General features: G+C 72.9%; 44 protein-coding genes (1 of these 44 running past the window's edge). 22 read left to right on the top strand and 22 right to left on the bottom strand.

Annotated elements, in window-relative coordinates; all coding sequences use genetic code 11:
* Positions 1–147: 147 nt before the first annotated feature.
* The 3 genes from ACFY3U_RS14715 to ACFY3U_RS14705 all read right to left on the bottom strand — a co-directional run bounded on the left by ACFY3U_RS14715 (position 148) and on the right by ACFY3U_RS14705 (position 2,547).
* A complete protein-coding gene (locus ACFY3U_RS14715) occupies positions 148–795 on the bottom strand; it encodes a C39 family peptidase (protein ID WP_387200617.1) in 648 nt (215 codons plus the stop codon).
* 773 nt (positions 796–1,568) lie between these two features.
* Positions 1,569–2,291 (bottom strand): alpha/beta hydrolase, encoded by a 723-nt coding sequence (locus tag ACFY3U_RS14710; protein ID WP_387200614.1) that lies wholly within the window; start codon positions 2,289–2,291, stop codon positions 1,569–1,571.
* 61 nt (positions 2,292–2,352) lie between these two features.
* On the bottom strand, positions 2,353–2,547 hold the full coding sequence (locus ACFY3U_RS14705) for a hypothetical protein (RefSeq protein WP_387200611.1): 195 nt from the start codon (positions 2,545–2,547) through the stop codon (positions 2,353–2,355).
* Between the two features lie 19 nt (positions 2,548–2,566).
* On the opposite strand from ACFY3U_RS14705, the gene ACFY3U_RS14700 reads away from it, so the two are divergent.
* The 3 genes from ACFY3U_RS14700 to pulA all read left to right on the top strand — a co-directional run bounded on the left by ACFY3U_RS14700 (position 2,567) and on the right by pulA (position 9,385).
* Positions 2,567–3,229 (top strand): hypothetical protein, encoded by a 663-nt coding sequence (locus ACFY3U_RS14700; RefSeq protein ID WP_387200609.1) that lies wholly within the window; start codon positions 2,567–2,569, stop codon positions 3,227–3,229.
* Positions 3,230–3,266: 37 nt separating this feature from the next.
* Entirely contained in the window at positions 3,267–3,656 is a 390-nt protein-coding gene (locus tag ACFY3U_RS14695) for a hypothetical protein (RefSeq protein WP_387200606.1), read from the top strand.
* A gap of 230 nt (positions 3,657–3,886) precedes the next feature.
* Complete coding sequence (gene pulA, locus ACFY3U_RS14690) at positions 3,887–9,385, top strand: pullulanase-type alpha-1,6-glucosidase (RefSeq protein WP_387200603.1); 5,499 nt, start codon at positions 3,887–3,889, stop codon at positions 9,383–9,385.
* Between the two features lie 99 nt (positions 9,386–9,484).
* On the opposite strand, the gene ACFY3U_RS14685 is transcribed toward pulA, so the two are convergent.
* From ACFY3U_RS14685 to ACFY3U_RS14675, 3 genes are all read right to left on the bottom strand, one after another.
* The gene (locus ACFY3U_RS14685) at positions 9,485–11,110 is read right to left on the bottom strand and encodes a hypothetical protein (protein ID WP_387200600.1); all 1,626 of its coding nucleotides are present in this window, start codon (positions 11,108–11,110) and stop codon (positions 9,485–9,487) included.
* Positions 11,111–11,479: 369 nt separating this feature from the next.
* Positions 11,480–13,021: a right-handed parallel beta-helix repeat-containing protein gene (locus tag ACFY3U_RS14680; protein ID WP_387200597.1), complete on the bottom strand. Its 1,542-nt coding sequence runs from the start codon at positions 13,019–13,021 to the stop codon at positions 11,480–11,482.
* Positions 13,022–13,308: 287 nt separating this feature from the next.
* Positions 13,309–14,790, bottom strand: coding sequence for an aminopeptidase P family protein (locus ACFY3U_RS14675; protein WP_387200594.1), 1,482 nt, complete (start codon positions 14,788–14,790; stop codon positions 13,309–13,311).
* A gap of 110 nt (positions 14,791–14,900) precedes the next feature.
* Between ACFY3U_RS14675 and asnB the strand changes: the two genes are divergently transcribed.
* Positions 14,901–16,862: an asparagine synthase (glutamine-hydrolyzing) gene (gene asnB / locus ACFY3U_RS14670; protein ID WP_387200591.1), complete on the top strand. Its 1,962-nt coding sequence runs from the start codon at positions 14,901–14,903 to the stop codon at positions 16,860–16,862.
* A 92-nt stretch (positions 16,863–16,954) separates the two neighbouring features.
* On the opposite strand, the gene ACFY3U_RS14665 is transcribed toward asnB, so the two are convergent.
* Complete coding sequence (locus ACFY3U_RS14665; protein ID WP_387200588.1) at positions 16,955–18,088, bottom strand: lytic polysaccharide monooxygenase; 1,134 nt, start codon at positions 18,086–18,088, stop codon at positions 16,955–16,957.
* Positions 18,089–18,440: 352 nt separating this feature from the next.
* Here ACFY3U_RS14665 and ACFY3U_RS14660 point away from each other — a divergent pair, with 352 nt between their 5' ends.
* Positions 18,441–19,373 carry a carbohydrate kinase gene (locus ACFY3U_RS14660; protein WP_387200584.1) on the top strand — a complete coding sequence of 311 codons (933 nt, stop codon included), beginning with the start codon at positions 18,441–18,443 and terminating at the stop codon, positions 19,371–19,373.
* 78 nt (positions 19,374–19,451) lie between these two features.
* On the opposite strand, the gene ACFY3U_RS14655 is transcribed toward ACFY3U_RS14660, so the two are convergent.
* The 5 genes from ACFY3U_RS14655 to ACFY3U_RS14635 all read right to left on the bottom strand — a co-directional run bounded on the left by ACFY3U_RS14655 (position 19,452) and on the right by ACFY3U_RS14635 (position 23,127).
* On the bottom strand, positions 19,452–20,279 hold the full coding sequence (locus tag ACFY3U_RS14655; protein ID WP_387200581.1) for an MBL fold metallo-hydrolase: 828 nt from the start codon (positions 20,277–20,279) through the stop codon (positions 19,452–19,454).
* Positions 20,276–20,680, bottom strand: coding sequence for a thioesterase family protein (locus ACFY3U_RS14650; RefSeq protein WP_387200579.1), 405 nt, complete (start codon positions 20,678–20,680; stop codon positions 20,276–20,278). Before ACFY3U_RS14650 ends, ACFY3U_RS14655 begins: the two co-directional genes overlap by 4 nt.
* 59 nt (positions 20,681–20,739) lie before the next feature.
* On the bottom strand, positions 20,740–22,191 hold the full coding sequence (locus tag ACFY3U_RS14645) for a PH domain-containing protein (protein WP_387200659.1): 1,452 nt from the start codon (positions 22,189–22,191) through the stop codon (positions 20,740–20,742).
* Between the two features lie 155 nt (positions 22,192–22,346).
* On the bottom strand, positions 22,347–22,874 hold the full coding sequence (locus ACFY3U_RS14640) for a PH domain-containing protein (RefSeq protein WP_387200577.1): 528 nt from the start codon (positions 22,872–22,874) through the stop codon (positions 22,347–22,349).
* 22 nt (positions 22,875–22,896) lie between these two features.
* Positions 22,897–23,127 carry a hypothetical protein gene (locus tag ACFY3U_RS14635; RefSeq protein WP_387200575.1) on the bottom strand — a complete coding sequence of 77 codons (231 nt, stop codon included), beginning with the start codon at positions 23,125–23,127 and terminating at the stop codon, positions 22,897–22,899.
* A gap of 239 nt (positions 23,128–23,366) precedes the next feature.
* Here ACFY3U_RS14635 and ACFY3U_RS14630 point away from each other — a divergent pair, with 239 nt between their 5' ends.
* From ACFY3U_RS14630 to ACFY3U_RS14595, 8 genes are all read left to right on the top strand, one after another.
* Positions 23,367–24,473: an AAA family ATPase gene (locus ACFY3U_RS14630; RefSeq protein WP_387200573.1), complete on the top strand. Its 1,107-nt coding sequence runs from the start codon at positions 23,367–23,369 to the stop codon at positions 24,471–24,473.
* The gene (locus tag ACFY3U_RS14625; RefSeq protein ID WP_387200656.1) at positions 24,452–25,453 is read left to right on the top strand and encodes a DUF58 domain-containing protein; all 1,002 of its coding nucleotides are present in this window, start codon (positions 24,452–24,454) and stop codon (positions 25,451–25,453) included. Before ACFY3U_RS14630 ends, ACFY3U_RS14625 begins: the two co-directional genes overlap by 22 nt.
* Positions 25,450–26,400, top strand: a complete 951-nt coding sequence (locus ACFY3U_RS14620) for a VWA domain-containing protein (RefSeq protein ID WP_387200571.1) — start codon at positions 25,450–25,452, stop codon at positions 26,398–26,400. Before ACFY3U_RS14625 ends, ACFY3U_RS14620 begins: the two co-directional genes overlap by 4 nt.
* Positions 26,401–27,045: 645 nt before the next feature.
* Positions 27,046–27,801, top strand: a complete 756-nt coding sequence (fabG, locus tag ACFY3U_RS14615) for a 3-oxoacyl-ACP reductase FabG (protein WP_387200568.1) — start codon at positions 27,046–27,048, stop codon at positions 27,799–27,801.
* Between the two features lie 24 nt (positions 27,802–27,825).
* Positions 27,826–28,593: an enoyl-ACP reductase FabI gene (gene fabI, locus ACFY3U_RS14610; RefSeq protein WP_387200564.1), complete on the top strand. Its 768-nt coding sequence runs from the start codon at positions 27,826–27,828 to the stop codon at positions 28,591–28,593.
* A 70-nt stretch (positions 28,594–28,663) separates the two neighbouring features.
* The gene (locus tag ACFY3U_RS14605) at positions 28,664–29,695 is read left to right on the top strand and encodes a ferrochelatase (RefSeq protein WP_387200561.1); all 1,032 of its coding nucleotides are present in this window, start codon (positions 28,664–28,666) and stop codon (positions 29,693–29,695) included.
* Positions 29,644–30,501: an HAD-IIA family hydrolase gene (locus ACFY3U_RS14600; RefSeq protein WP_387200559.1), complete on the top strand. Its 858-nt coding sequence runs from the start codon at positions 29,644–29,646 to the stop codon at positions 30,499–30,501. The genes ACFY3U_RS14605 and ACFY3U_RS14600 overlap by 52 nt, the downstream gene beginning before the upstream one ends.
* 82 nt (positions 30,502–30,583) lie before the next feature.
* Positions 30,584–31,165, top strand: a complete 582-nt coding sequence (locus ACFY3U_RS14595) for a Uma2 family endonuclease (protein ID WP_387200556.1) — start codon at positions 30,584–30,586, stop codon at positions 31,163–31,165.
* Positions 31,166–31,176: 11 nt separating this feature from the next.
* Here ACFY3U_RS14595 and ACFY3U_RS14590 read toward each other — a convergent pair whose 3' ends face one another.
* Complete coding sequence (locus ACFY3U_RS14590; protein ID WP_387200552.1) at positions 31,177–31,971, bottom strand: hypothetical protein; 795 nt, start codon at positions 31,969–31,971, stop codon at positions 31,177–31,179.
* Positions 31,972–32,188: 217 nt separating this feature from the next.
* Here ACFY3U_RS14590 and ACFY3U_RS14585 point away from each other — a divergent pair, with 217 nt between their 5' ends.
* Positions 32,189–33,001 (top strand): DUF3097 domain-containing protein, encoded by an 813-nt coding sequence (locus ACFY3U_RS14585; protein ID WP_387200549.1) that lies wholly within the window; start codon positions 32,189–32,191, stop codon positions 32,999–33,001.
* An 18-nt stretch (positions 33,002–33,019) separates the two neighbouring features.
* Here the strand turns inward: ACFY3U_RS14585 and ACFY3U_RS14580 are convergent, their stop codons facing one another.
* Entirely contained in the window at positions 33,020–34,333 is a 1,314-nt protein-coding gene (locus ACFY3U_RS14580; RefSeq protein ID WP_387200547.1) for a serine hydrolase domain-containing protein, read from the bottom strand.
* A gap of 89 nt (positions 34,334–34,422) precedes the next feature.
* On the opposite strand from ACFY3U_RS14580, the gene ACFY3U_RS14575 reads away from it, so the two are divergent.
* The 4 genes from ACFY3U_RS14575 (at position 34,423) to ACFY3U_RS14560 (ending at position 39,412) form a co-directional block, all read left to right on the top strand.
* On the top strand, positions 34,423–34,896 hold the full coding sequence (locus ACFY3U_RS14575; RefSeq protein ID WP_387200544.1) for an NfeD family protein: 474 nt from the start codon (positions 34,423–34,425) through the stop codon (positions 34,894–34,896).
* A 4-nt stretch (positions 34,897–34,900) separates the two neighbouring features.
* Positions 34,901–36,007 carry an SPFH domain-containing protein gene (locus ACFY3U_RS14570; protein WP_387200541.1) on the top strand — a complete coding sequence of 369 codons (1,107 nt, stop codon included), beginning with the start codon at positions 34,901–34,903 and terminating at the stop codon, positions 36,005–36,007.
* Between the two features lie 154 nt (positions 36,008–36,161).
* Complete coding sequence (locus tag ACFY3U_RS14565; RefSeq protein ID WP_387200538.1) at positions 36,162–36,971, top strand: hypothetical protein; 810 nt, start codon at positions 36,162–36,164, stop codon at positions 36,969–36,971.
* Positions 36,972–37,225: 254 nt separating this feature from the next.
* Positions 37,226–39,412 (top strand): transglycosylase domain-containing protein, encoded by a 2,187-nt coding sequence (locus ACFY3U_RS14560; protein ID WP_387200536.1) that lies wholly within the window; start codon positions 37,226–37,228, stop codon positions 39,410–39,412.
* 80 nt (positions 39,413–39,492) lie between these two features.
* Here the strand turns inward: ACFY3U_RS14560 and ACFY3U_RS14555 are convergent, their stop codons facing one another.
* From ACFY3U_RS14555 to ACFY3U_RS14545, 3 genes are all read right to left on the bottom strand, one after another.
* Positions 39,493–40,029 carry a dihydrofolate reductase family protein gene (locus ACFY3U_RS14555; RefSeq protein WP_387200532.1) on the bottom strand — a complete coding sequence of 179 codons (537 nt, stop codon included), beginning with the start codon at positions 40,027–40,029 and terminating at the stop codon, positions 39,493–39,495.
* A gap of 75 nt (positions 40,030–40,104) precedes the next feature.
* Positions 40,105–40,707: a dTMP kinase gene (locus ACFY3U_RS14550; protein ID WP_387200529.1), complete on the bottom strand. Its 603-nt coding sequence runs from the start codon at positions 40,705–40,707 to the stop codon at positions 40,105–40,107.
* A 56-nt stretch (positions 40,708–40,763) separates the two neighbouring features.
* Positions 40,764–42,599, bottom strand: a complete 1,836-nt coding sequence (locus ACFY3U_RS14545; protein ID WP_387200526.1) for a thiamine pyrophosphate-requiring protein — start codon at positions 42,597–42,599, stop codon at positions 40,764–40,766.
* Between the two features lie 169 nt (positions 42,600–42,768).
* On the opposite strand from ACFY3U_RS14545, the gene ACFY3U_RS14540 reads away from it, so the two are divergent.
* Complete coding sequence (locus tag ACFY3U_RS14540; protein ID WP_387200523.1) at positions 42,769–43,539, top strand: alpha/beta fold hydrolase; 771 nt, start codon at positions 42,769–42,771, stop codon at positions 43,537–43,539.
* Positions 43,540–43,549: 10 nt separating this feature from the next.
* On the opposite strand, the gene ACFY3U_RS14535 is transcribed toward ACFY3U_RS14540, so the two are convergent.
* Positions 43,550–44,350, bottom strand: a complete 801-nt coding sequence (locus ACFY3U_RS14535; protein ID WP_387200520.1) for a TrmH family RNA methyltransferase — start codon at positions 44,348–44,350, stop codon at positions 43,550–43,552.
* A 125-nt stretch (positions 44,351–44,475) separates the two neighbouring features.
* On the opposite strand from ACFY3U_RS14535, the gene ACFY3U_RS14530 reads away from it, so the two are divergent.
* Complete coding sequence (locus ACFY3U_RS14530) at positions 44,476–46,296, top strand: PucR family transcriptional regulator (protein ID WP_387200517.1); 1,821 nt, start codon at positions 44,476–44,478, stop codon at positions 46,294–46,296.
* Between the two features lie 116 nt (positions 46,297–46,412).
* On the opposite strand, the gene ACFY3U_RS14525 is transcribed toward ACFY3U_RS14530, so the two are convergent.
* Positions 46,413–47,762 (bottom strand): hypothetical protein, encoded by a 1,350-nt coding sequence (locus ACFY3U_RS14525; RefSeq protein WP_387200514.1) that lies wholly within the window; start codon positions 47,760–47,762, stop codon positions 46,413–46,415.
* A 48-nt stretch (positions 47,763–47,810) separates the two neighbouring features.
* On the opposite strand from ACFY3U_RS14525, the gene murD reads away from it, so the two are divergent.
* Positions 47,811–49,160 (top strand): UDP-N-acetylmuramoyl-L-alanine--D-glutamate ligase, encoded by a 1,350-nt coding sequence (gene murD / locus ACFY3U_RS14520; RefSeq protein WP_387200511.1) that lies wholly within the window; start codon positions 47,811–47,813, stop codon positions 49,158–49,160.
* Here murD and ACFY3U_RS14515 read toward each other — a convergent pair.
* Positions 49,138–50,121: a hypothetical protein gene (locus ACFY3U_RS14515; RefSeq protein WP_387200507.1), complete on the bottom strand. Its 984-nt coding sequence runs from the start codon at positions 50,119–50,121 to the stop codon at positions 49,138–49,140. The two genes, murD and ACFY3U_RS14515, sit on opposite strands and share 23 nt — an antisense overlap.
* Before the next feature lie 14 nt (positions 50,122–50,135).
* Positions 50,136–50,975 (bottom strand): hypothetical protein, encoded by an 840-nt coding sequence (locus tag ACFY3U_RS14510; protein WP_387200504.1) that lies wholly within the window; start codon positions 50,973–50,975, stop codon positions 50,136–50,138.
* 1,076 nt (positions 50,976–52,051) lie between these two features.
* Between ACFY3U_RS14510 and ACFY3U_RS14505 the strand changes: the two genes are divergently transcribed.
* Positions 52,052–54,184, top strand: coding sequence for a hypothetical protein (locus ACFY3U_RS14505; protein ID WP_387200501.1), 2,133 nt, complete (start codon positions 52,052–52,054; stop codon positions 54,182–54,184).
* Positions 54,185–54,191: 7 nt separating this feature from the next.
* Here the strand turns inward: ACFY3U_RS14505 and ACFY3U_RS14500 are convergent, their stop codons facing one another.
* Positions 54,192–55,939, bottom strand: partial view of a hypothetical protein gene (locus ACFY3U_RS14500; RefSeq protein WP_387200498.1) — the 3' portion only. It continues 1,990 nt past the right edge of the window; only the last 1,748 of its 3,738 coding nucleotides appear in the window; its start codon lies off the right edge, out of view; its stop codon occupies positions 54,192–54,194.

Here is a 55,939-nt window from a genome sequence, read left to right as displayed (position 1 = left end):
CAAAACGCTCGGCTGGCGAACCCCAGCCGAGCGCCTGCGTGATCTACTGACGACCACCTAAGCCATCAGGTGTTGCGAGGACCCCGAGAATCCGCGCGTGGGGGTCGGGCCCTTCTCGTGCGTACGGCTACGTGTCGTGCCGGTCGGTCAGGAGCTGTAGCCGCGGCTAACGATCCAGTGGGCCAGGGCGTCCACGTCGATCCGGTAGGAGGCCTGGTCCGGGTTGGCCGAGTCGGCGATCGTGACGACCTTGCCGTTGTCCTTGTAGCCCACGACGCTGATGTAGTGGCCACCCTCGAAGGAGTGGGTGACACCGTCGGTGTCGGTGGCGGTGCCGGCGATGTTGGCCACCACGGCCCGGCCGTCGTCCACCGCCCGCACCACGTCGGCGCGCAGCTGGTCGACGCGCTTGCCGTCGACCTTGTCGGCCGGCAGCTCGGTGCTGTGGTAGGCGTTGCGGCCGGTCTCCTTGTTCAGCACCGGGGTGATGTCGTTGATGCTGTTGGTGCCGTCCTCGGTGGTGCCCATCTCCTTGGCCATCGCGTCGACGTCGATGTTCTTGCCCTGCACGGACAGGGCGTTACGCGTCGCGGCCGGACCGCAGTAGTAGAAGTTCGGCTGCGCCTCGTAGTCGACCTTCAGCTCGCGCTCGCCGTTGCCCTTGCGGTCGGCCTGCACCGCGGTGGGGGTGCTGGGGGCGGCGTGAGCGGCGATGGCGGGGCCGGCGATGCCGGTGGTGGTGGCGGCGATGCCGGCGGCGGTCAGGACGGTCTTGCGGATCAGATCGGTACGCATGATGGCGTGCTCCTCTGGTCGGGGGTTGCCCGTCGCACCCGGGGGGTGGGTGCGGGGCGAAGGGGGAAGTCTTGGTGCCCGGCGGCTCGGCCTGCTCGGGCGGTCCGGGGGTGTAACCGGCTCGGGCGGTGGGCCATTCCCGGTGGGGGTGGGCCCCGGCCTCGGGGGTGCCGGGGGTCGCGCTGGGGTTCGGCGCGGTGTGCCATGTACAACGCCTCGACCCCCGGGCGGATTCCGTGGTGGGGGTGGCGCCGGCCACGGGATCCCGCAGGTCAAACCGGACGTCCAGCCAATGGAGGCCAGCCGCGATCCGGACATTCACCCCGTCAGCCCAGACGTCGCCGGGGGCGCAGGGCACTCGGCTCGGACGCTACGAACTTGATGACGTAAACGGCATCACCGCCGCATACCGCACGTGGGACCGGCTCGCCGCCGGTGGTGCGGTTCGCGCCCACGCGGGCAGTCCATCGGCGGTTCATGATCGACCGTGCCACGGCGACCAGATGCACCCCACACATGCCGTTGAGGCGTACCCGATCGCGCGGACCGATGGACGCCCTGATTCGTCCACGTCATCAAGTTCGTAGCGTCCGGATGGGCACCCGCCACCGAGGGCGTGGGTGCCCGGAGGCCGCATGTTCCGGCGGCGCCGCGTCCGGATGGGATCCCGCCCCCAGACGGGCCGGGCGCCCGGCGGCGGCCATACTCGAGGACGGCCGCGCATCGGAGACGCATGCCTCGCGCCCCGGCCGCGAGCGAGTGAAGCCGGTGGGTCAGTCGGCGCGCAGCAGGGCGACCACGGCGTCCCGGGCGGTGCGGATGGCCTGTCGGGACTCTTCGGTCGGCAGGAGCAGGTCGAAGGAGTGCCCGCCGTCCGGTACCTCCAGCACCTGGACCGGCCAGTCGACCCGCTCGGCGGCGGTCAGGAACGCCTCGATGCTCGCCAGCACCAGCGGCATGTCCTGGCCGGCCCGGGTCAGCACCACCGGCACCCGGCCCGTACCACCCAGCGCCTCGACCGGCAGGAAGCGCTTGTCCTCGACGCCCCACTCGGGGAAAGGAACGAGCAGCGGGTAGGTCAGCGCGATGGCGCGCAGCCACGGCGGAGGGTCGCGCAGCCAGTCGCCGGTGAACAGGCCGCCGCCGGAAAAGAACCAGAGCGCCACCCGGTCGCCGTCGACCCGGGGGTCCGCGCGGACCTGCTCGACCATCGCGGCGATGCCGTCCGCGGTGGCCGGAAGCTGCGCGATGTCCTCCACCCGGTAGTTCACCACGCCGGCGACCACGCCCTGCTCGGCCAGGAGAGCGCCGTAGCCGCGGAACACCGGCATGTCGCGGCAGTCGGGCGTGCCGGGCGGCAGGGGGGCGCCGTGCAGCACCACGACGGCGGGGAAGGGCCCGTCGCCGGCCGGCAGGTGCAGGTCGACCGAGCCGTGTCGTTCGACCGGAGCGGCGGGCGGGGACAGCACGAATGGTTTCGCCATGGGTGACGTCATCGTCCGATGCTAACCGCTATGCGCCTGGTCAGCCGCCCCGTTGCTGGTCCACAGCGGACGCTCAGGCCGGGTCGTCGGCGGGGGCGGGGCCGCCCGTGGCGGCCTGCGCGTGCCGCTCCCGCAGTCGCGCCCGGATCTCCTCCGGGGTGTACGCCCGGCGGCGCCGCTCGGCGCGCGCGATGACCACGCCGGAGGCCGCCACCCCGGCCAGTCCAGCCAACCCGAGGACCTTCCACCACCGCACTCGTTGCCGCATCGGCCTAGGGTAGACGCTCATGAGCATCAGCCTGGACGAGGCCGTCGACCTGACCCGCACCGGGGACCTGTGGGTGTTCCGCGGCCGCAGCGTGCCGGACCGGGCCATCCAGTTCACCACCAACAGCCCGGTCAACCACGTCGGCATGGCGCTGGTGCTGGACGACATGCCGCCGCTGATGTGGCACGCCGAGCTGGGCCGGTCGCTGCCGGACATGTGGACCGGGACCCATCAGCGCGGGGTGCAGCTGCACGACCTGCGCGACGCGGTCTGCGTCTGGGCCAACCGGTACGGCCAGCGGGGCTGGCTGCGCCAGCTCGACCCGCCGGCGGACGCCGCCATGGAGCAGGCGGTGCTGCAGACGGTGGCCCGGCTCGACGGCACACCCTTCCCCTCCACCGCCCAACTGGCCTGGCGCTGGGCCCGGGGCCGGGTGCCGCAGGTGCGGCTGCCCGTGCCCGGGCGGGGTGAACGGTCCGGTGCGCCGGTGTCGGACCGGGCGCTGGAGACCGCGTACTGCGCCGAGGTGGTCGCGGTGACCTACCAGGCGATGGGCCTGCTTCCGGCCGGCCGGCGTCCGAACTGGTACGACCCGGGTCGCTTCTGGAGCGGCGACGACCTCGGGCTGACCGGCGCCGCCCGGCTCGGCGCCGAGATCGAGGTGCGCATCCCGCCCCGCTGAGGTTTGCCGAGTCGGTGCCCCGGCAATTGGTCACCGCGTGAGAGCCTCCACCGACCTCGACACGCTGTCCGAGTTCTTCGACCGGTACGGCGTGGCGCTCACCGCCGGCGACCTGCCGGCCATCGCCGGCTGCTACGCGCTGCCCGGCCTGGTGGTCGCCGACACGTACAGCTTCTCGTTCAGCACGATGGCCGCCGTCGCGCTCTCCTTCCTCGGCGCGGCACCGGACTACCAGGAGCGCGGGCTGGTCGCGGCGAACGCCCTGATCGAGGACGTCGAGCCGATGTCCGCGCTGCTGACCATGGTCGCGGTGCAGTGGGAGTTCCTGGACAGCACGGGCCATGCGGTCTCCGGCGAGCGCTACCGGTACCTGCTGCGGGCCACCGACGACGGCCCCGCGATCTGCACCGTCATCCGGACGGCGTGACCGCCGCGGTCGGCGCCGGAAGCGGCGCCGGCGCGCGGGCCGACCGGCGTGCCGGCGAGCCCGCCTGCGCCGGGCCGTGAAACCGGGGCTGGTGGCGGCCGTGACGCAAGCCACCGCACCGAGAGGTTTGCAAGATAGCCGCAACATTACGACTTGGTTTGCAAGGTATTGCAGAATGTTTCGGCAGCGGTTAGCGTGCGGGCGAATCAGCGACCAACGGAAGGCCGTCGATGAAACCCCCGCCGCTATCCGCCAAGGCCCTGCTCGCCTTGCTCGCCACCCTCACCCTCGCCCTCGTCGGCGTCCCGGTCGCCGTCCACCAGCTCGGTGCCGACCAGATCGACCGCACGTCCACCGTCGACACCCTCGCCGCCGCCGGCGCCGCCCAGTGGGGCGCCGAGCCGTCCACCGAGGCGCTGCTCAAGGCCGGCACCGGCCAGTCCCGCGCCGAGCAGTTCTACTTCGTACTGCCGGACCGGTTCGCCAACGGCGACAAGCGCAACGACACCGGTGGCCTCACCGGCGACCGGCTGCGCACCGGGCTCGACCCGACCGACAAGGGCTTCTACCACGGCGGCGACCTCAAGGGCGTCATCGACAAGCTGGACTACATCCAAGGCCTGGGCACGACCGCCATCTGGCTCGCCCCGATCTTCAAGAACCGGCCGGTGCAGGGCAGCGGGGCGGACGTCTCCGCCGGCTACCACGGTTACTGGATCACCGACTTCACCCAGGTCGACCCGCACTTCGGCACCAACGAGCAGATGCGCAGGCTGGTCAAGCTCGCCCACCAGCGGGGGATCAAGGTCTACCTCGACGTGATCGTCAACCACACCGCCGACGTCATCAAGTACGCCGAGAACAAGTACGCGTACGTCGACAAGAAGACCTCGCCGTACGTCGACGCGCAGGGGCGGGCGTTCGAGGACCGCAACTACGCCGACGGCAGCCGGAAGTTCCCGGCGGTCAACAAGGACGCGGGGCCGTACACGCCGGTCTTCGCCAACGCCGCGGACGCGAAGGTCAAGGTCCCGGCCTGGCTGAACGACCCGACGATGTACCACAACCGCGGTGACTCGACCTTCGCCGGCGAGAACAGCGAGTACGGTGACTTCTACGGCCTGGACGACCTGTGGACCGAGCGGCCCGAGGTGGTGAAGGGCCTGACCAAGGCGTACGGGGACTGGATCGGCAGCACCGACGTGGACGGCTTCCGGCTGGACACCGTCAAGCACGTCAACCTCGACTTCTGGCCGCAGTTCAGCCGGGGCATCAAGCAGGCCGCCGACCGGGCCGGCAAGAAGGACTTCTTCATGTTCGGCGAGGTCTACAGCGCCGATCAGGAGATCGAGTCGACGTACGTGCGGCAGGGCGGCCTGCCCGCCACCCTGGACTTCTCCTTCCAGGAGGCCGCGCGCGGCTACACCGCCGCTGACGGCTCCGCCAAGGCGCTCGCCGACATGTACGCCAAGGACGACCTGTACGCGGCCCGGGACACCGGCGCCAACCGGCTGACCACCTTCCTCGGCAACCACGACATGGGCCGGATCGGCTCGTTCATCGCGGCCGCCGGCGGGGACGACGCCACCCAGCTCAAGCGCGACCAGCTCGCCCACCAGCTGATGTTCCTCACCCGCGGCCAGCCGGTCGTCTACTCCGGTGACGAGCAGGGCTTCACCGGCCCCGGCGGGGACAAGGACGCCCGGCAGGACATGTTCGCCACCAAGACGGCCGACTACCTCGACGACGACCTGATCGGCACCACCCGCACCCACGCCAGCGACCAGTACGACACCAGGCACCCGCTCTACCGCACCATCGCGGAGCTGGGCAAGCTGCGCCAGGCCAACCCCGGCCTGCGCGACGGCGTCCAGGTCACCCGGTACGCGGCCGACGGCGCCGGCGTCTTCGCCGTCTCCCGGATCTCCCCGGCCGACCGCACCGAGTACGTGGTGGCCGTGAACAACGCGGCGACCGCCCAGACCGTCTCCGTGGACACCTGGTCGGCGGGCACCGCCTTCGCCGGCATCTACGGCGGGGCGACCGCCACGACCGCCGGCGCCGACGGCAAGCTGAGCGTCACCGTGCCGGCCATGTCGGCCGTGGTGCTCAAGGCGGCCAAGCCGATCGCCCAGGCCGGCTCGGCCCCGGGCATCACCCTCACCCAGCCGGGCGCCGAGCCGGTCGCCACCAAGACCGCCGTCACCGCCCAGGTGACCGGCGACCCGCTGGCCACCGTCACCTTCGCCGCCCGGGTTCCCGGCGGGAAGTGGACGCTGCTGGGCACCGCGCACACCGCGCCGTACACCGTCTACCACGACCTGACCGGCCTGGCCGGCGGCACGAAGGTGGAGTACAAGGCCGTGGTCCGCGACGGCAAGGGGCGTACCGCCAGCACCCGCAGCACCGGCGTGGTCGGTACGCCCGCGCAGGGCGCCGCCCGCGACTGGGCGGTGGTGCACTACCAGCGTCCGGCGGGCGGGTACGACGACTGGGGGCTCTACGCCTGGGGCGACATCGACCCGGCGTACGTGACCGAGTGGCCCAAAGGGCAGCCGTTCGCCGGTGAGGACTCCTACGGCCGGTTCGCCTGGGTGAAGCTCAAGCCGGGCGCCAAGTCGGTCGGCTTCCTGGTGGTCGACAAGGACGGGAACAAGGACGTCGCGAACGACCGCACCATCGACGTGACGCAGACCGGCGAGGTCTGGGTCAAGCAGGGCGACCCGACGCTCTACCCCACCCGGCAGGCCGCCACCGGCCAGCCCGACCCGGCCGTCGACCAGGGCACCGCGCTGATCCACTGGCGCAAGGCCGACAACGACTACGCCGGCTGGGGCCTGCACCTCTGGGACGGCGCCGCCAACCCGACCGAGTGGTCCAACCCGCTCAAGCCGGAGAAGATCGACGCGTACGGTGCGCTGTTCCGGGTGCCGCTGGCAGCCGGGGCGACCGGGCTGAACTACATCATCCACAACGGCGACGCCAAGGATCAGCCGGACGACCAGCGGCTGGACTTCGCCAGCGCCGGCCACGAGGTGTGGCTGCTCGCCGGGGTCAAGGGTCGGCTGCTGCCGCCCAGCTCCTCCGGCCCCGCGCGGGACCTGGACATCACCAAGCAGAAGGCGCAGTGGATCGACCGGTCCACCGTCGCCTGGGCCACCGGCCCGACCGACGGCAAGTCGTACGCCCTGGTGGCCGCCCCGGCCGGTGGGCTGACCATCGCCGACGGGGAGCTGTCCGGGACGTACACCACGCTGCCGCTGCGGGCGCAGCGCAACGGGCTCACCGAGGCCCAGCGCGCTGCCTGGCCGCACCTGTGGTCCTACCGCTCCTTCACCCTGGACCGCGCCGACCTGGCCAAGGTGCCGGCCGCCCTGCGCGGCCAGCTCGTGGTGACCGAGCGGGACGCGGCGGGCGCGCTGCTCGGCGCGACCGGGGTGCAGATCCCCGGCGTGCTGGACGACGTCTACTCCCGGGCCACCGCCGCGAAGCTCGGCCCGACCTTCGCCGGGCGGGTGCCCACGCTGGCCGTCTGGGCGCCCACCGCCCGGAAGGTGGCGCTGCAGCTGTTCGACTCGCCCTCGGCCGAGCCGAGGACGGTGGCGATGAGCCGCAACGACCGGACCGGCGTCTGGTCGGTGCGCGGCGGGCGGGACTGGACCGGGAAGTACTACCGCTACCAGGTCGAGGCGTGGCAGCCGGCGGCGCAGAAGGTGGTCACCGCCTCGGTGACCGACCCGTACTCGGTGGCCCTCGCGCCAGACTCGACGCACAGCCAGATCGTCGACCTGGCCGACCCGTCGCTGGCCCCGGCCGGCTGGGCGAACCTGCGCAAGCCGGCCGCGGTGCCGGCGTCCAAGGCGCAGATCTCCGAGCTGTCGGTGCGGGACTTCTCGATGGCCGACGGCACCGTGCCCGCCGAGAAGCGGGGCACCTTCCTCGCCTTCACCGACCCGAACACGGCCGGGATGAAGCACCTCAAGGCGCTCGGCGACGCCGGCGTCAACTACCTGCACCTGCTGCCGGCGTTCGACTTCGCCACCATCCCCGAGCAGCGGGCCGACCAGAAGCAGCCCGCCTGTGACCTGGCCAAGCTGCCGGCGGACTCCGACCAGCAGCAGGCGTGCGTCACGGCGGTGGCCGACTCCGACGGCTACAACTGGGGCTACGACCCGCTGCACTACACCGTGCCGGAGGGCGGCTACGCCGTCGACCCGGCCGGGGCGAAGCGGACCACCGAGTTCCGCCAGATGGTCGCCGGGGTCAACCAGGCCGGCCTGCGCGTGGTGATGGACGTGGTCTACAACCACACCTCGGCCGCCGGCACCGATCCGAAGTCGGTGCTCGACCAGGTGGTGCCCGGCTACTATCAGCGGCTGCTGGAGGACGGCACTGTGGCCAACTCCACCTGCTGCGCCAACACCGCCCCCGAGCACGCCATGATGGGCAAGCTGGTGGTCGACTCGCTGGTCACCTGGGCCAAGCAGTACAAGGTGGACGGCTTCCGGTTCGACCTGATGGGCCACCACCCGAAGGCGAACATCCTGGCCGTCCGGGCCGCGCTGGACAAGCTCACCGTCGCCCGCGACGGCGTCGACGGCCGGAAGATCATGCTGTACGGCGAGGGCTGGAACTTCGGCGAGGTCGCCAACGACGCCCGGTTCGTGCAGGCCACCCAGGCCAACATGGCCGGCACCGGAATCGGCACCTTCAACGACCGGCTCCGCGACGCGGTGCGCGGCGGCGGCCCGTTCGACGGCAACCCGCGGGTGCAGGGCTTCGCGTCCGGCCTCTACACCGACCCGAACGGCGACCCGGTCAACGGCACGGCGGCCGAGCAGAAGGCCCGGCTGCTGCACTCGCAGGACCTGATCAAGGTGGGGCTCACCGGCAACCTGCGCGGGTACCGGTTCACCGACTCCGCGGGCCGGCAGGTCACCGGCGCGCAGGTGGACTACAACGGCGCGCCGGCCGGCTACACCGCCGCGCCGGGCGAGGCGGTCACCTACGTCGACGCGCACGACAACGAGATCCTGTATGACGCGCTGGCGTACAAGCTGCCGCAGGGCACCTCAGCGGCGGACCGGGCCCGGATGCAGGTACTGGCCCTGTCCACCACCGCGCTCGGGCAGGGCACCGGGTTCGTGACGGCCGGCTCCGAGCGGCTGCGCTCGAAGTCGCTGGACCGCAACTCGTTCAACTCCGGTGACTGGTTCAACCAGATCCGCTGGGACTGCGCCCAGGGCAACGGCTTCGGCGCCGGCCTCCCGCCGGAGCAGGACAACAAGGACAAGTGGCCGTACGCCAAGCCGCTGCTGGCCGATGAGAAGCTGGTGCCGGACTGCGCGGCGATCGACCTGGCCGACGCCCGGTACGCGGAGCTGCTGCGGATCCGGGAGTCCTCGCCGGTGTTCGGGCTGGCCACCGCCGGCCAGGTGCAGCAGCGGGTCTCCTTCCCGCTCTCCGGCGCGCAGGAGACGCCGGGCGTGCTCACCATGACCCTGGACGCGCGCGGCCTGGGTGGGAAGTGGAAGTCGGTGACCGTGGTCTTCAACGGCACGCCGACGACGGCGAAGCAGACCGTGACCGGCCTGCGGGGCGCCGACGTGGCGCTGCACCCGGTGCTGGTGAACTCGGCCGACCCGGTGCTCCGGACGGCCTCGTTCGACCGGGCCGGCGGCACCTTCACGGTGCCGGCGCGCAGCGTGGCGGTCTTCGTCCAGCGGTAGCGCACGGGGATCGGCCCCCTTCCGCGTGTCGCGGAAGGGGGCCGATCCGTTTCCTGCTCGTCCGTGCCGCCGTCACCGGCCGCACGTCACCGTCACCGGTCAGCCGAAGCAGTTGGTGATGGTGCCGCCCGGGATCGCCAGGCAGTTGGTCGGACGGTTCGCGGTGACCGCGGACTTGTCGTCCACGGTGATCTCACCGAAGAAGGTGAAGACACCGCCCGGCGCGAAGGTCGACACGTTCTGGGTGACCTTCGACTTCGACAGGTGGACCTCGCCGAAGAGGTCGAAGATGCCGCCACCGACGCCCAGCGGCGCGGCCCGGTTCGCGGCGACCTCGGTCTCCCGCAGCGTGATCGTGCTGTCCACGTCGAACAGGCCAGCACCGAAGAACCCGGTGGTGTTCTCCTTGATCGCGCTCTGCTCGACGGTGACCGCGCTGTCGAAGGCGATGGCCAGGCCGCCGCCGGCACCGGCGCTGCTGTTCTTCGCCACCAGCGTGTGGCGCAGGTTCAGCTGGCTCTCCGCCGCCGCGATACCGCCGCCGGCGATGACCGCGGTGTTCGAGGTGATCTTGGAGTCTTCCACGGTGGTGTTGCCCTCGAGGTCGAGGAGGCCGCCGCCGAAGCCGAGGGTCTCGTTGTCGCTGATCTCGACCTTCTTGAGCTGCACAGTGCCGCCGTCGATGTCGTCGCGGAAGATCCGCGCCGCACCGTTGGCGATGCCGCCGCCGGCGATGCTGGCGGTGTTGTCCTTGACCCCGCCCTCCTCGTCCGTGAGCAGGCCGGCGTTGAAGATGCCGCCACCGAAGAAGAAGGCGGTGTTCTTCGCGACCGTGCTGTGGTAGAGCTTCGTGGTGCCGAAGTTCGCCAGGCCGCCGCCGTTGCCGCCGGACTGGTTGAGCAGGATCTCCGACTCCACGATGTCCGCGGTGCCGCCCGGCTGCACCAGGATGCCGGCGCCGTCGTTCTCACCCGGCTCCTCGACCAGCGGCGTCACGACGCCCGCCTGGGTCTTCGCCTTCACCTTGGGCGCGGGCGCCAGCCCGGCCTTCGGGTTGGCCCCCCGTGCGGCCAGGGCCTGGGCCAGCGGGGTGCCGGCCTTCACCTTGGCCTGGAGGGCCTGGGAGTCCGAGTAGGCTGCCCAGACCGACTCCGCGGCGACCGTGTCGAACAGCTCGGTGGTCTGGCCGCCCTTGATGGTCAGGCCCTTCAGCGTCAGGTGCCCGCCGCTGCCGACGTTGAGGATCCGGAAGTACTCGGCGGTGGCGTCCCGGACGATCGTGGTGTGATCGCCTCGCAGCGTGATCGGCTCGGTGATCACCGGCAGGCCGTTGTCGTCCTGGTTGCGGGTCAGGTTGTAGGTGCAGCCCTTGGCCAGGTCCAGCACACCGCCGTCGCGGCTGTTCGCGAAGACGATCGCCTGGATCAGCTTGTCCGAGTCGCAGGGCACCTCCTTCCCGCGATCCTTGCCCTTGTCGTCCTTGCCCTTGTCGCCCGGGTTGCGGCCCTCGTCGCCGCGGCCGTGGCCGCCGTCCTTGCTGACCTGGGCGGTGTTCCACTTCAGGCCGCTCGCCCCGACCGCCCCGGCGCTGCCGGCGACACCGATCGCAGCGAGGCTGACCACACCCGTCAACCCGGCAACGCCACTGGCGAGCCAGAGCTTGCAGCGGCTCTTGCCCGCCGTAGCCCGCTCGGAGGCTTCGTTGTTCGTTAGGTAGTTGGACATCGGAGCTCTCTGCCCTCTCCTCGTACCAGACAGGGTCGCCACCCCTCAGGCGGTCGTCCCCTGCTACAAATCGGTTGTAGCTCCCGAAACAGACGGTATGAGAATGTTCTTCGCCATGCGGGCGTATCCGAGGAAAACCCGCATTAGATACACGTTTTCCGGAGGGCAAGCGGCTTGTCGGACGCATCGCCCGAAGGCCGCCGTACCACCGTCATGCGGCGCATCAGCGCAGCTCCGGGCCGTCGGGGGATGATCCCGCCCGCGGCGTACGCGGGGCCGGGCCCTACGTGCCCGGCGTGCCGGCCGCCGTACGGGTAAGGGCCCCTCCGGTCGCGGACCGCGACCGGAGGGGCCCTCGATCTATGTGGATCAGCCGAAGCACCCGGGTACGGTGCCCCCGCAGTTGGTGGGACGGTTCGCCGCCACCGCCGTCTTGGCGTCCAGCGTGACCGTGCCTCCGGGCACGTTGAGGATGCCGCCGATGCCGGTGGGCAGCACCGCCGTGTTGTAGGTGACCTTGGTGCGGGTCAGCGTGACGGTGCCGCCGTTGTTGACCAGGCCGCCGCCGTTGGCCGCCTGGTTGGCGGTCAGCTCGGTGTCCCGCAGCGTCAGCGTGGAGCCGACGCCGAGGTTGTTCACCCCGCCGCCGATACCGCCGGCCACGTTGGCCTTGATCTCGCTGTTCTCGACGACCGCGTCGCTGAGCTCGTTGCTCAGGCCGCCGCCGTTGTCCGCCGCCGTGTTCTGCACCAGGGCGACGTGCCGCAGCCGGGCGGACGCCCCGCTGGTGCCCGCGGTCAGCCGGATGCCGCCGCCGTTGTCGCCGGCGGTGTTCTCCACGAAGCCGGTCCCGTCCGCCTCGACGAAGCCGCCGGCGCTGTGCAGGCCGCCGCCGCTGCCGCTGGTGCGGTTGTTGTCGACGGCGCTCTTGGTGAACACCACCGTGCCGCCGAGGTTCAGCACCCCGCCGCCCCCGCCGCCGTTGGCGGAGTTGTGCAGGATCTTGGAGTCGCCGATCCGGAGCACGCCGCGACCGGAGTTGGCGAGCCCGCCACCGCCGCCGAGCGCGATGTTCCGCTCCACCGTGCTGTGCTCGACGGTGGTGTTGCCCTCGTTGGCGACGGCCCCGCCGTTGCCGAACGAGGAGTTGTTGACGAAGCTCGTCCGGTCGAGGTGGGCGCTGCCGCCGGCCGCCACGAACAGCGCGCCACCGTCGGGGCTGAACGGCGGCGGCGCCAGCGGTGCCGCTGCCATCGCCGGGACGAGGCTCTGGCCGCCCTTGACGGTCACGTCGCAAAGGTCCAGCCGGCCGCCGGCGGCGACCGTGAAGATCCGGAACTGCGCGGCGGTGGCCGCCCGGGTGATGGTCGAGTGCTCACCCCGGATGGTGATCGGCTGGTAGATCGTCGGCAGCCCGCTGCCGTCCTGGCTGCGGGTCAGCTCGTATGTGCAGTTCTTCGCCAGCTCCAGCGTCGCGCCGTTGTTGGCGTTGGCCCGGACGATCGCCTCGATGAGCTTGTCGGTGTTGCACGGCACCCGCCGGGCCTCGTCGCGGCCGCCGCGATCCGGGCCGGCCTTGCGATCCGGGCCGGCCTTGCCGTCCGGGCCGGCCTTGCCGTCCGGGCCGGCCTTGCCGTCCGGGCCGGCCTTGCCGTCCGGGCCGGCCTTGCCGTCCGGGCCGCTCCAGGACGCGTCGGACCGGTCGTCCGCCGCCTTGTCGGCGGGCCCCTGCTGCTCGGTCGGCCTGCCGGCGTCGCTGACGTTCTGCTGGGCGCCAGCGGTCCGCTGCGCGTCGTCGGACTTGTCGTTGCGGGCGGCCAGCCCGCCGAGTGCCGCCAGACCGACGACGCCGGTCAGTCCGGCCACGCCGGTGGCGACCCAGAGCTTGCGCCGCCGCGACGACGGAGGCACCCGGGGGGCTCCGCCGTAGGGAGTCGTTACGTCGTTGGACATCAGAGCCTTCCGCCCTTTCCTGCTACCAGACGGGGTCGCACCTCACGAACCGGCGCGACCGGCTACAAATAGGTTGCAGCTCGTTATCCACACCGTATGAGAAGCTTCCTCACTAAGAGGTCAAACGCGAGAGAACCCCACTTTGCGGTGCAGGACGGGCGGAGCGCCCCGGCCCGGGCCGCCCACGACAAAGGGGCCCTTCCGGCGACAGGCGTCGCGGAAGGGCCCCCGAGGGCACGGGTGGCTCAGCCGGGCAGGCGGGGACCCGCCTCGCGCTGCTCGGCGAGCCAGGTCTCCACCTCGTCGGAACGGCGCGGCAGCCCCGCCGAGAGGTTCACCGAGCCGGTCGCGGTGACCAGGATGTCGTCCTCGATCCGGACGCCGATCCCGCGCAGCTCCGCGGGGACCAGCTCGTCCTCCGGCTGGAAGTAGAGCCCCGGCTCGACGGTCAGCACGTAGCCCTCGCCGAGCGGGCCGTCCCGGTAGGTCTCCTTGCGGGCGTTGGCGCAGTCGTGCACGTCGATGCCGAGCATGTGGCTGGTGCCGTGCAGCGTCCACCGGCGGTAGACCGTGGAGGCCGGATCCATCGCCTCGTCCACGCTCACCGGCAGCAGGCCGAGGTCCTTCAGCGCCTCGGCCAGCACCCGCATCGAGGTCAGGTGCACGTCGCGGAACGCCACGCCCGGCTTGATCGCGTCGATGCCGGCCTGCTGGGCGGCGTACACCGCGTCGTAGACCTGGCGCTGCAGCGGGGTGAATCGGCCGTCGACCGGCAGCACCCGGGTCACGTCGGCGGTGTAGAGGTTGCGGTTCTCCACGCCCATGTCCATCAGCAGCAGCTCACCCGGGCGGGTGGCGCCGTGGTTGTGCACCCAGTGCAGGATCGTGGCGTGCTCGCCCGCGCCGACGATCGAGCCGTACCCGACGTCGTTGCCGTCGTGCCGGGCGCGCAGCGCGAAGATCCCCTCCAGCAGCCGCTCCGAGACGCCCCGGTCGGCCGGCAGGGCCCGGGCCACGTCCTCGAAGCCGCGTACGGTCGCGTCGCAGGCCTCCTGGAGCTGGGCGATCTCCCACTCGTCCTTGACCAGCTTCAGCTCGGAGATGGCGATGGCCAGCTCCCGGTCGCGGGCCGGCTGGCCCTCCTCGCGGGCGCCGTCCCACGGCCGCACGGCCGCGTCCACCGTGCGGTCGAAACCGCGCAGCACCCGGGCACGCCCCGGCGCCAGCCCGGCGAGCGCCTCGTCCAGCTCGGTCAGGTCCTCGGTGGGCAGGCCCAGCTCGGTCGACTTCTCGGTGAGTGTGTGCCGCCGCCCCACCCACAGCTCGCCGTGCCGACTGCGGAAGAACTCGTCGGTCTCCCGGGACGAGCGGGGGCGCATGAACAGCGTGGCGTCGTGGCCGGAGCCGTTCGGCCGCATCACCAGCACGCTGTCCGGATCGTGGTCGCCGGTCAGGTACGCGAAGTCGCTGCCCGGCCGGAACGGGTGGTCGGTGTCGTTGGCGCGTACCTTCTCGGTGCCGGTGGGGATGACCAGCGTCTCGCCCGGGAAGGCCGCGGAGAGCGCGGCCCGGCGCTTGGCGTGGTTGGGTACCTCCGGGCGGGGGCCGACCGGCAGGGTGGTGTCCCGCCAGCCCTGGCGCATGAAGGTCAGGAACGCCTCCGGAAAGTCCGGGTCGTGCGACTCGGTGCCGTCCGCCGGCTTTCCGCCCGTCTTCTCCTCCGTCATGCCGCGCTCCCTCCGCCTCTACGCTGGCCCCGACGGTACCCCGAGCGCGGCGGACCGGAGTGCCTGCGGTGCCGCGACGGGCGCTTCGCCCGCGTGGAAAGATGACCACCATGTGCGGACTCCTGGCCTTCTTCAGCGCGAACGGCAACGCCGCCGCCCACCGCGACCACATCGCGGGGGCGTTGGAATGCCTGCACCACCGCGGACCGGACGAGACAGGGGTGGAGGTCGTCGGCGACGCCACCGGCCAGTACGCGGACGGGGTCTTCGCGCACAAGCGGCTGGCGATCATCGACGTCGCGTCCAGCCACGAGCCGCTGCCCTACGCCGGCGGCCGCTACCTGCTCACCTTCAACGGCGAGATCTACAACTACATCGAGCTGCGGGACGAGTTGGTCCGCACCTTCGGCGCCCAGTTCGCCACCGCGGGCGACGGCGAGGTGATCGTCGCCGGCTACCACTACTGGGGTGAGCAGGTGCTCAGCCGGCTGCGCGGGATGTTCGCCTTCGTCATCTGGGACCGGCAGGAGCGCCGCGCGTTCGGCGCCCGGGACTACTTCGGCATCAAGCCGCTGCACTACCTGGAGACCCAGGACGGCCTCTACCTGGCGTCCGAGAAGAAGGCGCTGCTGCCCTTCGCGCACTCGAACTACGCCGGTGACGCCGGGATCGACACGGCCAGCCTCAGCCACTACCTGACCCTGCAGTACGTCCCGGAGCCCGGCACCCTGCACAAGGGGATCAGCCGGATCGGCTCCGGAGAGTTCCTGACCTGGACCCCGGGCGGCCGGATCGACGTGCGGCGGTGGTACCGCCCGGTGTTCCGCCCGGCCCCGGTCTCCGACGAGCAGCGGCTCTTCCACGACATCCGGGAGACGCTGCGGGAGAGCGTCCGGATGCACATGCGCTCGGACGTGCCGGTCGGCTCGTTCCTGTCCAGCGGCATCGACTCCACCGCCGTGGTGGCCCTGGCCCGGGAGTTCAACCCGAACATCCTCACCTTCACCGTCGGGTACGACGTGCCCGGCTACTCCGAGATCGACGTGGCCCAGGACTCGGCCCGGCACCTCGACGTGACCACCATCCCGACCAAGATCGGGCCGCAGGACATGATCGACGCGCTGCCGAAGATCGTCTGGCACCTGGACGACCCGGTGGCCGACCCGGCGCTGGTCCCGCTCTACTTCGTCGCCAAGAAGGCCGCCGAGCACGTCACCGTGGTGCTCTCCGGCGAGGGCGCCGACGAGTTCTTCGGCGGGTACACGATCTACCGGGAGCCGCTCTCCCTGGGCACGGTCAACGGCCTGCCGGGTGGCGTGCAGAAGGGGCTGCGGGCGGTCTCCAAGGCGATCCCGCAGGGCGTCAAGGGCAAGAGCTTCCTGGAGCGCGGCACCACCCCGATCGAGGAGCGCTACTACGGCAACGCCCGGATGTTCACCGAGGAGGAGAAGCAGCACCTGCTGCGGCGCTACGACCCCTCGGTGCGCTACACCGACGTCACCGCGCCGATCTACGCCGAGTGCACCGAGCTGGACGACGTCACCAAGATGCAGTACGTCGACCTCTACACCTGGTTGCGCGGCGACATCCTGGTCAAGGCGGACCGGATCTCGATGGCGCACTCGCTGGAGGTGCGGGTGCCGTTCCTCGACCGCGAGGTGTTCAACGTGGCCGCCGGCATTCCGGTCGACCTGAAGCTGCCGCCCCGCTCCGACGCCACCAAGTACGCCATGCGCCAGGCGCTGCAGGGCGTCGTCCCGCCGGCCATCGTCAACCGCAAGAAGCTCGGCTTCCCCACCCCGACCCGGGTCTGGCTGCGCGGCGAGATGTACGAGTGGGCCCGGCACGTCATCTCCACCTCCGGCGCCGGCGACCTGCTCGACCTGTCGTACGCGCTGCGGCTGCTCGACGAGCACAAGCGGGAGGAGGCCGACCACTCCCGCAAGGTGTGGACCGTGCTGATCTTCTGCGTCTGGCACGCCATCTTCGTGGCCAAGACGCTCGACCCGGGCATCCAGCGCAACCAGTCCGCCCTGCTCACCAAGCCCGTGGTCGGCTCCATGGTCCGCTGACCCCGTACCCGTACCTCTGTTTGACGAAAAAGAGTGGCCTCCGCCCGGGCGGAGGCCACTCTTTTCGTGAATGTGCGGGGTGAGGGAGCGGGTCAGCGACCGGAGCAGCTCACCGTGGGCAGTGAGTTGGCGCCGGTGAAGCCGGCGGTGAAGCCGAACGTGGTGGTGCCCTCGGGCGCCACCGTGCCGTTCCAGGCCGCGTTGGTCACCGTGACCGTCGCGCCGGAGGTGCTCGCCGTGCCGTTCCACAGTTGGCCGAGCTGCTGACCACTGGGCCAGGTCCAGCTCGCCGTCCAGCCGCCAAAAGTGCGGGAGCTGTGGTTCATGATCATGACCTCGCCCTGGAACCCGCCCGGCCAGGCGGAGACCACCTTGTACACCGCCATGCAGTCACCGGTGTGCGGCGGCGGCGTGGTCGGGGACGGCGGCGGCGTGGTCGGGGACGGCGGCGGCGTGGTCGGGGACGGCGGCGGAGTGGTCGGGGATGGCGGCGGGGTGGTCGGCGTGGGGGACCCGTTCGGGCCGACCCCGGTGACCTCGCCGTTGCCCCCGTCGAAGGTGACGTCCGAGCAGCCGAAGAAGTTCTCCTGGCTGTCCGAGCGCACCCAGCGGGAGTAGATGAGGTGCCGGCCGGACTTGCCGGACGGCAGGGTGCCGCTGAAGTAGTAGTGCCCCTCGTTGGTGCCGGAGGCGCCGCTCTGCGGCGGGTTGGTGACGGTCAGGAAGGGTTGCTCCTCCAGGTCGCTCCAGGCCAGCGGTCGGGTCGGGCTCCAGCTGTCCTTGGTGACGTAGAAGTAGAACGTGCCGGGGTGGTGGGCCCAGTTGCTGTACCGGAAGTCCAGCCGGGCGCCGGCGGTGAGGTGGGTGAGCGGCCAGTCGGTGCGGGCCAGGTCGTAGCCGGCGTACCCGGGGTTGCCGCCGCTGCACAGCTTGCCGTCGGGGATGAAGCCGACGGTCCGGCCGCCGGCGTCCGAGCGCAGCACGCCGAACCAGTTGTAGAGCGAGTTGGCGCCGCTCTGCGCCACCGCGGCGGCGCAGGCGGGGTTGTTCGGCCGGATCTCGCCGGTGCTGCTCAGACCGTCCTTCCAACACAGGTAGGTGCGGGCGCCCGGGTTCATGGCGGCGCCGTGCGCGGCGGCCGGTTCGGGACCGGACGCCAGCGCGACCGCGCCGAGGGCGAGGGTGGCGGCCGCGGTGAGCAACGCGGCCGTACGGGAACGGAGCACGGGACTTCTCCTGATCCGCGGGGCGGCGCGACGGCCGGCCCCGCTCGACGAGCGGATACGGGATCGCGGGCGCACCCTCCGGGTGAGGCGTACGCCGCGGACGGTCCGTCCCACGGACCGCTGCCCTCGCGTCGGCTCCGACTCGTCACCGGTGGCACGGCAGCCTCCGCAGCCCTCCGGCAGCGTCATCACACCACGACACCGGTCGCGGAATCAATAGCAGTCGATCGATGGATTTCGGGTCACCTGTCGGGTCACGCGTCGTGGTCGGCCGTCGCCCCCGCCGCGCGCCCCGTACGGTGTCCTCGACCCGGTGTGCCAACCTGGTGCAACACCGACCGGAGGAGAAGACGTGGGATACGCGGTGGTGCTCGGCGAGGCGCTGGTCGACCTGCTCGACGACGAGTGCGAGGGCCGGCCGGTGTTCCGGCAGGAGATCGGCGGCGGCCCGCTCAACGTCGCCGTCGGGGTCGCCCGGCTCGGCGCGGCGGCGCAGTTCGTCGGTTCGCTCGGCGACGACGTGCTGGCCGACCGGATCCGCGCCTTCCTCGACCAGGCCGGCGTCGGGCTGGCCGGGGCGGTCACCGTGCCGGCGCCCACCACGCTCGCGGTCACCACGCACACCGGCGCGGAGCCGGACTTCCGCTTCTACGGCGAACCGCCGTCGTACGGCCTGATGACCGCCGACGACCTCGACGTCGCCCTGGTGGAGAGCGCCGACGTCCTCTACTGCGGTTCGATCGTGCTGCTGCGCCCGCCGGTGCTGGCGGCCGCCCGCCGGGCCTGGTCGATCGCGCCCGGCCTGCGGGTCTTCGACCCCAACGTGCGGCCCCGGCTGCTCGACGGCCCGACCGCGCTGGCCGACCTGCGGGCGGTGGTGGTCGAGTTCGCCGCCGCCGCGCACCTGGTCAAGCTGAGCGAAGCCGACGCCAAGCTGCTCTGGCCGGACGAGCCGGTGGAGGGCGTCGCGGCGTACCTGCGGGAGGTCGGCGCCGGGACCGTGGTGGTGACCCTCGGCGCGGACGGCGCGCTGGTCGCCGCCGGCCCCGACCCGGTACGGGTGCCCGCGCCGAAGGTCCGGGCGGTGGACGCCACCGGCGCCGGCGACTCGGTGATGGCGGCGCTGGTGGCCGATCTGCTGGTCGACGGCGAGCCGACCGAGCCGGCCGGCTGGGTCGAGCGGGTGGCGTTCGCGCTGCGGGTGGCCGGGCTGGTCTGCGAGTCACCGGGCGGCGCGGTCTCCATGCCCACCCGCGCCGAGGTGCTGCGCCGCTTCACCTCCTGACGCGGCTGCGCGCCACGCCGGCCGCTGCGCGCCGCACCCGCCGGGTGACGCGCGCAGCGGGCCGGCTCGCCGGCGCGCTCAGGCCGTGCCGTCGAGTTCCGCGTAGCCGCGGCGGGCGGCGATCAGCCCCGGTCGGGCGCCGAACGGCGAGTCGGCGGCGACCCGCTCCGGCGGGGCGGCGGCCGTGTGCCCGGCCCGGATCAGCCAGGCCAGCTCGGCCAGCCGGGCGTGCTGCTCCCGGACGAACCCGGCGTCGACCGGCTCGCCGTGCCCCGGCACCACCACCGTGGCCGGGGTGGTCATCCGCAGCAGCTCGGCCACCGTGTCCGGCCACTGCAACGGGTACGAGTCCTCGAAGGCGGGCGGCCCGCCCTGCTCCACCAGGTCACCGGCGACCAGCACGTCGGCGTCCGGCACGTGCACCACCAGGTCCGCGTCGGTGTGCCCGTGCCCGGGGTGGCGCAGCACCACCCGACGGCCCCCGACGTCCAGCACGGTCTCCCGCACCACGGTGTGCGTCGGCGCGAGCAGCACCGTGTCGGCCAGCTCGGCGGCGAGCGCGGGATGCTCCTCCCGGATCTCCCGGTACGCCGCCCGGCGCAGCCGTTCCGGGTCGCGCATCGCGGCGGCGGCGGCCGAGTGCGCGTACACCGGTCGGGGCGGGTCGGCGGCCAGCGCGGCGTTGCCGAAGCAGTGGTCGAAGTGGTGGTGGGTGTTCACCACCGTCCACGGGTGCGGGGTGACCGCCCGGGCCGCCGCCGCCAGTTCGGCCGCCTGGCCGGCGCTGGAGAGGGTGTCCACCAGCAGCGCCGCGCCGTCGCCCACGACCAGGGTGACGTTCACCGCGAGCTCGGGCTCGCGCAGCACGTGCACCCCGTCGGCGACAGGTACGAAGCGGGCGATCACGGCTGTCGCGCCAGACGGTCCAGGAAGCGCCCCCGGTCGACCACCGCGCGCTCCACCCGGCCGCGCGCCACTGTCTCGGCGCCGTCGGTGACCGTCACGTCGAAGGCCAGCCGCCGGCCGTCGACGGCGGCGAGCCGGGCCTGGGCCACCACCGTCCGGCCGACCGGGGTGGCGGCGAGGTGGTCCAGCTCGACCCGGGTGCCCACGCTCGTCGAGCCGGGTGGCATCCGCTCCGCGAGGGCCGCCACGGTGGCCGCCTCGGCCAGCGCCAGCACCCGCGGCGTGCCGAGCACCGGCACGTCGCCGGAGCCCACCGCCCGCGCGGTGTCGTCGTCTGTGACGGTCAGCTCGACCCGGGCGGTGAGCCCGGGCGGCAGCGGGTGCTCCGGCCGATCCTGCATGGACCCAGCCTAGAGCCCCGCCGTCCGGCCGGACCGGCCGCCGCCGAACCGGCGGGCGGTCAGCCGGTGAGTCGCGCCGCGTGCGCGCGGGCGCTCAGCTCCGCGGCGAGCGCCCACGCCTCGGCCAGGTCCCGGTCCTGGGCGGCGGCCCCGGCGCCGCCGGCCGTGTCGGCGTGCACGGTGGCCAGCCGCAGTCGCCGCTGCGCCGGCCCCTGCACCACCCGTACGCTCTGGATCCGGGCGTACGGCACCAGCGCCAACTGGCGGGTGAGCAGCCCGGAGCGGACCGCGAAGACCCGCTCGTGCAGGCCGGCGCCGAGCTTGCGGGCGGCGAGCGGCCGCAGCCAGCGCGCCCGGGCCGGCGGGGGTGTCAACGACAGTGCGCCCAGCCGCACCCCCGGCAGCACCTCGGCGACGATGCGCTCGCCGGTGGGCAGGTCGCCGACGGGCAGCAGTCGGTCCGGCCGGTTCCGGTCGTCCGGCTCGGCGGCGGAGTAGCCGGCCACCTCCAGCCGCAGTCGCAGCCAACCGCGCACCCGCCAGAGCAGCGGCCAGGTCACACCGACCGCCTGCACCCGGTCCAGCGGCACGGTCTGCACCCGGGTCTCCAGCAGGCCGTTGCGGATCCGCAGCCGGTTCTCCTCCCGGGCCAGCCGGAAGTCCCAGTCGTCGAGCACCCGGCGCACCGGTTGCAGGACGATCCCGGCCATCGCGGTCAGCGTGCTGGCCACCGCGATGAACGACCAGGAGCCCTCGGAGAGGAACTGCACCACGACGAAGGCCAGCCCCACCGGCAGCAGGAACGCCTGCGGGGTGAGTAGCTGGCTGACCAGCAGATCCGGGTTGCGTACGGCGTGCAGCGGCACACCCACCGGTTCGGTCGTCGCGGCCGGTACGAGCGGACCCGGCACCCCGGTCCGGTCCGCCCAGGCCGCGCCGCCCTCGCCCGGCCCGGCTTCGGCGGCCCCGGCTGCGCCGTCCTGCGGGGCCGTCCGTCCGGGTGTCCGGCCGGGTGTCCGGCCGGCGACGGCCAGCAGCCGACCGCGCAGCACGGCGGCGTCGGCCACCGAGAGGTACGCCAGCGGCGCCTCGGTCTTGCCGCCGCCGACCACCTCCAGCCGCAGCTCGGCCAGCCCGGTGAGCTGCGCGAGCAGCGGCCGGACCACCTCCACCGCCTGCAACCGCTCCAGCGGGATGGCCCGGGTGCGCCGCCACAGCAGCCCCTCGTGCATCCGCAGCTCGCGCCCCACCACGTGGTAGCCGGTGTTCCACCAGCTGATCACCGCGAGGATCGTGGCGCCCAGGGCCAGCACGGCGACCAGCGCGGCGAACCAGCCGAACCCCACCCGGGACAGCGTCGACCAGGACAGCCCGGCGATCACCACCACCAGGGACTTCGCGCCGTGCAGCACCGGGCTGAGCGGGTGCAGCCGCTGCCGCGGCTCCGGCTGCGGCTGTGGCCCGTGGGCCGCATCGGCCCGCCCCTGCGGCGCCGCCACCGCCGGCTCCATCGGCCCGTGCGTCGCCGCGGTGGGCTCGGTCGGTCCGTGGGGTGCCACCCTCGGCTCGGCCGGCCCGTGCGTCGCCGCTGTGGGCTCGGTCGGCCGGTAGGGCGCCGGCACCGGCTCGGTCGACCGGCTCGGGTCGAGGCCGTCCGGGCCCTCGGTCACAGCCCCTCCGCGCGGTCTTCGCCCAGCGCGGTGAGCCGGTCGCGCAGCCGGGCCGCCTCGGCCGGGCGCAGCCCGGGGACCCGGGCGTCACTGGCCGCGGCGGCGGTGTGCAGCTGGACGGTGGCCAGGTCGAAGGCGCGCTCCAGCGGCCCGGCGCTGACGTCGACGAACTGCATCCGGGCGTACGGCACGATGGACAGCCGCCGCACCAGCAGCCCGTGCCGCACCAGTAGGTCGTTGTCGCGCTCGGCGTACCCCCAGGCCCGGACGGCACGGACGATCGCCGCGGCCCGCCACCCGGCGAGCAGCAGCACCAGGCCGATCCCGGCGCCGAAGAGCCAGTGCCCGCTGAACCCCCAGCCCAGCCCCAGCCCGGCCAGCAGCCCGGCCAGCCCGAGCGTCAGCCGCAGCAGCTCCACCCAGATCAGGTCGCGGGAGATCGGCTGCCACCGGACGGTGTCGGGCCAGGGTTCCAGCGCACTGACCGGGGCCGGTGGGGGCCCGTCGTACGCGTCGTCGTTCACCGGGAAGGTCCGCTGCGCGCGCTCACGCTTCGAGCGTATGCGATCCGGGCAGGGCGGCCACCTCCCGCAGGAAGCCGCGCGCGGCGAGGAAGTCGCCGAGCGTCGGGCGGTGCTCGGGGCAGGCGAGCCAGGTCTTGCGCCGCTGCGGCTCGTGCAGGCGCGGATTGTTCCACCGCAACGCCCACGCGGCGGGGGCGCGGCACCCGCGGGACGAACAGATCGGTGCCTCGTCGGCGGGGGTGGAGTCGGTCACCCGGGGCAGTCTAGGCCGCCGGTGCCGGAAGTTTGAGCGCCGGGCGACCACGGGGGGAGCCGCCCGGCGACGGGATGAATCGTACACGCGCCGGCCCCCTCCCTGTCCACCCTCGTTCAGCGATTCGACGAACCGGACGACGGGCCAGAAATCGGCTTCTCCCCACCTCGACTCACAGCCGGGCATGCGAGTCTTGACACGCACCACGCCGCGACGATCGATCATGCTGTGGAGGACCGGTGGCCCAGCCGACCACACCCGACGCCCCGACCCCGACCCCGACGGCCGCCGAGCCGTCCGCGCCGGTGACCACCCCGGCCCAGGACGCCGGCCTGCTGGAGCGGGCGCTGTTCGAGATCAAACGGGTGATCGTCGGGCAGGACCGGATGGTGGAGCGGATGTTCGTCGCGCTCCTGGCCCGGGGGCACTGCCTGCTGGAAGGGGTCCCCGGGGTGGCCAAGACGCTCGCCGTGGAGACCCTCGCCCGGGTGGTCGGGGGCGAGTTCGCCCGGGTGCAGTTCACCCCGGACCTGGTGCCCGCCGACATCATGGGCACCCGGATCTACCGCCAGTCCAGCGAGAAGTTCGACGTCGAACTGGGCCCGGTCTTCGTCAACTTCCTGCTCGCCGACGAGATCAACCGGGCACCGGCGAAGGTGCAGTCGGCGCTGCTGGAGGTGATGAGCGAGCGGCAGGTCTCCATCGGCGGCGAGTCGCACCGGGTGCCCGACCCGTTCCTGGTGATGGCCACCCAGAACCCGATCGAGCAGGAGGGCGTCTACCCGCTGCCGGAGGCCCAGCGGGACCGCTTCCTGATGAAGATCGTGGTCGGCTACCCCACCGACGCCGAGGAGCGCGAGATCGTCTACCGGATGGGCGTGGCCCCGCCGGAGCCGAACCGGATCTTCACCACCGACGACCTGATCGCCCTGCAGCGCAAGGCCGACCAGGTCTTCGTGCACAACGCGCTGGTCGACTACGCGGTCCGGCTGGTGCTGGCCACCCGCGCCCCGGCCGAGCACGGCATGCCGGACGTGGCCCGGCTGATCCAGTACGGCGCCAGCCCGCGCGCGTCGCTCGGCCTGGTCCGGGCCACCCGGGCGCTGGCCCTGCTGCGCGGCCGGGACTACGCGCTGCCGCAGGACGTGCAGGACATCGCGCCGGACATTCTGCGTCACCGGCTGGTGCTCAGCTACGACGCGCTCGCCGACGACGTGCCCGCCGACCACGTCGTGCACCGGGTGATGTCCACCATCCCGCTGCCCGCGGTGGCCCCTCGCCAGCAGGCGAGCGCGCCGCCACCGGTCAGCGCCCCGCCGGCCGGCTGGCCCGGCCAGCGGCCGTGACCTCACCGGTACGCCCGCCCGACGCCGGCGGCGAGCGGGCCGAGGCGGTGCTCACCCGGCTGCAGCTGCTGGTCACCCGCAAGCTCGACGGGCTGCTCCAGGGCGACTACGCCGGCCTGCTGCCGGGGCCGGGCAGCGAGGCGGGGGAGTCCCGGGAGTACCGCCCCGGCGACGACGTACGCCGGATGGACTGGCCGGTGACCGCCCGCACCACCACGCCGCACGTGCGCCGCACCGTGGCCGACCGGGAACTGGAGACCTGGCTCGCGGTCGACCTCTCGGCCAGCCTGGACTTCGGCACCGGCCGCTGGCTCAAGCGGGAGGTGGTGATCGCGGCGGCGGCCGCGCTGACCCACCTGACGGTGCGCGGCGGCAACCGGATCGGCGCGGTGATCGGCACCGGCCCGGAGGCGCCCGTGCGCGCCGGGCGTCGGCGCCCCGCACCGACGCCGCCCGGGCCGGGGGTGCTGACCCGGGTGCCGGCCCGGTCCGGCCGCCGGGAGGCGCAGGGCCTGCTGCGGGCGCTGGCCGGCACCCCGGTACGCCCCGGCCGCGGCGACCTCGGCGCGCTGGTCGACGCGCTGAACCGGCCGCCGCGCCGGCGTGGCCTGGCCGTGGTGATCTCGGACTTCCTCGCGCCGCCGCAGCAGTGGGGCCGGCCGCTGCGTAAGCTGCGGGTCCGGCACGACGTGCTGGCGATCGAGGTGGTCGACCCGCGTGAGCTGGAGTTGCCCGACGTGGGGGTGCTGCCGGTGGTCGACCCGGAGACCGGCGAGCTGCACGAGGTGCAGACCGCCGATCCGCGGCTGCGCCAGCGGTACGCCGACGGCGCCGCCGCCCAGCGCGCGGCCATCGCCACCGAGCTGCGCGCCGCCGGCGCGGCGCACCTGCGCCTGCGTACCGACCGAGACTGGCTGCTGGACATGGTGCGATTCGTGGCCGCGCAGCGGCACGCCCGCACCCGGGGGACGACGAGATGATCCGCTTTCTGCAACCGTGGTGGCTGCTGGCGCTGCTGCCGGTGCTCGCCCTCGCCGCGTTCTACGTCTGGCGGCAGCGCCGCCGCCGGGCGTACGCCGTCCGGTTCACCAACGTCGACCTGCTGCGCACCCTGGCGCCGAAGGGCCTGGGCTGGCGGCGGCACGCGGCGGCCACCGCTTTCCTGCTGGCCCTGGTGGCGCTGGCCACCGGGATGGCCCGGCCGGCGATGGACACCAGGGAACCGCTGGAGCGGGCGACGGTGATGCTCGCCATCGACGTGTCGCTGTCGATGCAGGCGGACGACGTGGCGCCGAACCGGCTGGAGGCGGCCCAGGAGGCGGCCAAGCAGTTCGTCGGCGAGCTGCCGGCCAGCTACAACCTGGGGCTGGTCTCCTTCGCCAAGGCGGCGAACGTGCTGGTGGCGCCCACCAAGGACCGGGACGCGGTGGTGACCGCGATCAACGGGCTGGTGCTGGCCGAGGCGACCGCCACCGGCGAGGCGGTCTTCACCTGCCTGGAGGCGATCCGGTCGGTGCCCGCCGACGGCGCCGCCGGCATCCCGCCGGCCCGGATCGTGCTGCTCTCCGACGGCTACCGCACCTCGGGCCGGTCGGTGGAGGAGGCCGCCGCGGCGGCTCAGGCGGCCAACGTGCCGGTCTCCACCATCGCGTTCGGCACCGACTCCGGTCAGGTCGACATCGGCGGTCAGCTGCAGCGGGTGCCGGTGGACCGGATGGCGCTGGCCCAGCTGGCCGAGACCACCGAGGGGTACTTCTACGAGGCGGCCTCGGTCGCCGAGCTCAAGCAGGTCTACCAGGACATGGGCTCGTCGATCGGGTTCCGGACCGAGCCGCGGGAGATCACCCAGTGGTACGCCGGGGTGGCGCTGCTGCTCGCGCTCTGCGCGGGCGGGCTCAGTCTGCTGTGGACGTCCCGGATGCTCTGAGGCGGGACACGGGGCCGGCGGCGGTCAGTGACTGCCGCCGGCCAGCACGAACAGGACGGCCACCCAGACGGCGGCGAGGGTGAAGCCCAGCGGGGCGACGTAACGGCTCATGGGAGGCTCCGGTGGCGGCGGGACGGTCCGCTGGCGGGAGTGGACCGCGGGGGGTGATCAGGGCGCGCACACGAAGTCGTGACCGGGGTGCTCCGGCGCGGCCGTTCCGGGGTGTGGGACGGCAGGAACCACCCGGCCCGACGGACGATCCGGGGCCTGCGGCGGTGCGGGGAGCGGGAGCTGGGTCAGCTCGACCGACTGAGTCGTGGCTCAGCGGGGCTGACGGTCGGCCCGGCCACGACTGGGAGGATCGCTATCTCGCACAGCGATCACCTCCTGCGGTCGGCGGGGCCCGTAGCACGCGGGCCGCACGGCGGCCCGCAGACACGATCATCGTACAACGTCCGGTTGCGGGGCGCGGAACCGGACGCCCGGCCCGCGCGCCCGGGCCGCACGGCCCCGTACGCCCCCTGCCGGCACCGCGCCAGCCCCGGTCGGGGCCGCGGTGCGGCGCCGCACCGCTGTTAGCGCTTACCTGCCGGTAACGCCTAGGCTCCGGACCGACCGAGAGATCAGTTGAGCCGAGGGGGAGCAGTGGCCCGTACCGTGCTGGTGACCGGCGGCAACCGGGGGATCGGGCTGGCCATCGCCCGAGCCTTCGCCAAGCAGGGTGACCGGGTCGCGGTGACCAGTCGCAGCGGGGGAGCGCCCGGTGCCGGCGCAGCCGAGCCGGGGTCTGGCGCAGGCGCAGCCGGCGATCAGAACGGCCTGTTCACGGTGCGCTGCGACGTCACCGACGCCGCCTCGGTGGACGCCGCCTTCGCCGCGGTCGAGGCCGAGCTGGGCCCGGTCGAGGTGCTGGTCGCCAACGCCGGCATCACCGACGACACCCTGCTGATGCGGATGTCCGAGGAGCAGTTCACCGGGGTGCTGGACACCAACCTCACCGGCGCGTTCCGGTGCGCCAAGCGCGCCTCGGCCAAGATGCTCCGGGCGAAGTGGGGCCGGATGATCTTCGTCTCCTCGGTGGTCGGCCTCTATGGCGGTGCCGGCCAGGTCAACTACGCCGCCAGCAAGGCCGGCCTGGTCGGGGTGGCCCGCTCGATCACCCGGGAACTGGGCAGCCGCAACATCACCGCGAACGTGGTGGCGCCCGGCTTCATCGACACCGACATGACCGCCGCCCTGCCCGAGCAGCGGCGCGCCGACTACCTCAAGGCCATCCCGGCCGGCCGGTTCGCCGATCCGGAGGAGGTCGCCGGCGTGATCACCTGGCTCGCCTCGGACGCCTCCGGGTACGTGTCCGGCGCCGTGATCCCGGTCGACGGCGGCCTCGGCATGGGTCACTGAGAAGCAAACGGAGGAAACAGCGAAATGTCCGGACTGCTCGCCGGTAAGCGGCTGCTGGTCACCGGCGTCATCACCGACGCCTCGATCGCCTTCTCGGTGGCGAAGCTCGCCCAGGAGAACGGCGCCCAGGTCGTGCTCACCGGCTTCGGCCGGATGTCCCTGGTCGAGCGGATCGCCAAGCGGCTGCCCGAGCCGGCCCCGGTGATCGAGCTGGACGTGACGAACCCGGAGCACCTCGCCGGCCTCGCCGACCGGGTGCGCGAGCACGTCGACGGCCTGGACGGGGTGGTGCACTCGATCGGCTTCGCCCCGCAGAGCTGCCTCGGCGGCGGCTTCCTCGACGCACCCTGGGAGGACGTGGCCACCGCGCTGCAGGTCTCCACGTTCTCCTACAAGTCCCTGGCGATGGCGGCGCTGCCGCTGATGTCCTCGGGCGGCGCGGTGGTCGGCCTGACCTTCGACGCCACCAAGGCCTGGCCGGTGTACGACTGGATGGGCGTGGCCAAGGCCGGGCTGGAATCCGCCTCCCGCTACCTGGCGCTGCACCTGGGCAAGCAGGGCATCCGCAGCAACCTGGTGGCCGCCGGCCCGCTGCGCACCATCGCCGCCAAGTCCATCCCCGGCTTCGACCAGTTCGAGGACGCCTGGGCCGAGCGGGCCCCGCTGGGCTGGAACCTCACCGACCAGGAGCCGGCCGCCCGGGCCTGCCTGGCGCTGCTGTCCGACTGGTTCCCCGCCACCACCGGCGAGATCGTCCACGTCGATGGCGGCTACCACGCGATCGGCTCCTGAGACGGGGCCGAAACCCGCCGGTCGAGGGGGCGTCGCCGGGCTGTCACGGCCGTCGGGGGAGAATGGCGTCATGGCGTACGACGCATTGGTGCTGGTCTCCTTCGGCGGCCCGGAACGGCCGGAGGACGTGCTGCCGTTCCTGCAGAACGTGACCCGGGGTCGGGGCGTGCCGCCCGAGCGGCTCGCCGAGGTCGCGGAGCACTACCTGCACTTCGGCGGCGTCTCCCCGATCAACGAGCAGTGCCGGGAGCTGCTCGCCGCGATCCGGGAGGACTTCGCCGCCAACGGCGTCGAGCTGCCGGTCTACTGGGGCAACCGGAACTGGGACCCGATGCTCGCCGACACCGTGGCGCAGATGCGCGACGACGGGGTCCAGCGGGCGCTCGCCTTCGTCACCAGCGCGTACGGCGGGTACTCCTCCTGCCGGCAGTACCAGGAGGACATCGCCGCCGCCCGGTCCGCCGTCGGCCCGGACGCCCCGGTGATCGAGAAGCTCCGCCAGTTCTGGGACCACCCCGGTTTCGTCGAGCCGCACGCCGACGCGGTACGCGCCGCGCTGGCGCAGCTCGACCCGGCGAAGCGGGACACCACCCGGCTGGTCTTCACCGCGCACTCCATCCCGTCCTCGGCGGCGGCCACCGCCGGCCCGCACGGCGGCCGGTACACCGCGCAGATGGAGGAGACGGCCCGGCTGGTGCACGAGCGCGCCGCCCCCGACCTGCCGTACGACCTGGTCTGGCAGAGCCGCTCCGGGCCGCCGCAGGTGCCGTGGCTGGAGCCGGACATCAACGACCACCTCACCGCCCTCGCCGAGCAGGGGGTGACCAGCGTGGTGGTCAGCCCGATCGGCTTCGTCTCCGACCACCTTGAGGTGGTCTGGGACCTGGACACCGAGGCGCTGGAGACGGCCAAGCAGCTCGGCCTGGACTTCGTCCGGGCGGGCACCCCCGGCACCGACCCGCGCTTCGTCACGATGGTCCGCGAGCTGGTGGCCGAGCGCAGCACGCCGGACGGGCAGCGGCTGCGCCGCCGCCTGGGCGAGCTGCCGATGTGGGACACCTGCCCCACGCCGTGCTGCGTCTCCGCCACCCGCCGGCCCTGAGCCCCCGACACCCCTGGGACGACACGATGCATGACCGCAAGCCGGTGCAGAGCTGGCTCACCGACATGGACGGCGTGCTGGTGCACGAGGGCCAGCCGGTTCCGGGCGCCCCGGAGTTCGTCAACCGGCTCCGCTCGTCCGGCAAGCCGTTCCTGGTGCTGACCAACAACTCCATCTACACGCCGCGCGACCTGCAGGCCCGGCTGACCCGGATGGGCTTCGAGGTGCCCGAGGAGGCGATCTGGACGGCCGCCCTGGCCACCGCCCAGTTCCTCGGCGACCAGCGGCCGGGCGGGACGGCGTACGTGATCGGGGAGGCCGGGCTGACCACCGCCCTGCACGCGGTCGGGTACGTGCTGACCGACTTCGCCCCGGACTACGTGGTGCTGGGGGAGACCCGGACGTACAGCTTCGAGGCGATCACCAAGGCGGTCCGGCTGATCAACGACGGCGCCCGGTTCATCTGCACCAACCCGGACGTCACCGGCCCGTCGGTGGAGGGCGCGCTGCCCGCCGCCGGCTCGGTGGCCGCGATGATCTCCAAGGCGACCGGGGTGGAGCCGTACTTCGTCGGGAAGCCGAACCCGATGATGATGCGCTCCGCGTTGAACACGATCAACGCGCACTCGGAGAGCACCGCGATGATCGGCGACCGGATGGACACCGACATCCTCTGCGGCCTGGAGGCGGGGCTGGAGACCATCCTGGTGCTCACCGGGATCAGCAGCCGGACGGAGGCCGAGCGCTACCCGTACCGGCCGTCGCGGATCGTCGACTCGGTGCTCGACCTGATCGACGAGATCTGACCGGGCACGGCCGGCGGGCCGTCGCAAGCCTGGTCGGCCAAGGCGAGCAGACTGTGCGGAAGTCCGACCCCGGGAGGCGTGGATGATCGCTCAGCCGGTCGTCGAGTGGCCGCGGCCACCGGTCGGCGGTTATACCGCCGACGACCTGGACCGTCTCGCGGACCTTCCGCCGCACACCGAGCTCATCGACGGGAGCCTCGTCTTCGCGAGTCCCCGGAACGCCTTCCACTCTCTGGCGATCGACCTGCTGGGACAGGGGCTGCGGAGGACGGCGCCGACGCACCTGCGAGTGCGCCGGGAGATGTCGGTGACACTCGGCCCCCGGCAGCGGCCGGAGCCGGATCTGCTGGTGGTGCAGGCCCGCGCGGAGACCGGGCCGGATCAGACCTGGTACCCGCCGGAGGCGGTGGAGCTGGTGGTCGAGGTCGTCTCACCGGACTCCGAGGAGCGTGACCGGGAGCGCAAGCCCCAGCTGTACGCCAGGGCGGGGATCAGATACTTCTGGCGGGTGGAGGACGGCTCGGGCGGCGCCATCGTCGTGTACGCCTACGAGCTCGACCCGGCCACCCACGCCTATGCGCTGACCGGCATTTACCACGACCGGCTCACGGTGAGCCTGCCGTTCGCGGTCGACGTGGACCTGACGGAGATCGACCGGCTGTAGCGACGGCGGCGTTACGGGCGCAGCGGGGCGTTGCAGGCGGCCACCAGGGCCTGCCGGCAGGCGGTGGTGAGCGGGCGCAGCGCGGCGTCGCGCTGCTGGGCCTCGTGGTTGTTGATCGCGCCGCCGGGCGCGCTGTGCCCGGCCAGGGCGAGCACCCGGTCCAGCACGGCGGCGCGGGCGAACAGCCGGCGGGCCCGCGGGTCGAAGCCGGGCGGCAGGTCGGTGGCGCCGTCCGGGCGGCGCAGCGCGGCCAGCGCCCCGGCCAGCTCGGGCCGCCACTGGGCCACGTCGAGCCGGGTCAGCGCGGCGGTGGTCTCGGCCAGCGCGGTGGCCAGCTCCGCCTCCGCCTCGGCCGCGCCGGGGCAGGTCAGCGCGGCGGCGGCCGCCCCGGCCGGCAGCGGGTAGCACCGCCAGAGCACCGTCTCCCAGGTCATCCCGGAGCCGGAGGTGTGCGTGCGCACCTCCGGGACCAGCCCGAACGGGCCGGCCACGATCGCCTCGCCGACCAGCAGCGCGGCGCCGGTGAAGTCGCCTGGGCCGGGCAGCCCGCGCGGGTCGCCGGGCGCCGGCAGCACCAGCCGGATCTCGTCGGGGGAGAGCTTGGCCAGGGCGGGCAGCGCGTCCCGTAGCGGCACGTCGGTCCAGGTGCCGGGGGCGTCGGCGACCAGGTGCTCCTCGTCGCCGGCGATGGACTCGGCGACCTCGTCGAAGGGCACCAGCCCGGCGCGCCAGGCGCGCACCCAGGCGACGAACCGGCTCGACCGGCGCGGGGTCAGGGTGGCCGCGCCCGCTGCGGGGGAGGACATGCGGAAAGGGTACGTGGTCCCGGGCGACCCTGTCTCGACTGCCGCCCCGGCCGCGCGTCCTGCCCCGAAGTGCCCCTTTCGCCCCATCCCGGCCCGGATCGGGCCGGGCGGCGCCCCCGGTGCGGGACAGCCACGTTCGCCTCCTCGGCCCCCTCGGCGGGGCGTCCGGCGGCGCGTCGGCGGGCGGCCCGGCGGGCCCGGCGCTAGCGTGATCCACATGGCGGGGCGATACGTGAAGGACGTGCTGGCGGGGGACTGGCGGCGGCGGAAGGTCACCCCGGAGGTGGACGCCGAGCCCGACCTGGTGGTCGAGGACGCCGACTCCGGCTTCTGCGGGGCGGTGGTCGGCTTCGAGTCCGGCGCGGTGGTGCTGGAGGACCGGCACGGCCGGCGACGCAACTTCCCGCTGCTGCCCGCCGCGTTCCTGCTCGACGGGCGCCCGGTGACCCTGCGCCGGCCGGTGCGGGCCCCGGTGCCGGCGGCCCGGCGGCGCACCGCGTCCGGCTCGGTCGCGGTGGAGAACGTCCGCGCCCAGGTCGCCAAGGCCAGCCGGATCTGGGTGGAGGGCGTGCACGACGCCGCCCTGGTGGAGCGGATCTGGGGCGACGACCTGCGGATCGAGGGCGTGGTGGTGGAACCGCTGAGCGGCATCGACGATCTGGACGCCGAGGTCCGCGACTTCGCCCCCGGCCCGGGTCGGCGGCTGGGGGTGCTCGTCGACCACCTGGTGCCCGGCTCCAAGGAGAGCCGGATCGTGGCCCGGGTGAACTCCCCGCACGTGCTGGTCACCGGGCATCCGTACGTCGACGTCTGGCAGGCGGTGAAGCCGCGCGCGCTGGGCATCGCGGCCTGGCCGGTGGTGCCGCCCGGCCGGCCGTGGAAGGAGGGCGTCTGCGCGGCCCTCGGGGTGGCCGAGCCGGCGGACATGTGGCGACACATCCTGTCCCGGGTGGACAGCTTCGCCGACGTCGAGACGCCGCTGATCAACGCAATGGAGCGGTTGATCGACTTCGTCACCGAGCCCGTGTAGTGGTTGCGGTGGGGCCGGTCAGGGTTGCTGGTCGGGGGTTCGGGTGAAGAGGAAGGTGCCGATGTCGAGGGCGGTCGGGTGGCCCTGGTCGTCGCGCAGCACCCGCAGCAGCTCGCCGTGCTGGCCGCCGGAGCGGCCCCGGAAGCGGTCCGGCGCCTCGGGCGCGAACCGCAGCGTCGGCTGACCGACCGGGCCGCCGACCAGGTCCGCGCCGTCGGGCCGGAACTCGTACTCGATGCCCATCCACCACCAGCGGCCGGTGAGCTCGGCCAGCTCCGCCGACGGTGGCGCCGGGGCGGGACGCCAGGCCGGCGGTGGGGTCGGCTCGGCGTCCAGCACCTGGGTGAGCACCTGCCGGCCCAGCCCGCCGATGTGGTGGCCGCCGCGCAGCCCGTACGAGTTGGCGAAGGCCACCGTGGCGGTGCGGGTGGGCCGGTGCACGGCCAGGCCCGCGACGTACCCGGGCATCGAGCCGCCGTGCCCGACGTACACCCGGTCGCCGTCGCGGTAGAGCTCGATGCCGAGGCCGTGCCCGCCGGTCCAGGAGTCGAGGTCGTTGATCGCCACCGGCACGCACATCTCGGTGAGCGTGTCGGGGGCGAGCACGGCCGGGTCCGGGTCGGCCAGGAACCCGGCCCAACGGGCGAGGTCGGTGGCGGTCGACCAGAGCTGCCCGGCCGGCGCCATCGCGCGGGTGTCCGGCAGCGGCTCCTCGCGCAGCGTCCCGTGGAAGGGGTGGACGACGTAGCCGCGGGCGAACGGCTCGGTGGCGTGGTACGTGGTGCGGCGCAGCCCGAGCGGTTCCAGCACCCGCTCGCGCAGCAGCGCGAACCACGGCGTCCCGGTGACCGCCTCCAGCACCCCGCCGAGCAGCCCGTACGCCAGGTTCGAGTAGTGGTAGACCCGGTGCGGCGGGAAGGCGATCTTCTCCGGCGTCAGCCCGGCGAGCAGGGCGGGCAGGTCGTCGGCCCCGACGCGCTCCCACCAGTCGCCGTCCGGCTCGCGTTGCAGCCCGCTCGCGTGCCCGAGCAGTTGGCGCAGGGTGAGCGCGCCGACCGGGGTGCCGGGCAGGTGCCGCTCCAGCGGGTCGTCCAGCGCCAGCCGGCCGGCGTCGCGCTGCTGCAGCACCAGGACGGCGGTCATCGTCTTGCTGATCGAGCCGAGCCGGTACTGCAGGTCTGCGTCGGGGCGGGGATGGTCGCCGGCCGTCGCCAGGTGCACGAGCGCGCCGTCGCGGACCACACCGACGGTCAGCGACGGGGTGCGGCCCTCGGCCTGCGCCCGGGCGACTCTCAGGTCGACCGCGCGAACGGTCTCCGGCAGCAGCGGCACGGTGGTCCTCCTCGCTTCGGCGGTGTCGCACCGAGCCTACTGATCATGACAGTTCGATGACACGTGCGTCGGCGTGCCACAGTTGAGGGGTGGACGCCGTGGTGTGGCTCGTGGTGGGTGTGGTGCTGGCGGTCGCCGAGATCTTCACGACGACGCTGTTCCTGATCATGTTCGCCGCCGGCGCGTTCGCCGCCGCCGGCGCTGCCGCCCTCGGGGCGCCGGTGGCCCTGCAGGCGGTGGTCTTCGCCGTGGTGTCGGCGCTGTCGGTGGCGCTCGCCCGGCCCACGATCAAGCGGCACGCGCTCGGTTCGTCGCAGACGGGCGAGCAGCCGTTCGGCGTCGAGGCGTTGGAGGGGTCCACGGCACTGGTGCTGGAGCGGGTGGACGCCGAGCATGGCCTGATCAAGCTCGACGGCGAGCTGTGGAGCGCCCGCCCGTACGACGCCACGCAGGCCTTCGACCCGGGTGCGCGGGTTCAGGTGATCAAGGTCCGGGGTGCCACCGCCCTGGTCTGGCAGGACGACATTTCCTCCCCCGGCGAGCTGCCGGAAGCGAAAAGGTGACGATATGGAGTTTGCAGCGATCCTTCTGATAGCCGTGGCGGTCATCGTCGTGGTGACCCTGCTGCGGGCGGTGCGGATCGTGCCGCAGCAGCGGCAGGACGTGGTGGAGCGGCTCGGCAAGTACAAGCGCACCCTGAACCCGGGCCTGAACCTGCTGGTCCCGTTCGTGGACGCGGTGCGCAGCAAGGTGGACATGCGCGAGCAGGTGGTCAGCTTCCCGCCGCAGCCGGTGATCACCTCGGACAACCTGGTCGTGTCGATCGACACGGTCCTCTACTACAAGGTCGTCGACGCGGTCCGGGCCACCTACGAGATCGCGAACTTCATCCAGGCCATCGAGCAGCTCACCGTCACCACCTTGCGTAACGTGATCGGCTCGCTGGATCTGGAGCGGGCGCTGACCAGCCGCGAGGAGATCAACCGGCACCTCTCCGGGGTGCTGGACGAGACCACCGGCCGGTGGGGCATCAAGGTCACCCGGGTGGAGATCAAGGCGATCGAGCCGCCGGCCAGCATCCGGGACTCGATGGAGAAGCAGATGCGCGCCGAGCGGGACCGCCGGGCGGCGATCCTCACCGCCGAGGGGCACAAGCAGTCGGTGATCCTCACCGCCGAGGGTGACAAGCAGTCCGCGGTGCTGCGCGCCGACGGTGACCGGCAGGCCCGGATCCTCCAGGCGGAGGGCCAGGCCAAGGCGATCCGGACGGTATTCGACGCGATCCACACCTCGAACCCGAGCCAGAAGGTGCTGGCCTACCAGTACCTTCAGGCGCTGCCGCAGATCGCCAACGGCACCGCGAACAAGGTCTGGATCATCCCGACCGAGCTGACCAAGGCCTTGGAGGGCATGGGCGGGGCGCTCGGTGGGCTGGCCGGGATGGTCGGCGACCAGCCCGCGCCGGAGGCCGCCGACCACGCGGCGCAGGTCGAGCGCGAGGCCGCCGAGTCGGCCCGGGCCGCGGCGTCCGCCGCCCAGGAGATCCACGACGAGGTACGCATCGCCGAGGCGCAGGCCACCGGCGGCAACAAGCCGCAGGGGCTGCCCGCGCCGGAGCCGGTCTCCCCGGACAGCCTGCTGGCCGACCCGGCGCAGGAGCGCGAGCGGGCCTGACCCGAGCGCCGTTCCGCGGGCGGGGCGGCAAATGCGAGAAACACTCATGCGGCGCCCCGGTGCCTGCCACGATCGGTCTGAGGACGGGTGGTGGCCAGGAGCCGGGGCGCCGGTGCGTCCCGCGCCGCCCGTCGGATGCGAACGAGGTGGATGCATGAAGGACCCGGCGAACAGCCTGTTCTCCCGTACCCCGGTCCCCGGCGCGCACGACCCGGCCGGGCCGCTGGGCACCCGGCGTACCGGTGGGGGTTTCGGGGTGTTGCCCTTCGTCGGCGACCCCGGGCCGGCGGCGCCCGCCACCGACGCGAGCTGGGCCTTCTCGCTGCGGCGCTTCGCCCGCGCCGCGGTCTGGCTGCTCCCGGCGTACGCGGTCTGCTACGGCGTGGTGGCGATGGCCAGCGACGGCGGGGTGGGCAACGACCCGTACCCGGCCGACGGGCGGCAGCTCTACCTGATCGGCTGGGTGGCCGCGGTCTGGCTGGGACTGCTCGCCCTGCTCGCGCTGACCGGGCTGCTGGCCGCCACCCGCAGCCGCCGGGTGGCGGTGGCCGGGCTGCTGGCCAGCCTCGGCGGCACCGTGCTGATGCTGCCGTTCGCCGGGCTGGCCCAGGCGACCCCGGTCTTCGGCACCACGGCCCGGACGATGGTGCTGGTCGGAGCGGTCGGCTACACCGCCGGCTGGCTGCTGATCGGCTGGTCGGTGGCCCGGTCGGGGATGTTCGCCATCGGGGACGGCGTGATGCTGATGATCGCCGCGCCGCTGCTCGGCATCGGTGGCGCGCTGATCGGCTCGCTGCAGACCTTCGGCGCGATCTTCGTGCTGATCGCCGGCATCGGCATCGGCTACCGCTCCGGCCGCCTGGTGCCGGCCACCATCGCCCGCGACGCCGCCACGGCCAGCCTCGCCGGAACTCCCACCCCGGCCCCTGGCCAGGGCCCCCAAGGCCCCCTCCCCGCCGCCTGACCCCGCACGCGCCTCCAGCGGCCCGCTGACCGTTGATCAAGGAGTTTGCGTCTGCCGGCCGCCGGATTCTGACGCAAACCTCTTGATCAACCCAACCAGGGCGGGAGGGGGCGGCGGGGGACGGAGGGGAGGGAGGGGACGGAGGGGACGGGGAGGGGGTGGGGCGGGGAAGTTGCTGGCAGGTCACGGTGAGTTAGCTGACAATCGCTCGTCGGGGTGGCCCACTGCCGCCTCCGCTGGCAATCCTGGATGGCATGCCCCGACCCCGGACGCCGCTGTCGCGGCTCTTCACCGTGCTGCTCGCCGGACTGCTGGCCGGCCTGGTTGTCGCGGTCGCCGCGCTGCCGGGCAATCTGCTCGCCGGAGCCGCCACCAAGGCGGCCTTCGGGGCGTTCGACGACCTGCCGGCGGCGCTGCGCACCCCGGCCACCCCGCAGCGCTCCTACCTCTACGCCAACGACGGGAAGACGCTGCTCACCACGTTCTACGACGTGAACCGCACCGACGTGCCGCTGGCCGAGATCGCCCCGGTGATGCGCCAGGCGATCGTCGCCGCGGAGGACCGGCGCTTCTACTCGCACGGCGGCGCCGACCTGCGCGGCATGGCCCGCGCCCTGGTCGCGAACGTGACCGGCGGCGGCACCTCGCAGGGTGGCTCGACGCTGACCATGCAGTACGTCCGCAACGTGCTCAAGACCGACCCCAGCCGCACCGCCGAGCAACGCCAGGCGGCCACCGACCAGAACATCGGGCGCAAGCTCCAGGAGATCCGGTACGCCACGGAGCTGGAGAAGACCCTCAGCAAGGACGAGATCCTCAACCGCTACCTGAACATCGCCTACTTCGGCTCCGGCGCGTACGGGATCGCGGCGGCCAGCCAGCGCTACTTCGGCAAGGCGCCGGCCCAGCTGACCCTCGGCGAGGCCGCCCTGCTCGCCGGCCTGGTGCAGTCCCCCGACCAGTACAGCCCGCTCGACGGTGACAGGGACGCCGCGCTGGCCCGGCGCGGGTACGTGCTGGACTCGATGGTCGACACCGGCGCGATCACGGCCGCCCAGGCCGCCGCGGCGAAGGCCGAGAAGCTGACCCTTAAGCCGACCGCGCAGCCCAACGGGTGCACCGCCACCGCCACCGCCGACGCCGGCTTCTTCTGCGACTACCTGCGCCGCTGGTGGCTGCAGCAGCCCGCCTTCGGCGCCACCGCGCAGGAGCGCGAGCAGGCGCTGCGCCGCGGCGGCTACACCGTGGTCACCTCGCTCGACCCGGCCGTGCAGGCCACCGCGGTCAAGGAGGCCCGCAAGGTGTACGCCGACGGCGACCAGCGCGCCCTGCCGATCGCGGCCGTCGAGCCGGGCACCGGCAAGGTCCTCGCGATGGCCGTCAACCGGCAGTACGGCGTGGGCAAGGGCGAGACCGTCAACCCGCTGATCTCCGGCGGCGGCAGCGTCGAGGGCTACCAGGCCGGCTCGACCTTCAAGCTGTTCACCATGCTCGCCGCGCTGGAGTCCGGGAAGACCCTCTCCACCGGCTTCGACGCCCCCAGCAAGCTGCCCACCCGCTACCCCGCGGGAGAGGGCGACGAGGGCAGCTGCGACGGCAAGTGGTGCCCGGCCAACGCCAACCCGGAGCGGATGGACGGCTACCGGATGATGTGGGACGGCTTCGGCCGCTCGGTCAACACCTACTTCGTCTGGCTCGCCGAGCAGGTCGGCGAGGACAAGGTGGTGGAGATGGCGCAGCGCCTCGGCATCACCTTCCGCTCCCAGGCGGACGCCGACTTCGCCAAGAACAACGCCGCGAACTGGGGCGCCTTCACCCTGGGCGTGGCCGCCACCACCCCGCTCGACCTGGCCAACGCGTACGCCACGGTGGCCGCCGAGGGGACGTACTGCGCCCCGACGCCGGTGGTGTCGGTGACCGGCCCGGACGGCGCCAAGGTGCCGGTCGGCCAGCCGTCGTGCAAGCGGGTGCTGAGCGAGGACGTGGCCCGGGCCGCCACCGACGCCGCCCGCTGCCCGGTGGGGCAGCAGTCCGCGTACGGGCAGTGCAACGGCGGTACGGCCGGCGGCGTGGACCGCCTGGTGGGCCGCCCGGTCGCCGGCAAGACCGGCAGCTCGGAGCAGAACGCCACCGAGACCTTCGTCGGATTCACCCCGCAGGTGGCGGTCGCCGGCATCGCCGCCAACCCGGACGACCCGAGCGACGCCGTCGGCGCTGCCGTGCAGGGGCAGGTGATCACCGCCGTGGCCCGGACCATCGCGACCGCGGTGGACGGCCTGCCGGTGCGGGACTTCACCGCGCCCAGCCGGGAGATCGCCGGCGACCCGCGCCGCCCCGAGCCGCCGCGCCCGTCGCCCCGCCCGACCGAGCCGCCGCAGCCGCAGCAGGACCAGGGCCTGCCGTCGGACCTGCTGCGCTGGCTGCAGAACCGCCGCGGCTGAGCCGTCGTGAGGAGGGCCCTTGTCGACCGACGTCGGTCGACAAGGGCCCCTCTGCGTCGCTGGTCGTGTGCCGGCCGGCGTCAGCGAACGACGCGATAGTCGACGAGCAGAGCGCCGGTCGGCGAGGTCTGACTGCGAGTCGACTCGAGCCGCATGGAGGGCAGGCCGTCGAAAAGTCGTCGGCCGCGGCCGGCGATCGTCGGCGCCACCACGAGCCTGAGTTCGTCGACGAGGTCGGCGGCCAGCAGGGCCTGCGCCACCGAGATGCTCGCGTGGACACCGACGTCGCCGCCGCGCTGTCCCTTGAGATCCCGCACGAATTCGACCAGCCCGCCCTCGATCGCCGCAGCGTTGGCCCAGTCCTGGTCGAGTGGGGTCGACGTGGCGACGTACTTCGGCACCCCGTTGATGAACGCCGCGAAGGGCTGGATCTCGCTGCTCGGCCAGAACTGCGCCCAGTCGTCGTAGCTGCGGCGACCGAGAATGACCGCGTCCTGCGTCGCGAGCACGGCGGCGAGGTTGGCGTCCATCGCCTCGTCCCAGTCGGCGATGAAACTGTCCGGCTCCTCGGCCACCCCGTCGAGGGACAGCAACTCGTACACCACGATCTTTCGCATGCGTCACGCTCCCGGTCGGTTTCGATACCGTCTAACGACCAACCGGGCCGCCGGAACTCATCGCTGCGCAGCCGATCACCGGCCGGCCCGCCCCGCGAGTACCCGGTCCAGGGCGGCGGCGACCTCATCCGGCGTGCGGTCGCCGTCGATCACGACGAAGGACCCGAACTCCGGCAACGCCCGGTACGCGGCGTCCAGCGCGGTCAGGTGCGCCAACTCCTCGGTGTCGATGCCCCGCTCGCTTACCCGCCGCTGGGCCGACGCGGGCGGCACCGCGAGGAAGCAGACCAGGTCCGGCCGGGGAAAGAGCCGGTACGCGGCCCGAACGAGCCACTCGCCCCGGTCGACCCGGGCCCGCATGATCACGTACTGGCACCAGGTCCAGCGGTCCATCACGCCCACCCGGCCGGTCAACCGGACGGCGAGAACGGACCGGGCGATCGCCAGCCAGCGGACGCTCGCCTCCAGCGCCGGATAGACCCGGCGGCCGAACAGGTGCACCCCGTCGCGGCGGCCCAGCCGGCGGGCGAGCGCGTTCCACAGCGGGCGACCACCGGCGTTCTCGAAGTAGGTCGCCGGGACCCCGGCGGCGGCGAGCCGCCGGGCCAACGCCTTGGCCTGGGTCGACTTGCCGGAACCGTCCACCCCGACCAGCGCGACGATCACGGAACGAGCCATGTCCCGGCACGGTAGCCGGACCGGGCAAGGGGAGCACGAGCCGCGTGGAGGACGGCTCAGCGCTCCCGGCGGCGGGGCCGGTAGGTGGCGATCGTGGCCGGCAGGCCCCGACGGATGATGCCGGCCCGGTCGGCGTCGCCGCGCAGCACCGCCGCCGCCGTGTTGCGCGCCTGCTCCGCGGTGAAGTGCGGCGGCAGCATCAGCTCGGCCGGGTCGACCATCGCGTTGACCACCACCGGCCGGTCGGCGCTCAGCACCCGCCGCCACAGGCCGGACACCTGCTCGGGGGAGTCCACCAGCTCACCGTGCAACCCCAGCACCTCGGCCCACCGGTGGTACGCCACGTCCGGCAGATCCTGGCTGGCCGGGAACATGGGCGTCCCCTCGCTGGAGCGCTGTTCCCAGCTGACGAACGACAGGTCCCGGTTGTTGAGCACCAGCACCACGAACCGCGGGTCCGCCCACTCCCGCCAGTACTTCGCCACCGTGATCAGCTCGTTCACCCCGTTCATCTGCATCGCGCCGTCACCGATCAGCGCGACCAACGGGCGGTCCGGGTGGGCGAACTTCGCCGCGATCGAGTACGGCATCGCGCCGCCCATCGACAGCAGGGTGCCCGAGAGGCTGGCCAGCATCCCGGGCCGGACCTGCAGGTGCCGGGCGTACCAGGCGGTGGCGGTGCCGCAGTCCACGGCCAGCATGGCGTCGTCGGGCAGCGCGTCGTTCAGGGTGTGGAACAGCAGCTGCGGGTTCACCGGGTCGGCCGCCTGCCCGGCCAGGTGCGCCTGCGCGCGTCGCCAGGCGGAGGTGGCGTCGGAGATGGTCTGCCGCCAGGCGGTCGGGGGCTCGCCGGGGCCCAGCTCGGCCAGGAGCGCCCGCAGCGTCGGGCCGGCATCCCCGGTCAGGTTCACCTCGGTCGGGTAGCGCAGGCCCATCCGGGTGCCGTCGATGTCGATCTGCACCGCCCGCGCCTGCCCCTCGGGCGGATAGAACTCCGAGTACGGCATGTTGCTGCCGACGATCAGCAACCGGTCGCACTCGCGCATCAGCTGCCAGCTCGGCCGGGTGCCGAGCAGCCCGATCGCCCCGGTCACCCAGGGCTCCCGGTGGTCGACCGCGGCGAAGCCGAGCAGAGCCACCGCCGCCCCGGCGCCCAACCGGTCGGCGATCGCCCGCACCTCCGCCTCGGCCCCGAACGCGCCCTGGCCGACCAGCAGCGCCACCTTCTCGCCGCCGCGCAGCACCTCCGCGGCCCGGCGTACCTCGTCGGCCGGCGGGACGGTCGGCGCGCTGCTGGGCACCGCGCTGGTGTGGTAGTAGCCGTGCGCGTGCGGCGGGTCCGGCACCGCCGGCAGGTCCTGCACGTCCGCGGGGAGCACCAGCGCGGTCACCGTGCGCCGGGCCAGCGCCGTGCGGCAGGCCCGGTCCACCAGGTGCCGCACCTGCGACGGGTCGTCGAGCTGGGCCAGGAAGTCCGACGCCACGTCCTTGTAGAGGCCGAGCAGGTCGATCTCCTGGTAGTAGCCGCCGCCCTCGGCGGTCAGCGCGGTGTGCCCGAGCAGGGCCACCACCGGCTGGTGGTCGAGCTTGGCGTCGTAGAGGCCATTGAGCAGGTGGACCGCGCCCGGCCCGCTGGTCACCAGGGCGCAGCCGAGCGGCCCGCCGCCGTACTTCACGTGCGCGCAGGCGGCGAAGCCGGCGGTCTCCTCGTGGCGTACCTGGACGAACTCGGCCCGGCCGGCGGCGCGCTGCAGCGCGGACGTCATGCCGTTGATGCCGTCGCCCGGGTAGCCGAAGTAGCGCTGCACCCCCCACTGCGCCAGCCGCGCCACGATGTGGTCGGCCACCGTCGCGCCCTTCGGCAGGTCCGGTACGGCGTCGTCGGCGCTCATCGTGGTGTCCCTCCGGTAGCGTCCCGTTCCGCCACGGTTCCCCGACAAACCCCGGGAAAACCCCATCGGGTACGACCACCGCCCCGAACCCCGGCAAGCCGGCTACCGGTGCGGCGGGCCGGCCTTCGCGGACCGCATCCGGCCCGAACCGTACGTAGAATCGCCGGTCATGAACGACGGGGCACGGGGAAGCTTCAGCGTCGACGGGCGCCGGCTCTCCTATCTCGATTTCGGCGGCCCGGGCCCGGTGCTGATCGCCCTGCACGGCCACTTCAGCGAGGGCGCCGACTTCGCCCCGTTGGCCGACCGGCTGGGCGCCGAGTGGCGGGTGGTCGCGCTCGATCAGCGGGGGCACGGCGAGTCGGATCGGGCCACCGACTACGGGCGCGACGGCTACGTCGGTGACGTCGCGGCCCTCCTCGGCCACCTCGGGCTGGCCGAGGTGGCCCTGCTCGGCCACTCCCTGGGCGGCGTGAACGCCTATCAGTTCGCCGCCCGGCATCCCGACCGCGTCAGCGCGCTCGTCGTCGAGGACGCCGGGGCGGTCTGCGACATCGACCTGACCTTCGCGAGGAGGCTGCCCGACCACGTCGCCACCCGGGACGGGCTGGTGGCGGCGCTGGGCAGCGCCGCGCCGTACCTGGAGCGGACCTTCCGGGAGCGCCCGGACGGCTGGGGCTTCTCCTTCGACCCGGCCGACACCGTCCGCTCCCAGCGGGCTCTCACCGGCGACCACTGGCCCGACTGGCTGATCGTGCGCTGCCCGACGCTGCTGGTCCGCGGCACCCGCAGCGACGAACTCACCGCCCGGCATGCCCGCGAGATGGCGGCGAGACGTTCGGTTCCGCTCGTCGAACTGGATGCCGGGCACGTGGTCCACCACGACCAGCCCGACGCCTTCGCCGACTGCGTCCGGCGGTTCCTGGCCTCCGCCGGCTAGGGCGGCCGGCTCAGTCCTCGCGCCCCAGCTCCCAGAACGCCACCGCCGCTGCCGCCGCCACGTTCAGCGAGTCGACCCCCCGCCGCATCGGGATCACCACCCGTACGTCGCTGGCGGCCAGCGCGGCCGGGGTCAGGCCGGGGCCCTCCGCCCCCAGCAGCAGCGCCGCCTTCTCCCGCTGGCCAGCGGTGAGCCGCTGGATCGGCACCGCGTCCGGGCTCAGCGCCATCGCCAACACCGTGAAGCCCGCAGCCCGCACCCGGTCCAAACCCGCCGGCCACGGCTCCAGCTTCGCGTACGGCACCTTGAACACCTCGCCCATGCTGACCCGTACGCTGCGCCGGTAGAGCGGGTCCGCGCAGTTCGGCGACAGCAGCACCGCGTCGATGCCCAGGGCGGCGGCGCCCCGGTACACCGCGCCGAGGTTGGTGTGGTTGTTCAGCCCCTCCAGCACCGCCACCCGGCGGGCGCCGGCCAGCACCTGCTCGGCCGTCGGCAGCGGCTTGCGGTGGAAGCTGGCCAGCACGCCGCGGTGCACGTGGAAGCCGGTGACCGCCTCCAGCACGTCCTGGCTGGCCGCGTACGCGGGGCCCTGATCCGCCAGCTCCCCGAGCTGGTCGACCCGCTTGGCGTCGACCAGGAACGACCGGGGCCGGTACCCGGCGGCGAGCGCCCGGCGCAGCACCAGCTCCCCCTCGGCGATGAACAGCCCGTGCGGCGGCTCCCACCGGGTGCGCAGCTCGACGTCGGTGAGGGCGCGGTAGTCGGCGATCCGTTCGTCCGCCGGGTCGGTGATCAGGTCCACAGCCATCCGGCCAGTCTCCCGTACGGCGGCCGACCGGCCCCTGCGGGGGAACAGGGCCGGCACCCACCGACCCGGCGTGGGTCGCGGCCTGGCCGGCCGGCCGGTCGTCGGCGGGCGTGACAGACGGTAGCGTGTCGCCCGTGTTCCCTACCGTCCGTGAGGTGCTCGCGCTGGACCCGGTCCGGCACGGCGCCCCGCGCCTGGTCGCCGGGGAGCCGGCGCTGGACCGGCCGGTGCGCTGGGTGCACGTCGCCGAGGTACCGGACATCGCCACCCTGCTCGGCGGGGGCGAGCTGGTGCTCACCACCGGCATCGGGCTGCCGGCCGACGACGCCGGGCTGCGCGCGTTCATCAGCGACCTGGCCGACGTCGGCGTGAGCGGGCTGGTGGTCGAGCTCGGCCGCCGGTACGTCACCGGGGTGCCCCGGGTTATGGTGGCCGCCGCCGAGCGGCGCGGGCTGCCCCTGGTCGAGCTGCGGCGGGCCACCCCCTTCGTCCGGATCACCGAGGCGGTGCACGCGCTGATCGTCGACGCGCAGCTGACCGAGCTGCGGGCCACCGAGGAGATCCACCAGCGGTTCACCGAGCTGTCCGTGGAGGGCGCCGGGCCGGCCGAGGTGGTCCGGCAGGCCGCCGAGCTGGCCGGCTGCCCGGTGGTGCTGGAGAACCTGTCCCGGCAGGTGCTCGCGTACGACCCGGCGGGGGAGAGCGCGGAGCTGCTGCTGGACGGCTGGGAGCAGCATTCCCGCCGGGTCCGCCCGGCCGGCCGGACGGCGTACGACGCGGACAGCGGCTGGCTGGTCACCACCGTCGGCGCCCGGGGCAACGACTGGGGGCGGCTGCTGCTGCGCTGGCCGGGCGCGGGGGACCTCACCGGCGGGCGAGACCACGCGGAGGCCGGCGGGCGCGAGGCCACCCCGCCCACCCGGCTGACCATCCTGATCGAGCGGGCCGCCTCCACCCTGGCGCTGGGTCGGCTGATCCGCCGGGACGCCGAGGGGCTGGAACGGCAGCTGCACGGCACCCTGCTCACCGCGCTGCTCGACCACTCGCGGCCGGTGGACGAGGTGGCGCTGCGGGCCCGCGCGCTCGGCGTCACCCTCGACCGGCGGCACCTGGTCGGCGTGGTGGTGCGGCACCGGCTGGACGATCCGGCGGTCGACGCCGGCCCGGCCGACGGTGGCCGACCGGTCGAGGTCACCCCCGAGGCCGGCCCGGCCCGGCTGCGGGACCTGGCCGAGGCGGTCGGCCAGGCGCTGCGCGAGGCGAAGCTCACCGCCCTGACCAGCGCCGTCGACGACCACGCGGTCGGCGCGCTGCTCGCCCTGCCGGACCCGGCCGCCGAGGAGCGGGCGCTGAGCGCGTTCGCAACCGCGCTGCGCCGGATCCGGGCGGACGCGCCCTCCGCCCGCCCGACGCCCGTCCGCCCGGATGCCGTGCCGGCGGCGGGCTGGCCGGACGGCCCCGGACGGGAGGCACGTAATCGTGCGGAGGCCGGGCCGGACGCCGTGGTCGTCGCGGCCGGCTCCGGGGTGGGCAGCCTGCGCGAGGCGCGCCGCTCGCTGATCGAGGCGCGGCAGATCGCCGACGCCGCCCGCCGGGACCGGCGGGACCTGCCGATCTTCCGGCTGCCGCACGTCGGACTGGCCGGCCTGCTGCATCTGCTGCGCGACGAGCCGCGGGTGCAGACCTTCGTGGAACGGGAGCTGGGGGCGCTGCTCGCGCACGATGCCGCCAACCCGCGCGACCAGCTGCTGGGCACCCTGCGGGCGTACCTGGAGCAGGGCCGCAACAAGTCCGCGGGCGCCGCCGCGGCGCACCTGTCCCGGCCGGCGTTCTACGAGCGGCTGGCCCGCATCGCCCGCATCCTCGCCGCCGACCTCGACTCCGTGGAGGCCTGCCTCTCCCTCCACGTGGCCCTGCTGGCCCTGGACGCCATCCGCACCCCCTGACCCCCGGCCCCCGAGCGCGTCGATCTAGGGATTGTTGTCGTGATTGGAGATCAACTAACGACGACAATCCCTAGATCGACGAGGCGGGGAGCGGCGGGGAGGGGAGGGGAGGGGCGTCAGGTGAGGGCGGTGAGGGCCTTGGCGTAGGTGGTGGGGACGAAGTTGGGGCCGCCGGGGGTGAAGACGTCCGAGGTCGCCGCCGTGGACCAGGCGGTCTCCGGGACGGCGTCGACCAGGGCGCGGACCACCGGGGCGTCGCGCCACTGCTCCTGCTCGGCGAGCAGGCCCAGCGCCACCACCGACTCCTCGACCTCGCCGACGCACTCGAACGGCTTGTGCCCGTCGACGCCGAGCAGCTCGCGGTAGCCGGGAAGCTGGTCGGCGTCGGCCAGCATGTCGCCGCCGAAGATGCCCACCACCCGCTCGCGCGGCATGAACGGCGCCATGGCCAGGAAGACGAACCGGCACTTCGGGCAGTTGCGGCACCAGCGCTCGCTCGCGTCGCGCAGCTTGAACGCGGCGTTGCAGCTGGTCACCACCGCGTCGTACCGGTCGGTGTCGGCGAACAGCCGGGCGATGTGCAGCTCCGACAGCGACCGCAGCAGCGAGAAGTACGGCTCGGTCAGCCCGGCGTGCTCGGCCAGCGCCCCGCGCAGCCGCCCCTCGGCCTCGACGCCCTTGGACCATTGGTGGTTGATCTCGTGACCGTTCCAGATCAGGTTCGGGTCGGAGGCGGAGCGCTCGTTGGACATCACCACCGGGCCGAGCCCGTGCAGCACCGCGGTCGCGACCGCGATCAGCGAGTTGATCGCGGTGACCGGGATGTGGCCGTTCAGGGCGCCCGCCGCGTTCAGGTCGAACAGCATCGGGTCGATCCGCCGGCGGGCGGCCAGCGGGGTCAGCCCGGAGGCCTGGTTCACCGAGTTGATCACGTGATTCGGGTTGACCGAGAACGGCACCGGGTCGAAGCCGGCCCGGCGCAGCGCCTCCAGCGTGACGATCGAGTCCTTGCCGCCGCCGACGGCCGACAGCGGGCGGCGGTCCGAGTCGTCGTACACCCGGGGTGGCGACACCTCGCCGGCCGGCACCTCGGGGCGCAGCTCGAGCACGTGCGGCAGCTGGTTGCGGTACGCGTACTCGGCCAGGCCCTTGGCGTAGACGGCGGTGACCAGCGCGACGGCGGCCTCGCCCAGCGGCGCCGGCAGCACCAGCCGGGCCGGCGCGGCGGTCTTGTAGTAGCTGACCCCGGCCACCACGTGCAGCAGCTCCAGCACCCGGCCCAGGGTGGCCACCGTGTCGTCGGACGGCGGGTCGGCCGGCACCGGCAGCGTCACCGCCTCGGTGAACCGCTGCTCACCGTCGGGGCCGGTCAGCGCGTAGTCGAACAACACCTCGCCGGTGGCGAGATCGATCGAGTACGACGGGAAGGTGAAGGCGTCCATCCGCCGGAGCTGTCCGTTAAGCACAGGTCATACTAGTCCGAGTCCACCCGGCTACGAGCAAGGAGATCACACGTGCGCCTGGCTGACCTGCGCGGACGCTCCGTGGCTGTCTGGGGCACCGGCCGTGAGGGCATGGCTGCCGCTACGGCCGTCGCCGCACACGGTCCGGCGAGCCTGCTCGCGGTCGACGACCGGACCAACTTCCTGTCCCTGCCGTGGGAAGGGCCGCTGGCGAAGGTCGCGCCGCTCGTGACGGGCGAGGACGGACTGGGCCGGCTGCTGGCCGCCGACGTGGTGGTGCGCTCGCCCGGGGTGCCGCAGACCCATCCCTGGATGATCGAGCTGCGCAAGCGCGGGATCACCGTCACCCAGGGCACCGCGCTGTGGATGGCGGACCACGCCGACCGCACGGTGGGCATCACCGGCAGCAAGGGCAAGAGCACCACCTCCAGCCTCATCAGCCACCTGCTCAACGCGGCGGACCGCCCCAACGTGTTCGGCGGCAACATCGGCGTTCCGACGCTGGAGCTGCCCGAGGCGGACCTGTACGTGCTGGAACTGTCCAGCTACCAGTGCAGTGACCTGACCGACTCGCCCCGGATCGCGGCGGTCACCGCGCTCTTCCCCGAGCACCTCGACGCCCACGGCGGGGAGCGGGAGTACTACCGGGACAAGCTGAACCTGCTTGCTCACGGCCCGCGGACCGTGGTCGTCAACGGTGCGGACCCGCGGCTCGCCCTGGAGCTCGGCGACCGGGCTGCCATCCGTGCCGGCACGTCGGGGACCACCCACGTCGCTACCGGTCCGGACGGTGCGCCCTGGTTCCACCTCGTGGACCAGCCGCTCTTCCCGCGTGCCGTCCTGCCGCTGGTCGGTCGACACAACGAGAGCAATCTGTGCGTCGCCCTGGCGGTGCTGGAGGCGCTCGGCGTAGATGTCGTCGGCCTCAAGGACTCCCTCGCCGTCGCTGTCGCCGGTTTCCAGGGACTGGCCCACCGGCTCACCGAGATCACTGACCCGTCCGGCCTGACCTTTGTCGACGACACCCTCGCCACCAGCCCGTACGCGGCGATGCACGCGATCGACGCGTACGACGGGCGGCCGTTGACCGTGATCCTCGGCGGCAATGACCGGGGGGTCGACTACACCCCGCTCCGCGATCACCTGGCCGAACGGGAACTCACTGTCATCGGCATCCCCGACAGCGGTCCACGGATCATCGCGGCCCTGGCCGGGCTGCCCGGCGTGCGAAGCGAGATCGTCGAGGACCTCACGGCCGCTGTACGGCAGGCGCGCAAGCTGACGCCGTCCAACGGGGTGGTTCTGCTCTCCCCGGCCGCACCGAGCTACGGACGGTTCCGCAACTACGAACACCGCTCCGAGGCGTTCCGCGAGGCGATTACGGAGACCGCGTCCCGCTGAGTCGCGACGTCGGGGTGAGCAGCGCGGTGTGTAGCGCTCGCATCGACCGGATCGCCGACCGCAACTCCTGCAGTACCGCCGAGGGCGAATAGGCGTGCCGCACCAGCGGATCAGTCAGCGATGACGGGTCGAGGCCGACGGTGTCGATCACGCAGCCGTACCGTAAGCCGAGGATGCGCACGGCGTCGCAGTGCTGGAAGGGCACATGGAGGTCGGTGGTGACCAGCAGCACCCGGTCGTCCGGCCCCGGCGCACCCACCTCCTCGGCCCAGAAACGCAGTGTGTCCCCGGTGTTCGCCCTCCTGGTCGCCGGTTCCGTGGAGGGGGCGGCCAGGGTATGCACCGATCGAGCTGCGGAGCGGTAGGAACGGACGCGCCAGCCCCCCGAGCCGGCACCCGGCGCGAGTTGGTCGAACACCGGCCGCTCGAGATGGAACGCCCGAAGCAAGCCGGCATCCATCGCGTCGAACTCCGTGTCGATGTCGGTCAGCCCGAGAAGGCGGGCGTCCTCCAGTTCTCGGGCGGTGATCGGCCGCAGGCTTCCGAGCCCGGCCACCTCGTCGGTCGTGACGCCTCCCGCGAGCAGGGCGCTGGCGAAGGCCGACCGGGCCGAGCACGTGCGCACGCCGCCACCGGGCACGAGGACGTGCCGATACTCCGAGTGGGCCGGACGGTCCCGACCGCTCAGGCCGAGGGAGCCGGCAGCCTGGTGGACCAGTTCGCGAGCCTCGTCGGTGTATCGGACCTCCCGTGACTCGTACCGCTCCCGCCCGTCCCGGAAGTCCCACACCTCGGCGGAGAACGCCTCGAGCCAGTCGAGTCGTTCAGCCGCCTCGCCTGTGGGCGGCGTGCCACCGGACGCCGCCACCAGCGCCCGCAACGCAGCCGCGTCGGTCCATTCCTCAATGGCGCCGGCCAGTTCCGTCGGGTCGCCTCCGGGCCCGCAGGTCGGCAGCGCCACGACCGGGAAGGCGGTCACGCCGGTGCGGAGGTCGTCGCCCGTTCCAGCGTGGCGAGCAGCCAGCGCATCGAACGGATCGCGGAGCGGATCTCCTGGATGTACCGCCCCGGGGTCACCGGCTGGTGCAGCGACGGCTGGTGCGACCAGTCCGCCTCCACTCCGACCGTGTCCACGTCGAGGGCGAACGGCACGCCCAACGTTCGTACGGCGTCGGCGTGCTGGAAGGGCACGTAGATCGCCGAGGTGACGACGAGGACGCGGTTGCCGGGGGCGAGCGCGGACTGCTCCGCCCAGTAGCGTTGGGTGTCGGCCGTGTTCGCCCGTCGCCCCGGCTCACCGGAGGGCGCCGCGATGACGCGTACCGTCGGGCCGGTGTCCCGCCGGTAGGTACGGACGCACCAGGACAAGTGCTGGTCGTCCAGGTCGACGTGGGCGTCCTCGTCGTCGGGTTCGCCGAAGCCGAGATAGCGACGTACGCCGGCGTCCAGCGCGTCCATCTCGCTGCGGCAGCCGGACGCGCCGTGCTCGCGAAGGAACACCTGTTCCTGATCGGTCACCATCCGAGCGCTGCCCAGCATGGCCAGCTCGGGCCGGCCGACGCGACCACTCGTGAGTAGGGCCGCGGCGTACGCCGTGCGTTGCAGGCAGGCGCGGGCCAGGCCACCCAGCACGATCACCTGGTCGTACGAGTCGTGCAGCGGGGGAGTCGAGTGGACCAGGCCGAGCGCGGCTGCGGCCGAGACCACCAGGTCACGCGTCCTGAGGTCAAGGTTCGGCTCGCGGGCGTCGGGCCGTTCCCGCCCCCCTCGCAGGTCCCAGTGGCGGGCGGAGAAGTCATCGAGCCATTCGAGCACCGCATCGACCCCTGCCCCGGTGGGAAACCTGCCACCGAAGGCCTCCACCAGGTCCCGCACAGGTGGCGATGTCGCCCAGCGGAATATGTCTGCCGCGATCTGCTGTCCTGGTGTGTGCGGTGCGCACCGGGGTTGCGGCACTGGTTCGTAGGGGAGCATGAATCTCCTTCCTGGACCGCTGCGCGGGCGGCGCGTCGCCATCCTATGCGCCGGGCCGGCCAGTGGACAGATCGACGCTCTGTTCCGGTGTCCACGGCGGAACGGTCGGCAGACCCGAGGGTTCCTCGCCTGCACACCCGGCTCCCGCAGGTCACCGCTACGAGGGCCGAAGGGTCGACCGATCGGGGTGCCACCTCGGCCGATCATCACGATCTGTCGGCCCTGCGTGTCGGGAGCCGGTGGCGCGGTCGGATCGGACGTCACCAACTGGTCGGTCCTATCTGGATGCTCCTCCAAGATGTCACGTAATTTCCGCCACGACATCGCCACAGTCTCGACGTATCTCTATGTGTGCCGGAGACTTCTGGTCAACGGCAGGACGAGGATTCACAGGGTGGGCCGAATTGGCAGTCAACCGGAATGACGTGAGACTTGTGTTGGACCTCTGGCGCTTGTTGGCCGATGGTGGACGTGCGGGCGCCGGCGCGGAGGGCCTGCGGACAGCGTTCGCCGCCCGCGTGGGAGTCGTCGGGGGCCACTTGATCCATCCGTCTACCGGTGCCTGGTTGCCCCTGCCTGTCCAGCGTGAACGTCTGGCCGGCTGGGGAGCGTGCCCGGGAGTCGACCCGAGACGATGGAATCGACTGTGCACCGCGTTCGGACTGCTTGCGCCGGAAAACCACCGGCCTGACGTCGGAAGGGGAGACCTCGACGAGGAGGTGATCGACGCAGTGGCGGAGGCTCTCGCTCCGGTGGCTGCCCCGCTCCCGACGTCGGTCTACCCGTACTGGCCGTTGTCGGCGATGTCGGCGGCCCGATTTCGGCAGGAGATGAGGTCGGGGAGGCCACCGGCCGGGCCGGTCCAGGACCATGCCTGGCGGTGGGCCGCCGACCCGGATTCCCGCGACGATCTCGTCGTGGCGCTGCGGGACGACTACAACACCGATCTGACGGGTGACCAGATCAGTCGGGGTAACGACAAGAGGGCGCTGGTCGGCTATTTCACGCAACTGTTGGAAGATGACCGTTCACGCGTCGCGGCAGCGGTAATCCTGTACCGGGCGATCAAGCTGGCGACGTACCGGAGGGTGGAGGCGTACTTCGACGCGTTTCTGCCCGAGTGGCGTGACCGACTCGCCCTGACTCACCGCCCGCTCGGCGCCGAAGACAGCCCGGTCGACCCGACCCAGCTACCCGACGCCGTTGTACTCACCTGGCTAACGGTGGAGAACGACTGGGTAGAGGAGATCGAGTCGAGTGGACCGAGGCAGGTCCCACCGTTGATCGCCCGTAGTCTGTCGCGTGGACCGCTCCCCACCCCGGGCGAAGGGCCGTCCGCCCGGCTGGCGGCACTTCTGGAGTTGGCCTTCGCGGATGTGGTGCGAGTCGTCGAGGCTCGGCGCGCCACGTCGCTCGGCCCGGCGGACCGGTTGGTACCGGACTGCCTCTTCGAACTGCTGCTCGCCGATGACGACTGCGCCCGCGCGTTGGTGCCGCACGCCGTGCTCGAGCCGTCGTTCCGACGAACGATCCCACTCGCTGACGGCCCTCTCGTCGCCGTCCGTCGCCGGCCGCAAGTGCCTCGCCAGGGATCGCCTGTCGAGCGAAAGCCGTCGACGGTCGAACCGGCAGCCCGGCTGGCCGTCCTGTTCGATCGGCTCCAGGGCCCACCGTTGCGGAGTCTGCCCAGCTGGGTCGACGACGTGACGTACACGCACGACATGGCGGTGCTGCTGCAACGCCATGAACCGCCGCGCCTCATTCGTGACGAGGACGACGAAGCCGACGAGCAACGGATGATGTGGGACCGCGCCGCCTGGGGCCTGGCGGAGATGCTGCTGCGCAGCATCCGGTCGGAAGGGCGGCGGGCGGAGCAGATCGAGGGTGCCCTGGACAGCTTGAACCCGCTGGGCGTGGCGCTGTCCTCGACTGGCGAGCGCAGGTTCACCCAGATGTTCGGCCCCGCGCTGGCTGATCTGCCGCAACGCGGTGACTTCGCCTTTGTCTCGACCCTCGAACGGTCGGTGACGATCGTGCACTCCAAGCACAACAACTTCCGGGACGCCGAGCAGCGGCTGATCCGGGCGTTCAGCCACCTCGACGGTCTGCTCGCCAACGCGTCGCCCGGCGGCGCGGGATACGTCAAGCTCCGGGAAGCGGCCCAGCAGGTCGCGTTGCAGTCCTCCGGCATGTACATGCGACTGCTGGAGTTGTGTCTCGCCGAGCCCTCTCTGCTGGCCGAGCTGGACCAGCAGACTCGGTGGGCCACCCTGCGGCAACTCGGTGAACTCGGCCTCCAGTCCGCCGCCTACGCCTACGCGGAACTGAACGACATCGACGCGCGGTGGCCGCTTCCGGACAAGAAGGAGATGTCCCGGGCCGCCACGAAGCGCTGGCTGGTCAATACCCGCTGCATGCACATGCGCGCGCTGCTCCTCCAGGCCACCCTGGAGGCGGTTGAGGCGGATCGGGCGGGGAGCCGGACGCAGCGCCACTACCTCGAACGTGGCTCGGTGCGTCCGCTGGTCGACGCGGTGCCGAGCCTGTTCCGGGAGGCGACGGCGTTGCCGCTCACCGCGACGTACATCAACGAGCTCACCCGCAGCGCCATCCACTATGCCTTTCTGTCCGGGATGACGCCGTTGGTGGCGACAGCGCCGCAGTCAGCGCTGCCGGGGCACCTGGTGCAGGCCCGACGCCGGATCGGGGACGGTGCGCTGAGCTACGCCGAGTTCGACCTCGACGGGGCTACGGCGCACCTGCTGGCGCAACGCCACAACGCGGGCATTCTGGCGTGCATCGCGCATCCTGAGGTGGTCGCCGCACTGGAGCGCCGCAGCCTCCCGGCCCGGGCATTCAGGGAGACGCCGAGATCCCGGGAGGAACTACGCCGGGTGTCACCGTACGCGGTCTGGCGGCGCCGGGACCAGGAGGAACGGCGCCTGCTCAGCCGGGCGGTCACCCCGGAGATGGGTCTGCATCTCGGTGGCACGTTCGAGAGCTCGCGCGCCGCTATCCTGCGTTTTCTGGCCGGTCGTACGCCCCTGTGAACCCCGTTCACCCGTGCCGGAGGTGGGCGAGCTGACCGTTGGTGGTGCCGACCACCATGCCGCCGGCGGGACCTGGAGCGGGTGCGATACAGCTGACCGCGGCGTCGAGTGACAGGTGCGCCGACAGGCGCGTCTCGGTGCCGGACCCGCGGATCCGCCACACCGCCACGCTGCCATCCGCGCTGCCCGTGACGAACTGGCCGCCGCTCAGGGTGGTCAGCGCGGTGACGGCTCCCGAGTGAATGAGCACGTCGGGGAGGAGTTGCCCATCCTCGACGGTCCAGAGCCGCACCGTACCGTCCTCGTACCCCGTCGCCAGCCGGTGGTCACCGCCGAAGAATGCGACGCTGGTCAGGCTGATCGGCGGTGCCGACGGGTCGGTCAGCACGTGTCGACAGTCGCCGGTGCGCAGGTCCCAGACGCGGACGCTGCCGTCGAGCGAGGCGGTGGCGAGCAGTTGGCCGTCCGCGGTGAGGGCCAGTGCGACGGTCGTCATCTCGTGATCGTTCAGCCGATGCCGCTCCCGTGCCGCGGCGAGGTCCCACACCGCCACCCGGTGATCGCTCCCCGCACTGACCATGGTGCCGCCGTCCGGGGTGAGGGACAGCGCGGTCAGTGGACCGCCGTGGGCCAGCCGGACCGGCCCGGTCCGGGATCCGGCACCGACCAGGACGGCCCCGTCGTCGAACCCGATCACCGGGCCGTGCCCGCTGCTCGTCAGGATCGTGATGACGGCGCCGCTTCCGGTGGCCAGTCGGCTCGAGGCAGTATTGTCGGGAGTCCACCTGAGGACGACGCCGTCGTCGCCGCCGGTGAGCACCCGGCCGCCTGGCATCGTGGCGACAGCTCGCACCGGCGACCCGTGCTCCAGCACTCGGCGCAGGTCACCGGAGGCGAGATCCCAGAGCCTCGCCGTGCCGTCCGCCGAGGCGGATACGACCTCCGGCCGGTCGACCGCGACCTCGGCCGCGGTGACGCGACCGCGGTGGCCCGTCTGCGGCGTGAGATCCCCCGCCGCGCGGGCCAACCAGACGCGAGCCTCCCCGGTCAGGCTCGATGCGACGGCGTACCGCCCGTCGGCCGTGAGGGCGCCGCCGGAGAGTTCACCGCCGTCGCCCAGCAGCGTCAGGGTCCTGCTGTCGCGGCCCAGTTCCCAGAGCGCCGCCTCGCCGTCGCGGCTGGTGGTGAGCGCTTGGCGGCCGGTGGCGTCGAGGCCGATCCAGGTGACTTCCGCCCGGTGTGCTTTTCCGCGTTCGTCCGGGTCCGCGCCGGGACCGGCCGGTCCGCTCTCAGCGGTGAGCCGTCGGGTCCGCTTCTCCCATTCCACGTTCCAGACCTGGACGTCTCCCGCTGCATCACCCACAACGAGCCGGACTACCTGCTCGGTCGCGTGGCACACCGCCGCCGTCACCCGGGCGCTCATGCCACCCAGCCGCACCACTTCGTCCGGTGCCGACATCGTCCACCGGCGGAGCTCGCCGTTACGGCCGCCGAGCACAGCCCATCGCCAGCCCGGCGTCAGCACGGCGGTGGACCAGGGCACCGGCGTTCCGCCCAGCTCCGCAATCATGGCTCCGGAGTCCTTCGACCAGATCTGGGCGGTGCCGTCGGAGAACGCGGTGAGGACCCTTCCGTGCGGGTCGGGCAGCGCGGTGACAACCCGACTCGGTCCCAGGACGAGCAGCTCGGGGTCCCGCCCGGAGGTGGGAGCCCACACCAGGACCTCTCGGTCCGCCCCGATGATCACCTCGTCGC

Origin of the sequence: Micromonospora sp. NPDC000089 (assembly GCF_042899365.1) — a bacterium.
In the GTDB taxonomy this organism is placed as follows: domain Bacteria; phylum Actinomycetota; class Actinomycetes; order Mycobacteriales; family Micromonosporaceae; genus Micromonospora.
The sequence above is the reverse complement of the archived record's forward strand: the minus strand, read 5'-3'. Positions and strand labels throughout refer to the sequence as shown.

Excerpts from the sequence above, each read along its gene's own strand:
- ACFY3U_RS14650 (WP_387200579.1), bottom strand. The coding sequence starts at position 20,680 with ATGCAGGATCGGCCGGAGCACCCGCTGCCGCCCGGGCTCACCGCCCGG.
- ACFY3U_RS14595 (WP_387200556.1), top strand. The coding sequence starts at position 30,584 with ATGATCGCTCAGCCGGTCGTCGAGTGGCCGCGGCCACCGGTCGGCGGT.
- ACFY3U_RS14645 (WP_387200659.1), bottom strand. The coding sequence starts at position 22,191 with ATGGAGCCGGCGGTGGCGGCGCCGCAGGGGCGGGCCGATGCGGCCCAC.
- ACFY3U_RS14685 (WP_387200600.1), bottom strand. The coding sequence starts at position 11,110 with ATGTCCAACTACCTAACGAACAACGAAGCCTCCGAGCGGGCTACGGCG.
- ACFY3U_RS14570 (WP_387200541.1), top strand. The coding sequence starts at position 34,901 with ATGGAGTTTGCAGCGATCCTTCTGATAGCCGTGGCGGTCATCGTCGTG.
- ACFY3U_RS14590 (WP_387200552.1), bottom strand. The coding sequence starts at position 31,971 with ATGTCCTCCCCCGCAGCGGGCGCGGCCACCCTGACCCCGCGCCGGTCG.
- ACFY3U_RS14585 (WP_387200549.1), top strand. The coding sequence starts at position 32,189 with ATGGCGGGGCGATACGTGAAGGACGTGCTGGCGGGGGACTGGCGGCGG.
- ACFY3U_RS14545 (WP_387200526.1), bottom strand. The coding sequence starts at position 42,599 with ATGAGCGCCGACGACGCCGTACCGGACCTGCCGAAGGGCGCGACGGTG.
- ACFY3U_RS14535 (WP_387200520.1), bottom strand. The coding sequence starts at position 44,350 with ATGGCTGTGGACCTGATCACCGACCCGGCGGACGAACGGATCGCCGAC.
- ACFY3U_RS14555 (WP_387200532.1), bottom strand. The coding sequence starts at position 40,029 with ATGCGAAAGATCGTGGTGTACGAGTTGCTGTCCCTCGACGGGGTGGCC.
- ACFY3U_RS14565 (WP_387200538.1), top strand. The coding sequence starts at position 36,162 with ATGAAGGACCCGGCGAACAGCCTGTTCTCCCGTACCCCGGTCCCCGGC.
- ACFY3U_RS14700 (WP_387200609.1), top strand. The coding sequence starts at position 2,567 with ATGAGCATCAGCCTGGACGAGGCCGTCGACCTGACCCGCACCGGGGAC.
- ACFY3U_RS14620 (WP_387200571.1), top strand. The coding sequence starts at position 25,450 with ATGATCCGCTTTCTGCAACCGTGGTGGCTGCTGGCGCTGCTGCCGGTG.
- ACFY3U_RS14605 (WP_387200561.1), top strand. The coding sequence starts at position 28,664 with ATGGCGTACGACGCATTGGTGCTGGTCTCCTTCGGCGGCCCGGAACGG.
- pulA (WP_387200603.1), top strand. The coding sequence starts at position 3,887 with ATGAAACCCCCGCCGCTATCCGCCAAGGCCCTGCTCGCCTTGCTCGCC.
- ACFY3U_RS14715 (WP_387200617.1), bottom strand. The coding sequence starts at position 795 with ATGCGTACCGATCTGATCCGCAAGACCGTCCTGACCGCCGCCGGCATC.
- ACFY3U_RS14550 (WP_387200529.1), bottom strand. The coding sequence starts at position 40,707 with ATGGCTCGTTCCGTGATCGTCGCGCTGGTCGGGGTGGACGGTTCCGGC.
- asnB (WP_387200591.1), top strand. The coding sequence starts at position 14,901 with ATGTGCGGACTCCTGGCCTTCTTCAGCGCGAACGGCAACGCCGCCGCC.
- ACFY3U_RS14705 (WP_387200611.1), bottom strand. The coding sequence starts at position 2,547 with ATGCGGCAACGAGTGCGGTGGTGGAAGGTCCTCGGGTTGGCTGGACTG.
- ACFY3U_RS14710 (WP_387200614.1), bottom strand. The coding sequence starts at position 2,291 with ATGACGTCACCCATGGCGAAACCATTCGTGCTGTCCCCGCCCGCCGCT.
- ACFY3U_RS14540 (WP_387200523.1), top strand. The coding sequence starts at position 42,769 with ATGAACGACGGGGCACGGGGAAGCTTCAGCGTCGACGGGCGCCGGCTC.
- fabI (WP_387200564.1), top strand. The coding sequence starts at position 27,826 with ATGTCCGGACTGCTCGCCGGTAAGCGGCTGCTGGTCACCGGCGTCATC.
- ACFY3U_RS14560 (WP_387200536.1), top strand. The coding sequence starts at position 37,226 with ATGCCCCGACCCCGGACGCCGCTGTCGCGGCTCTTCACCGTGCTGCTC.
- ACFY3U_RS14675 (WP_387200594.1), bottom strand. The coding sequence starts at position 14,790 with ATGACGGAGGAGAAGACGGGCGGAAAGCCGGCGGACGGCACCGAGTCG.